Source organism: Herpetosiphon sp. NSE202, from assembly GCF_042688385.1.
In the GTDB taxonomy this organism is placed as follows: domain Bacteria; phylum Chloroflexota; class Chloroflexia; order Chloroflexales; family Herpetosiphonaceae; genus Herpetosiphon.
On the sequence record NZ_JBHUPY010000012.1, the window covers coordinates 57672 to 115342 of the forward strand.

At 51.3% G+C, this 57671-nt stretch carries 54 protein-coding genes and 1 tRNA gene (2 of these 55 cut by a window edge); 19 read left to right on the forward strand and 36 right to left on the reverse strand.

The features are described from left to right. The 4 genes from ACFMKP_RS14705 to ACFMKP_RS14720 all read right to left on the reverse strand — a co-directional run. Positions 1–1481 carry the 5' portion of a peptide ABC transporter substrate-binding protein gene (locus tag ACFMKP_RS14705; protein ID WP_382292707.1) on the reverse strand. The gene continues 130 nt to the left of window position 1, outside the view, so the window shows 1481 of its 1611 coding nt (coding positions 1–1481); the start codon lies at positions 1479–1481; its stop codon lies beyond the left edge, outside the window. 109 nt (positions 1482–1590) lie between these two features. Then, a complete protein-coding gene (locus tag ACFMKP_RS14710; protein ID WP_382292708.1) occupies positions 1591–1881 on the reverse strand; it encodes a 4a-hydroxytetrahydrobiopterin dehydratase in 291 nt (96 codons plus the stop codon). A 26-nt stretch (positions 1882–1907) separates the two neighbouring features. Further along, on the reverse strand, positions 1908–3164 hold the full coding sequence (locus ACFMKP_RS14715) for a glycosyltransferase (protein ID WP_338034193.1): 1257 nt from the start codon (positions 3162–3164) through the stop codon (positions 1908–1910). A 378-nt stretch (positions 3165–3542) separates the two neighbouring features. Beyond that, positions 3543–4454 carry a D-alanyl-D-alanine carboxypeptidase family protein gene (locus ACFMKP_RS14720; protein WP_382292709.1) on the reverse strand — a complete coding sequence of 304 codons (912 nt, stop codon included), beginning with the start codon at positions 4452–4454 and terminating at the stop codon, positions 3543–3545. 479 nt (positions 4455–4933) lie between these two features. Between ACFMKP_RS14720 and ACFMKP_RS14725 the strand changes: the two genes are divergently transcribed. Continuing rightward, positions 4934–5881 (forward strand): TolB family protein, encoded by a 948-nt coding sequence (locus tag ACFMKP_RS14725; RefSeq protein WP_382292710.1) that lies wholly within the window; start codon positions 4934–4936, stop codon positions 5879–5881. A 68-nt stretch (positions 5882–5949) separates the two neighbouring features. On the opposite strand, the gene dnaN is transcribed toward ACFMKP_RS14725, so the two are convergent. The 3 genes from dnaN to ACFMKP_RS14740 form a co-directional block, all read right to left on the reverse strand. After that, positions 5950–7095, reverse strand: coding sequence for a DNA polymerase III subunit beta (dnaN, locus tag ACFMKP_RS14730; RefSeq protein WP_054533208.1), 1146 nt, complete (start codon positions 7093–7095; stop codon positions 5950–5952). Positions 7096–7183: 88 nt separating this feature from the next. Beyond that, entirely contained in the window at positions 7184–7819 is a 636-nt protein-coding gene (locus ACFMKP_RS14735) for a pyridoxamine 5'-phosphate oxidase family protein (RefSeq protein WP_382292711.1), read from the reverse strand. A 14-nt stretch (positions 7820–7833) separates the two neighbouring features. Beyond that, positions 7834–9009 carry an alpha/beta hydrolase fold domain-containing protein gene (locus ACFMKP_RS14740; RefSeq protein ID WP_382292712.1) on the reverse strand — a complete coding sequence of 392 codons (1176 nt, stop codon included), beginning with the start codon at positions 9007–9009 and terminating at the stop codon, positions 7834–7836. Between the two features lie 228 nt (positions 9010–9237). On the opposite strand from ACFMKP_RS14740, the gene ACFMKP_RS14745 reads away from it, so the two are divergent. After that, entirely contained in the window at positions 9238–10032 is a 795-nt protein-coding gene (locus ACFMKP_RS14745; protein ID WP_382292713.1) for a DUF899 domain-containing protein, read from the forward strand. Positions 10033–10077: 45 nt separating this feature from the next. Continuing rightward, complete coding sequence (locus tag ACFMKP_RS14750; protein WP_382292714.1) at positions 10078–10830, forward strand: alpha/beta fold hydrolase; 753 nt, start codon at positions 10078–10080, stop codon at positions 10828–10830. 43 nt (positions 10831–10873) lie between these two features. Here ACFMKP_RS14750 and ACFMKP_RS14755 read toward each other — a convergent pair whose 3' ends face one another. Both ACFMKP_RS14755 and ACFMKP_RS14760 read right to left on the reverse strand, forming a co-directional pair. After that, on the reverse strand, positions 10874–11176 hold the full coding sequence (locus ACFMKP_RS14755) for a hypothetical protein (protein WP_382292715.1): 303 nt from the start codon (positions 11174–11176) through the stop codon (positions 10874–10876). Positions 11177–11262: 86 nt separating this feature from the next. Further along, positions 11263–12594: an aminoglycoside phosphotransferase family protein gene (locus tag ACFMKP_RS14760; RefSeq protein WP_382292716.1), complete on the reverse strand. Its 1332-nt coding sequence runs from the start codon at positions 12592–12594 to the stop codon at positions 11263–11265. 93 nt (positions 12595–12687) lie between these two features. Here ACFMKP_RS14760 and ACFMKP_RS14765 point away from each other — a divergent pair, with 93 nt between their 5' ends. The 4 genes from ACFMKP_RS14765 (at position 12688) to ACFMKP_RS14780 (ending at position 17672) form a co-directional block, all read left to right on the forward strand. After that, positions 12688–15318: a LuxR C-terminal-related transcriptional regulator gene (locus tag ACFMKP_RS14765; protein WP_382292717.1), complete on the forward strand. Its 2631-nt coding sequence runs from the start codon at positions 12688–12690 to the stop codon at positions 15316–15318. 115 nt (positions 15319–15433) lie between these two features. Further along, positions 15434–15703, forward strand: a complete 270-nt coding sequence (locus tag ACFMKP_RS14770; protein ID WP_382292718.1) for a hypothetical protein — start codon at positions 15434–15436, stop codon at positions 15701–15703. Between the two features lie 14 nt (positions 15704–15717). After that, positions 15718–16713 (forward strand): NAD(P)-dependent alcohol dehydrogenase, encoded by a 996-nt coding sequence (locus tag ACFMKP_RS14775; protein WP_382292719.1) that lies wholly within the window; start codon positions 15718–15720, stop codon positions 16711–16713. Then, positions 16710–17672: an NAD(P)-dependent alcohol dehydrogenase gene (locus tag ACFMKP_RS14780; protein ID WP_382292720.1), complete on the forward strand. Its 963-nt coding sequence runs from the start codon at positions 16710–16712 to the stop codon at positions 17670–17672. The genes ACFMKP_RS14775 and ACFMKP_RS14780 overlap by 4 nt, the downstream gene beginning before the upstream one ends. Here ACFMKP_RS14780 and ACFMKP_RS14785 read toward each other — a convergent pair. Continuing rightward, complete coding sequence (locus tag ACFMKP_RS14785; RefSeq protein WP_382292721.1) at positions 17669–19354, reverse strand: adenylate/guanylate cyclase domain-containing protein; 1686 nt, start codon at positions 19352–19354, stop codon at positions 17669–17671. The genes ACFMKP_RS14780 and ACFMKP_RS14785 overlap by 4 nt on opposite strands. Before the next feature lie 238 nt (positions 19355–19592). On the opposite strand from ACFMKP_RS14785, the gene ACFMKP_RS14790 reads away from it, so the two are divergent. Next, positions 19593–20060 carry an NUDIX hydrolase gene (locus ACFMKP_RS14790; RefSeq protein ID WP_382292722.1) on the forward strand — a complete coding sequence of 156 codons (468 nt, stop codon included), beginning with the start codon at positions 19593–19595 and terminating at the stop codon, positions 20058–20060. On the opposite strand, the gene ACFMKP_RS14795 is transcribed toward ACFMKP_RS14790, so the two are convergent. Beyond that, on the reverse strand, positions 20057–20503 hold the full coding sequence (locus tag ACFMKP_RS14795) for a hypothetical protein (RefSeq protein ID WP_382292723.1): 447 nt from the start codon (positions 20501–20503) through the stop codon (positions 20057–20059). The genes ACFMKP_RS14790 and ACFMKP_RS14795 overlap by 4 nt on opposite strands. 290 nt (positions 20504–20793) lie before the next feature. On the opposite strand from ACFMKP_RS14795, the gene ACFMKP_RS14800 reads away from it, so the two are divergent. From ACFMKP_RS14800 to ACFMKP_RS14815, 4 genes are all read left to right on the forward strand, one after another. Next, positions 20794–22119, forward strand: coding sequence for an FAD-dependent oxidoreductase (locus ACFMKP_RS14800; RefSeq protein ID WP_382292724.1), 1326 nt, complete (start codon positions 20794–20796; stop codon positions 22117–22119). A gap of 193 nt (positions 22120–22312) precedes the next feature. Further along, a complete protein-coding gene (locus tag ACFMKP_RS14805; protein ID WP_382292725.1) occupies positions 22313–24025 on the forward strand; it encodes a formate--tetrahydrofolate ligase in 1713 nt (570 codons plus the stop codon). A 125-nt stretch (positions 24026–24150) separates the two neighbouring features. Beyond that, the gene (locus tag ACFMKP_RS14810) at positions 24151–24531 is read left to right on the forward strand and encodes a hypothetical protein (RefSeq protein WP_382292726.1); all 381 of its coding nucleotides are present in this window, start codon (positions 24151–24153) and stop codon (positions 24529–24531) included. After that, positions 24528–24749: a helix-turn-helix transcriptional regulator gene (locus ACFMKP_RS14815; RefSeq protein WP_382292727.1), complete on the forward strand. Its 222-nt coding sequence runs from the start codon at positions 24528–24530 to the stop codon at positions 24747–24749. Before ACFMKP_RS14810 ends, ACFMKP_RS14815 begins: the two co-directional genes overlap by 4 nt. Before the next feature lie 44 nt (positions 24750–24793). Here the strand turns inward: ACFMKP_RS14815 and ACFMKP_RS14820 are convergent, their stop codons facing one another. Beyond that, complete coding sequence (locus ACFMKP_RS14820) at positions 24794–25411, reverse strand: TetR/AcrR family transcriptional regulator (RefSeq protein WP_382292728.1); 618 nt, start codon at positions 25409–25411, stop codon at positions 24794–24796. Between the two features lie 447 nt (positions 25412–25858). On the opposite strand from ACFMKP_RS14820, the gene ACFMKP_RS14825 reads away from it, so the two are divergent. Next, positions 25859–26608 carry an SDR family NAD(P)-dependent oxidoreductase gene (locus ACFMKP_RS14825; protein ID WP_382292729.1) on the forward strand — a complete coding sequence of 250 codons (750 nt, stop codon included), beginning with the start codon at positions 25859–25861 and terminating at the stop codon, positions 26606–26608. A 46-nt stretch (positions 26609–26654) separates the two neighbouring features. Here the strand turns inward: ACFMKP_RS14825 and ACFMKP_RS14830 are convergent, their stop codons facing one another. From ACFMKP_RS14830 to ACFMKP_RS14885, 12 genes are all read right to left on the reverse strand, one after another. After that, the gene (locus tag ACFMKP_RS14830) at positions 26655–28268 is read right to left on the reverse strand and encodes a CotH kinase family protein (RefSeq protein WP_382292730.1); all 1614 of its coding nucleotides are present in this window, start codon (positions 28266–28268) and stop codon (positions 26655–26657) included. 52 nt (positions 28269–28320) lie between these two features. Beyond that, positions 28321–28959: a DUF4956 domain-containing protein gene (locus tag ACFMKP_RS14835; RefSeq protein WP_382292731.1), complete on the reverse strand. Its 639-nt coding sequence runs from the start codon at positions 28957–28959 to the stop codon at positions 28321–28323. Beyond that, on the reverse strand, positions 28956–29798 hold the full coding sequence (locus tag ACFMKP_RS14840) for a polyphosphate polymerase domain-containing protein (RefSeq protein ID WP_382292732.1): 843 nt from the start codon (positions 29796–29798) through the stop codon (positions 28956–28958). The genes ACFMKP_RS14835 and ACFMKP_RS14840 overlap by 4 nt, the downstream gene beginning before the upstream one ends. Positions 29799–30005: 207 nt before the next feature. After that, on the reverse strand, positions 30006–30446 hold the full coding sequence (locus ACFMKP_RS14845) for a PaaI family thioesterase (protein ID WP_110513579.1): 441 nt from the start codon (positions 30444–30446) through the stop codon (positions 30006–30008). A gap of 91 nt (positions 30447–30537) precedes the next feature. Further along, positions 30538–31800, reverse strand: coding sequence for an MFS transporter (locus ACFMKP_RS14850; protein WP_382292733.1), 1263 nt, complete (start codon positions 31798–31800; stop codon positions 30538–30540). 601 nt (positions 31801–32401) lie between these two features. After that, entirely contained in the window at positions 32402–33046 is a 645-nt protein-coding gene (gene ureG / locus ACFMKP_RS14855; protein WP_382293233.1) for an urease accessory protein UreG, read from the reverse strand. A gap of 25 nt (positions 33047–33071) precedes the next feature. Continuing rightward, positions 33072–34781, reverse strand: coding sequence for an urease subunit alpha (gene ureC, locus ACFMKP_RS14860; RefSeq protein ID WP_382292734.1), 1710 nt, complete (start codon positions 34779–34781; stop codon positions 33072–33074). After that, positions 34778–35170 (reverse strand): urease subunit beta, encoded by a 393-nt coding sequence (ureB, locus tag ACFMKP_RS14865; RefSeq protein ID WP_382292735.1) that lies wholly within the window; start codon positions 35168–35170, stop codon positions 34778–34780. Before ureB ends, ureC begins: the two co-directional genes overlap by 4 nt. Before the next feature lie 13 nt (positions 35171–35183). Then, positions 35184–35486, reverse strand: coding sequence for an urease subunit gamma (locus ACFMKP_RS14870; protein WP_382292736.1), 303 nt, complete (start codon positions 35484–35486; stop codon positions 35184–35186). Positions 35487–35501: 15 nt separating this feature from the next. Then, entirely contained in the window at positions 35502–36365 is an 864-nt protein-coding gene (locus ACFMKP_RS14875; RefSeq protein ID WP_382292737.1) for an urease accessory protein UreD, read from the reverse strand. Beyond that, positions 36365–37111 (reverse strand): urease accessory protein UreF, encoded by a 747-nt coding sequence (locus ACFMKP_RS14880; RefSeq protein ID WP_382292738.1) that lies wholly within the window; start codon positions 37109–37111, stop codon positions 36365–36367. Before ACFMKP_RS14880 ends, ACFMKP_RS14875 begins: the two co-directional genes overlap by 1 nt. Before the next feature lie 26 nt (positions 37112–37137). Continuing rightward, positions 37138–37881, reverse strand: a complete 744-nt coding sequence (locus ACFMKP_RS14885; protein WP_382292739.1) for an NAD-dependent deacetylase — start codon at positions 37879–37881, stop codon at positions 37138–37140. Positions 37882–37990: 109 nt separating this feature from the next. On the opposite strand from ACFMKP_RS14885, the gene ACFMKP_RS14890 reads away from it, so the two are divergent. From ACFMKP_RS14890 to ACFMKP_RS14910, 5 genes are all read left to right on the forward strand, one after another. Beyond that, positions 37991–38731 carry a GNAT family N-acetyltransferase gene (locus tag ACFMKP_RS14890; protein ID WP_382292740.1) on the forward strand — a complete coding sequence of 247 codons (741 nt, stop codon included), beginning with the start codon at positions 37991–37993 and terminating at the stop codon, positions 38729–38731. A 75-nt stretch (positions 38732–38806) separates the two neighbouring features. Next, complete coding sequence (locus ACFMKP_RS14895) at positions 38807–39667, forward strand: SDR family oxidoreductase (protein ID WP_382292741.1); 861 nt, start codon at positions 38807–38809, stop codon at positions 39665–39667. Positions 39668–39670: 3 nt separating this feature from the next. Then, positions 39671–40348 (forward strand): HEAT repeat domain-containing protein, encoded by a 678-nt coding sequence (locus ACFMKP_RS14900; protein WP_382292742.1) that lies wholly within the window; start codon positions 39671–39673, stop codon positions 40346–40348. Continuing rightward, complete coding sequence (locus ACFMKP_RS14905; protein ID WP_382292743.1) at positions 40345–40728, forward strand: HIT family protein; 384 nt, start codon at positions 40345–40347, stop codon at positions 40726–40728. The genes ACFMKP_RS14900 and ACFMKP_RS14905 overlap by 4 nt, the downstream gene beginning before the upstream one ends. 24 nt (positions 40729–40752) lie before the next feature. Then, the gene (locus ACFMKP_RS14910; RefSeq protein WP_382292744.1) at positions 40753–42351 is read left to right on the forward strand and encodes a hypothetical protein; all 1599 of its coding nucleotides are present in this window, start codon (positions 40753–40755) and stop codon (positions 42349–42351) included. A gap of 50 nt (positions 42352–42401) precedes the next feature. Here ACFMKP_RS14910 and ACFMKP_RS14915 read toward each other — a convergent pair whose 3' ends face one another. The 4 genes from ACFMKP_RS14915 to ACFMKP_RS14930 form a co-directional block, all read right to left on the reverse strand. Next, positions 42402–42626, reverse strand: coding sequence for a helix-turn-helix transcriptional regulator (locus ACFMKP_RS14915; RefSeq protein ID WP_054533175.1), 225 nt, complete (start codon positions 42624–42626; stop codon positions 42402–42404). Then, positions 42623–43048 (reverse strand): hypothetical protein, encoded by a 426-nt coding sequence (locus ACFMKP_RS14920; RefSeq protein WP_382292745.1) that lies wholly within the window; start codon positions 43046–43048, stop codon positions 42623–42625. Before ACFMKP_RS14920 ends, ACFMKP_RS14915 begins: the two co-directional genes overlap by 4 nt. A gap of 262 nt (positions 43049–43310) precedes the next feature. Continuing rightward, positions 43311–43386: transfer RNA gene (locus ACFMKP_RS14925), tRNA-Ile, on the reverse strand. A gap of 258 nt (positions 43387–43644) precedes the next feature. Next, positions 43645–45531, reverse strand: coding sequence for an alpha/beta hydrolase family protein (locus ACFMKP_RS14930; protein WP_382292746.1), 1887 nt, complete (start codon positions 45529–45531; stop codon positions 43645–43647). Between the two features lie 137 nt (positions 45532–45668). On the opposite strand from ACFMKP_RS14930, the gene ACFMKP_RS14935 reads away from it, so the two are divergent. Further along, on the forward strand, positions 45669–48251 hold the full coding sequence (locus ACFMKP_RS14935) for a LuxR C-terminal-related transcriptional regulator (protein WP_382292747.1): 2583 nt from the start codon (positions 45669–45671) through the stop codon (positions 48249–48251). Positions 48252–48505: 254 nt separating this feature from the next. Here the strand turns inward: ACFMKP_RS14935 and ACFMKP_RS14940 are convergent, their stop codons facing one another. The 8 genes from ACFMKP_RS14940 to ACFMKP_RS14975 all read right to left on the reverse strand — a co-directional run. After that, a complete protein-coding gene (locus ACFMKP_RS14940) occupies positions 48506–49834 on the reverse strand; it encodes an ABC transporter permease (RefSeq protein WP_382292748.1) in 1329 nt (442 codons plus the stop codon). A gap of 11 nt (positions 49835–49845) precedes the next feature. Continuing rightward, positions 49846–50523 carry an ABC transporter ATP-binding protein gene (locus ACFMKP_RS14945; RefSeq protein ID WP_382292749.1) on the reverse strand — a complete coding sequence of 226 codons (678 nt, stop codon included), beginning with the start codon at positions 50521–50523 and terminating at the stop codon, positions 49846–49848. Continuing rightward, a complete protein-coding gene (locus tag ACFMKP_RS14950) occupies positions 50523–52451 on the reverse strand; it encodes an efflux RND transporter periplasmic adaptor subunit (RefSeq protein WP_382292750.1) in 1929 nt (642 codons plus the stop codon). Before ACFMKP_RS14950 ends, ACFMKP_RS14945 begins: the two co-directional genes overlap by 1 nt. Before the next feature lie 353 nt (positions 52452–52804). Next, positions 52805–53671, reverse strand: coding sequence for an STM4011 family radical SAM protein (locus ACFMKP_RS14955; RefSeq protein WP_382292751.1), 867 nt, complete (start codon positions 53669–53671; stop codon positions 52805–52807). Continuing rightward, positions 53668–54987, reverse strand: a complete 1320-nt coding sequence (locus ACFMKP_RS14960) for an STM4012 family radical SAM protein (RefSeq protein WP_382292752.1) — start codon at positions 54985–54987, stop codon at positions 53668–53670. The genes ACFMKP_RS14955 and ACFMKP_RS14960 overlap by 4 nt, the downstream gene beginning before the upstream one ends. Next, positions 54974–55777, reverse strand: coding sequence for an STM4013/SEN3800 family hydrolase (locus tag ACFMKP_RS14965; protein ID WP_382292753.1), 804 nt, complete (start codon positions 55775–55777; stop codon positions 54974–54976). The genes ACFMKP_RS14960 and ACFMKP_RS14965 overlap by 14 nt, the downstream gene beginning before the upstream one ends. 111 nt (positions 55778–55888) lie before the next feature. Then, positions 55889–57019 (reverse strand): STM4014 family protein, encoded by a 1131-nt coding sequence (locus ACFMKP_RS14970; protein ID WP_382292754.1) that lies wholly within the window; start codon positions 57017–57019, stop codon positions 55889–55891. Next, positions 57016–57671, reverse strand: partial view of an STM4015 family protein gene (locus ACFMKP_RS14975; RefSeq protein ID WP_382292755.1) — the 3' portion only. It continues 277 nt past the right edge of the window; the window shows 656 of its 933 coding nt (coding positions 278–933); the start codon falls outside the window, past its right edge; it ends in the stop codon at positions 57016–57018. The genes ACFMKP_RS14970 and ACFMKP_RS14975 overlap by 4 nt, the downstream gene beginning before the upstream one ends.

Sequence of the window (57671 nt, forward strand, 5' to 3'; positions counted from 1 at the left end):
AATTGTTCTTCTGCTTGGCGATAGAGTGCGCCACGCTTGTCGGCATCGGCTTCAGCCTTGGCTTGATCAATCAATTGATCAAACTCGCTACTGCTGTAATTGCTGCGGTTGTATTGACCGTTGCTACCAAACAACACCTCTAAAAAGTTCTGTGGATCAGGATAATCGGCGATCCAGCTGAGATCGTACAAATGATAATTATCGCGTTCGAGCGCTGCCAAATAATCGCCAAATTGATCTTGACCACGAATTTCAATCGTCACCCCAAGCTCATCTTTGGCAATTTGGGCTAGCAAGCCAACGCCGCTGCTGCTGCTATAGCCAATGATCGGCGGAAATTTATCGACGCTGCCATAGCTCGATTCGCTGATCAATTGTTTGGCGCGGGCAATATCGGCGCGTGGCTCAGGCAAGCGCTCTGGCTCAGCGCCAGGCATGCCAGGTGGCAAAATCCCACGCGCAGCCACAACCGAACCATTGTAGGAAACATCGGCCAATTTGACCCGATCGATCAATAAGTAAAAAGCTTCGCGCACTTTAGGATCATCGAATGGCGGTTGGTTGACGTTCAAGCCAATGTAGCTCAATTGGAGCTGTGGCGTGACGCGCAATTCGGCGTGTAATGGATCAGCTTCATCATTAATGCGATCAAGATCATAGGTACCAATCGCGGTTACGTCGATTTCGCCTTGCTCGTATAAACCCAACGGATTGCTGCCTTCAGCACCGATCAGATAGGTGATGCGATCCAATTTGGGGCCGGTGCCATAGTAGTATGGGTTGGGCACCAGCTCCATGCGGCGGCGATGGTTCCACAAATCGAGGGTAAACGGGCCAGAGCCATTGGGCTTTTCGAGCCACGTGCTATTGCCCTCAACCGTGCGTCGATCGAGCACAAAGGCTGGTGGGTGGGTCAATTTGAGCAAAAACAGCGAGCTTGGCTGGCGCAGCGTAATTTCGATCGTCTGCTCATCAACAACCTTGACCCCGCTGAGCGAGCTAGCTTGGCCAGTTACTTTTTCCAGCACGCCAGCAATATCATCGAGGTAGGTTGGCGCAACAATCGAGCCAATGCTGGGATCGGTCGCCCGTTCGAGGCTCCAACGCACATCTTCGGCGGTCAGCGGCGTGCCATCGGCAAAGCGGGTATTGCTGCGCAACTTGAAAGTATAGACCGTGCCATCAGCAGAAACATCGATTGTTTCGGCCAAATCGGGCACAGCCTCAAGATCGTTGTTGAGCGTTACCAAGCCGCTGAACATCAAGCGTGCAATAAAGCCGCTGGTTGTATCACCAACCAAGGCGGGGTCAATCGTGGCCGGATCGTCGCCTAAAGTCAGAATAAAGTTGCCACCACCGCCAGTTTGGCTTTGGGCGGCTGGAGTTGGCGCAGGTGCAGGCACTGGAGTTGGGTTACTGCCAACTGCGCAGCCAACCAAACTGGTCAGCAATAATCCCACAAGTGAGAGACGTTTAAACATAGCACTTCCTCGCTCAGATCCCGTCCACAAGCGACGGTTGAACTATTATAGTACACACAAATGGCACGAAGAACGCCCTTCGTGCCATTCTAGGTCAGTAGCAAATGGCTTATTGGGCTGCGGCAAACAGCTGATCGATCGTATCGGCCAAAGCGAAATCTTTCTCGGTAATGCCCTTTTCATCGTGGGTCGAGAGGGCAATGGTTACTTTATTATAGCGAATGTCAATATCAGGATGATGATTGACTTCCTCAGCAGCATCGGCAATCTGGCGTACAAACTCAATTGCAAATGGGAAGGTTGCGAGGCTGTAAGTTTTGCTAATTTGGCCATCGACGATCGTCCAATCGCTGCGTTGCTCTAAGGCTTGCTGCAATGCTGCCTTCGCCAAAACTGGCATAGTCACTCCTTTGTCGACACTTGGCGCTACATGGCTCCAACCACATCGGCATATGGTTCGCCACACACAACATGATCATACAATTCACGAATATCGTGAGCGACGGCGGCCCAGCTATAGCCTTGGGCTGCTTGCACGCCGTTGCGCCCTAATTGTAAACGCAATGGCTCATCATTCAAGAGCAAACTAATTTTTTCGGCTAAAGCTTCGGGGTCTTCGCGCGGCACCAGCAAGCCAGTTTCGCCATCGCGCACGGTGTAGCGCAACCCGCCAACATTCGAAGCGATCACCGGGGTGCCACAGGCCATGGCTTCGAGCGCAACCATGCCAAATGATTCGTAGTGCGATGGCACCACGACCATATCGGCGGCGCTATAAAACAAGGGCAATTTACGCTGATCTTGCGAGCCTTGGAAGGTGACCAAATTGCCAATGCCTAATTCGCCTTGCAAACGGCGTAAACGGCGCATTTCGCTGCCCCATTGATCGGGCGTTTCGCGGCGATCGCCGCCAATGATTGCTAAACAAATATCGCCACGCAAGCTTGGCTGTTGCTCGGCCAACAAGGCTATTGAACGCAATAATGTATCAATGCCCTTGAGCGGCTCGATACGGCCAACAAACAGCAACATGCGATGCGGATGCGGTGGAACACCTAACTCTTTGCGCGCAACATGATGATCAATTGGGTGAAAATGCTCAACATCAACGCCACATGGTACAACCACAATTCGCTCCATGTCGGCTGCATAATGTTCGAGCATTTGGGCACGATCAAGCGGCGTGGCCGCCACGACCCGATCAACCTCGTGCAACAACATGCGTTCAATTTCGATCCGTTGCTCAGTTTCAGCCTCATCGCCGCGGGCAATCGTATTTTTCATTGCGCCCAAGGTATGAAACATATGGATAACTGGCGTACCCCACGCATGGCGCAACTCCAGCGCGGCAACGCCAGAGAGCCAATAATGGCTATGCACCACATCATAATGAATATCTTCGCCATCAGCCACGCAACGAATTCGATGCACAAACTCTGGCAGATAATCTAAAACCCAGTTTTTATCGTAGGGTGCGGCGGGACCAACCCGCACCGCAAAAACGCGCACATTCGGCGCGAGATTGGTAATCAACGGCGTGTTTGGGTCTTGCGAGCGGGTGTAGATATCGACTGCAACCCCTTGACGACCCAACTCACGGCTTAATTCACGAACATAGACATTCATTCCGCCGGCTTCTTTGCCACCCAAAGCAGCCAGAGGGCTTGAATGGACACTCAACATTGCAACGCGGCGCACAGCTACCTCCCGTGTGTGGTTTCTGCCATCAGCATACCACGAAACGGGCCATGCCTTCTAAAGGCAAAAGTCAGAAGGCAAAAGCTGTCTTAACCACGAAGAACACGAAGGACACGAAGAAATATGGGCTATAGGCTATAGGCTTTTGGCTATGAGATCAAGAATCTCAACAATCTGTGGCGAAAAGGAAATGAGGCTGTAGGCTATGGGGTATTGGCTTTGGGAAGATTTTTCGTGCAATTCGTGGCGAAAAAACATCCTTTGCTCTCTTCGCGTCCTTCGCGGTTGCTAGCTTTCGTGGCGAAAATAATGCTTCGTGCTCTTCGTGTCCTTCGTGGATCAAAAGCCAATCGCCCCCGATCCCTATTCAGCCACCGCAATCGGCGTGCGAGTTGGCAGTGTCACAAGTTCAGTTGGGGCAACGCTCAGAATCGTACATGGATCATGCTCTGCATCGCAAATTCGTGGCAATTCAGGTGGAACCAACAGCGAATCGGTATCCAAATAGCCTTGATCATACAAGGCTTTGGCTGAAGCAGGGCCTTGCCAACGCCAATGCCATGGCTCGCTGGTATAGCCCATTAATTCATAAGTAATAAGTTCGCCATCGCGATATTTGATTGGGTAGGATTGCACCCAACCATATTTATAAGCATTGGCATTCAACCACTCCTTCAAGGGGTCGGGAATACGAAAGCCAATTTCGGGAGCGCCTTGAGGTAAAAGATCGACAGTTAAGCCAGTTTGATGCTCGCTGGTACCAGGTTTGGCGCTATAGGTTGCGGCGTAGGCAATCGCCTGTTTGCGGCTAATTGGTTTACCAGCTTCGGCGGCGCTACTCAACTCGTATTGAACCCAGCCCTCGAAGGTATTGGCTTGTTCTGCATACGAACGATAGGCCGAGCGAATTTCGAGTTCAAAGCCATCACGGCGGGCAGCATCGATTAACGCTTTGAGATCGGCAACCGCTTCGCTGCGCAACAATTGGCCCGAACGCGAACCACGCACTCCAGCCAAGCGCAAATCGAGCAATTCAGCCTCGGCAGCAAGCGTCGGAATTAGCGGCACAGCCGTGGGGGTTGGCGTGTTGGTTGGGCGCGGCGTGCGCGTTGGAGTTGGCAGCGGCGTGCGGGTTGGCTTGGGCGTTGAAGTCGCACTCGGCGTGACTTTGGCTTGTTGCAAATGCACTTGACGATCAGCAATCGCTGCCTGTGAAACCGTCCCACAGCCACCCAACAACATTAAACCACATAACCCAGCCAGCAAAGACTTCACGCGAAAAACCCCAATTCGTTAGCCAACGCTTGCGATTGTACCAAAACAGCGCAATTGTGCAACTAGTGTTTGGGTTTGATTGCTCAGCTTGGCTACAGACAACCAACTCTAAGATCAGCAGGATTATCCCATATTCGCGCCACATAACTTGCTTCTCTCGATTATTAATAGCGAATCGTAACCTTTGGATAAACCAATCATCCAGCACCCGATATTTTCAGCTATAATTACTAGTGAGGATATATTCGCTATGGCTTCCTATCCAAATTTGAGCGAATCATGGAGCGGCAGCTTTTGCTAAGGAGCAAGCATATGCAAAATCCCATCACCCAGCTACAATCGAAGCCAAAGATACCTCGAAGAATTCGGATTCGAACAACGATTAAGCTTGAGTTGAGTATCCACCCATGAATCGCCAATTTTTTCGTCGGCTATGGTTCGCGAGCATGATCCTGAGCCTCTTGGCAGGATGCACGACGATGAAGACGAGTGAAACAACTATTCTACCGTATACGCCCCAACCGTTGCCCGTCCTAGAAGGTACGCCTGGCAAATATAGTGGCTTGGCATGGCTTGATCAAGGCCTAGTTGTTCAGGCTACAATATCAGGTGCACCATCAGGATTTCGGTTCTTTTGGGTTCAACAATCGATTGATCTCAGCAACCTAGTTGCAATTCCTGATGCCACTGATGCAGATCTGACGTTCCACCATCGTCCAGAGCGGTTGCCTGATGGACGCTTAGGGTTGATCTATGAGACGGATATGCGGGTCATTGGCGCACCAACCGATCAACAGGGCTATGTTGCGTTTGATCCAACCACCAATACGTTGACCGAACTTATACCTCGCCCGGCTCCGCGCGAAATTTTGGGCCATGGACGCGTGATCTGGAATCCAAGCTTGGATCGGGCTTTGGTGACCGATGCGCAAGAACTTGGCTCGCGTTTTTATTGGTGGACGGCAACAAGTGGCTTTGAACCACTCGATCTCGATGTAGCTGTCGCCCAGTATTTTGCTTGGTCGCCTGATGGCGCAACCATTGCCTTTTTTGGCAAACCGCAAATTGGCTCGGGCGGCCCAACCAGTGCCTTATCAAGCCCGGCCAATCTCTATCTCATGGATGCCAATGCCGACAATCGGCGAATCATTCTCGAAACGGCCTATAACATTGCGGGCTTGCAATGGTCGCCTGATGGCCGCTGGTTGGCCTTGGTTGCGCGCTTAGATGGGGGCCGCACAGTCGTTTGGTTGCTTAACCCAACCACTGGCGAACGCTTGCCGCTCACCCCACCAGGCCGCTATCAATGGCCCGCATGGTCGCCCGATGGCAGCCAAATTGCCGTTATTGCCTATGATCCCAAGAATACAGGCCGACGGGACAAAGATTATATCATCACCCTTGCTGTGCCGCCCGAAGCCCGCTAACCCTAAAACCAAACAGGCAAGCCAATTGATCCGTGGCTTGCCTGTTTTTGATGAAGCAAATTGCGAGCTTAGGGAATGCGCATGGGCATAACCAAGTGCAGATATTCGTCGCCACCAATGGGCCGAAACACGCCCGGCGAATTGGGGGTTTGGGTTTCCAAGGCCACTTGATCGGTATCAATTGCCCCAAGTGCTTCTTGCAAATAGCGTACATTCAAGGCCAATTTGCCATCGTCACCATTGATTAATGCACTAATCGCCTCAACCGATTCGCCAATTTCGGCAGCATTGGCGTTGAGGAGCAACCGACCTGGCTCGCTGCCATCGCCGCGCTCCATCGTCAAGGTAACGATGTTGCCAGCAGCCTGCGAGAACAGCGCAATCCGCTTGACGGCGCGGCTAAACTCGGCGGTTGAAATCACGCTGCGGGTGGCGTTATTGCTCGCTGGTGGCACAAAACGCTCGTAATCCGGAAACTTGCCATCAATCACCCGTGAAACAAAATCAACAGTATCGCTATGAAAAATAACTTGCCCGCCATTGGGCGTAATACTCATGGCAATCGGGTTTTCGCTATCGCCAAGGGTGCGACCCAATTCGGCCATAGCCTTGGAAGGAATTACCAACTCTGCATCGTGGGCCACAGGTTCGGGCAATTCGATTGTGCGCACCGCCAAGCGATAGCCGTCAATCGCAGCGAAGGTTGCTTGTGTGCCGCTTAAACGAATCAGCACCCCTTGCAAGATTGGGTTCGGATTGGTATTTTCAGCTGCAGCTGCAACCACAACTTGGCCCACAACTTTGCGCAACAGCTCAGCGGGAATATAGGCCAAAACTGGTTCGTCGCCAAGCGCAGGCATTGCTGGAAATTCATCAGCATCAATGCCTTTAATATTGGCTTTGGTACCGCGACAGGTCACCGTTAAGGTCTGCGTGCGCGGATCAACCTCTAATTCAACGGTATCATTGGGCAAGTTGCCCACCAAATCCGATAATAATTTAGCTGGAATCGTAATTGCGCCATCTTCCTCGACTTTTGCGCCGACGAGGGCGGTAATTCCAATTTCAAGATTATTGCCAGCCAATTTGAGCCGACCACTTTCGGTTGCCAACAGAATATTTGCAAGTACAGGCAAGCTTGAGCGGCCTGCAACAGCATGGCCTGCCAAGGCTAAACCACGCTTTAGATTCTCTTGAAGACACGCTAGGCGCATAGAAAACTCGATCTCCTTGCCGCGATGCGGCAACGATAAGATTGCTACATCACTAAATGATCTAGCTCGTTATTATAGCATAATCGTTCTAAGGCGTTACCCATTGGGCAGTATACGAACCATCATCAGCCCAGCTAAATTGAGCACGATAGTTGCCATTAAATTGTAATTGCAGCCAATCTAAACTGCGAATTGTGGTTGCAATTAGGCAGAAATTTGGCCGCCCAGCTTCGCTTTCTGCGAGGGTCGGTTCGCGATCAAGCAGATCTTGATTTAGGCCATTGTTTGGCTGGTTGCTGATTTGGCCTGGTGCTAGGCCACAGTAGCAGCGTCGCCCCAAAACTGCGCTTTTTTGCCACGCCGCCTCAACCAACCCATCGTTGGTATGAATTTCGGCCAACGCGCGAATGCGCAATTGCAAACGCGCAGCAGGATGATACAACAGCCAACTCACCCGTGGATCACGTTCAATCAAGCCAATTTTGGGCGAACGCAGATCGCTGTGAAACCACAAACGCCGCGTTGTTGGATCAAAGCCGCGCAGCACGACCACCCGCTGATCGCTGCCATGCTCGTCACTGGTGCCAAGCACTGGGGTATGCAACGGATCATGGCGATCGTGCACACCATGGTCAATCAAGCTCCAAGCATGCTCCAGCAGCATTTCAAAAGCGACTGGTTGGCTAAAATCCAGCGGTTTTGGCAATTCAAAGCTTCCACTCATAGGCATTCTCCTGATCATTGCAAAGTTTGGGCTAAAAAGCGCATCACATAGGGCTGCACTTGTTGGTTGCTGACTCCATGCAAATTGAAATCAAAGCCATGGTTGGCCAACGGCAACTCAATCATGGTATAGGGCCGATTGGCTTGGGCCAAGGCATCAGCGACCACATCTGCATCAAGCGGACGAATAAATTGATCGCGCCCACCATGCAACAATAAAGTTGCTGGCGTATTTTGATTGACCCATGTGGCTGGACGCGCTTGGCGGTAGGCTTCAGCATGCGCTTCGGGCGGCCCGCCAAGATAATCATCTAACGCTCCCGGCGCAAGCTCAGGCTTGATCACGTTGTAATAATCAAGCCGCGTCGGCGCATAATAGCTGACCACAGCCCGCACGCTGGCATCGGGCGCGTCGCAACTGGGAGCAATCGTGGCATCGGAATAGGCTGCGATCAAGGCTAATTGCGCCCCTGCCGAACGCCCAACCAAGCCCAAACGCTGCGGATCAACCCCAAACCGTTCTGCATTGCGCCGCACATAGCCAATTGCACATTTAACATCGCTTACCGCCGCCGGAAACTGCGCTTGGGGCGCTAAGCGATAGCTAATATCAAACACAACATAGCCTTGGACCGCCGCCCAACGATTCCAAGCTGGAATATCGCCTTTGCCGCCACCGCGCCACGAGCCGCCATGCACCACCACCAATGCCGGAGCATTCACTGGCGCGGTTGGCGGCACATAAATATCAACCAGCAACGACTCGCCTGCCACCTCTGCATAAACTGTATTTTGTTCGCGCAATACACCTTGTGGCGCAGCATCGCCGAGGGCAAATTGGGTTAGGCGAAAGCTGCCAGCCCCAGCATCAACCACTGCTGGCTGATTCGAGCGCACCCGCAAATCGGTCAATAAACCGCGCACCAGCATGCCTGCAATCACAAAAAAGCTGATAATCGCCACCAAACCGGTCAAACGATTGATCAAGCGCCATAAACCATTGGGCGGTGCCAGCCCAAATAACACACCAACCCCAACCAAAAGAACCAGTAAAAACCACGGTGCCCACTCTTGGGCAGCAATGCCAAGCTGAAAAAAGATAAAATTGGGCGCTGGCAAGACCAGCATTGCAGCACTGACCAAGGCCAGCAGCACAATCGGTAGCATAATTGCAGTTAAGGCGATACGCACACAGGCTCCTTTATAGCGGATTCGGCGTTATTGTACCGCCTTTTGAGCCAGAATTATAGCTGGCAGCATGCCCAATTGCTGTCACAATTTTTACTTGTTTTTTTGAAGTTAATACTTGTATTTTTATAGTTAAGCTGCTAGAATCAACGCACAAATGTTTCATTTCAGCACAACATTCGCATTTCATGGCATTGAGCGCTTGTATTTTCGTGATTCAAGGAGCCTAGTATGACGAAGGGGATACCACAGCCAATCGCGTTTGTCAGCAACGAGGCAGCGGCCACACCCACAATTGTTGATCGTCAGCACTTCCAAGCCAACATCGATATGCTACGCCTTCGCGAGAAGGCACTTACCCGCAAAGCTGATGCGATTGCCGCAGCACGTCGCCAGTTGCCGATGGTCGAGGTCGATGGATTAACGCCATTGGTTGGGCCAAACGGAGCGGTTCCGCTGATTGAGGTATTTGAAGGCCGCCAACAGCTGATGGTCGCCTATATGATGTGGCACGAAGGCAAATCCGCAGCCGAACAATGCCAAGGCTGCACGATGGTTATCAACCATATCCCCGAACTCGGCTATTTGCATAGCCGCGATGTGACGCTTGCCGTCTTCTGCCAAGGGCCGTTTGAGCCAAGCAATCGCTATCGCGAATTTATGGGCTGGACAATGCCATGGTATTCGGTTCCGAGTAGCTCGGTTGAACCGCTGATTGCTGGCCGCCATTTTGGCATGTGGGCTTGTTATCTGCGCCAAGGCGAGCGGGTGTTTGAAACCTATTGGACAACCGACCGTGGCTGCGAGCAGATGGGCAGTTCATTTGCCATGCTCGACCTGACGGTCTATGGCCGCCAAGAGGTTTGGCAAAGTGTGCCAACTGGCTGGCCACAGCAGTTTTTCAACACCATGTGCCTGCCAAATGAGCATCCTTTGGCCGAACGCCCAATTGCCCAATGGTCACGTCTCGCCCAAGGGCACGCCGACGATCTCTATCCCAGCACGAACGCAAATCCAACCGGATAACTAAATTAATGTGAGTGAATTATTGAATTGTATGGAGCAACGCAAATGTTGGTAAAAAGTGACTATGCACCGATTAACGATTTACAACTCTACTATGAAATTCATGGCAGCGGCCAGCCGTTGGTTTTAGTGCACGGCGGGCTAGGCGGCATTGGAATGTTTGCCGATTTACTGCCAGCCCTCGCCGAACATGTTCAAGTGATTGCGGTTGAACTCCAAGGCCATGCTCGAACCAATGATATTCCACGCGCATTCAGTTATAGTGCGTTGGCCGATGATGTGGCAGAATTAATCGAATATCTCGGTTTAAGCCAGGTTGCGCTCCAAACCGCAATTCACCATCAGCATGTAGTACGCAAATTGATCATCATCTCCGCGCCATTTCGTGATACTGGTTGGTATCCGGCGGTTCAAGCGGCTATCCGCCAGCTCGATGAGACGGTGGCGGCAGCAATGGTTGAATCAATTCCCTACAAATTCTATCAAGAATATGCCCCAAATCCAGCCAATTGGCCCCAGCTCGTGCGCAAAACAGGGGCAATGGGCAATCAAAGTTATGATTGGAGTAGCGATATTGCCCAGCTCCAAAGCCCATGTTTATTGATCCAAGGCGATGCCGATAGTATTCCACCAAGCCATGCTGTTGAGTTTTTTGCGTTGCTTGGCGGGGCACAGAGTGATGATCCGCAGCAACGCAGCCAATCGCAGTTAGCAATTTTGCCCAATACTAATCACTTTGACATCATTGATCGCGTCGATCTGTTGCTGCCAATCATCAATCCATTTCTGGCTGATTAAACACAATGGGCGTAGCCAAACTACGCCCAGCAACACGTTTATATTAGGCTGGATTACAAGTCTGACAATATTTAATTGCAGCATCTGGTTGATAATAATTGCGCCATGTTTCTAATTGATCAACGGTGAACGCAGCAACTTTATATTGAGTACGCGTGGTAAATGCGCCTGCATCCATGCCCGGGCCACGGCGAATGTGGCCACAATTGGAGCGATGCACAACATGCGGGCCAACAATCGACGATCGAAATACATTCAAAACAAAGCCTTCTGGATGCTGCTCCATCCAATTAAAATAGGCTTCATCATCACCATCAAAAACGATATACGTTGAATGTTGAATCATGAATAATCACTCCTATGCAAAATAATCACTCAATTGCAGCCAGCAACATAGCTATAATAGCATTCCTCGCAGGTTCGAACGATTAATTATCCTAGGCCAGCGAGGGCTTGATTGACCCAAAACGGCAAGGCCCAAGCAAATTCTAAGCGCGCAGTTGGCGCTAACGCATGCAACAATGCTTGGTAGGTTAAGGCTTGATGCAGCGCATACAGCGGCTCAATCTGCTCGAACAGCGCTTCTAAGCGCTCGATTGGCTCGTAATCGAGCCATTGGGCCAAATAGGCAGCTCGCAATTGGCGCTTGATGCTTGGATCTGGCTCGTGAAAAACATCCTGCAAATCAAAAAATGGGTGACTCAACGCGGCTCCAGCCCAATCGAAAAAGCAATAGCCATTGCTCTGTTGGGCGACATTGCGCGGGTGCAAATCGCCATGGGTCAGTGTGGTTGAAATAGTATAGCTCTGGACATGCTCACAGCGTTGCTGAAATCCTGCAATTTGAGCCACAAAGCGTGTATGTAATTCTGGCCCAAGCGCCTCGATTACCAACCGATCAGCAGCAAAAACGTCGATTGCTGCGCTTAGCACAGCGAGATCGCGTTGCACGAAGCCACGCTCCGCCAACCCATCAAGAAAGCCCAACGAGGCTTGTTGAAGCTGAGCAAAGCTGACTAAAACATCAGCACGAGTTGCAACACTCGCATTTGTGCCTAAATCTGGCCCCAAATCGGCGAGCAACAGATATTCTGGTGCCTGCGGCGCTAAAATTGGATTTGGCACATGATTGGGCAAGTAGTTGGCGAGCGCTGCTAATACACGGCTTTCAGCAAGCATTAAGCGGGTTTGCAACGCTGTTTTGCAATAGATCCAGCCTTCATCGCTAGCAATTCGGGCCACAAACGATAAATTTGAGGTTTTAACTTGCTCAATTGGGCCAGTTAAGTGATAGCCTAAATCGGTTAATGTTTGGCCCAGCCATGTTGCCCAAGTTTGATACCAGCCCAAGCGCGTCCAAGCCACATGTTGTAATTCCGGCCCAGCCAACGCACCAAAAAATGCGTGGGCCGCAGCATAATGCTCATCATGAACAAACAAAGTTGCATCCAAATCGGCCAGCGCTAGCCAACGACAATTGCGCGGCAAGGCTGCTCGCGGTTTGTGTACTTCGAGCACGCGCAACGACTTAACCGTTTGGCTGGTTTGATCAATATCTTGGTGCAGCAATTGGAGAATCGTGCTCACTATGCCATAATGTTCGAGCACCAGCTGACTAATCGTCTGGAGCGGAACCAGCCAAAGCTGGGCAATTGGCAAGCGGGGAATTCGCCAAATTTGGTCTGATTGTTCAATCAAGATTCTTTGCGATTGAGCATCAAATATAATTACGTCAACCTGCGATTGCCATTGAGTTGCATCCATTGCTGCTCCACTGCTAGGCCGTTCATCAACGCTAACACTCTGCTGGGTGTGGTTGGATTGACGCGGCAAATCGGCGCACTCTATAATTGAGCTATGCCAATACCCATTTTAGCAACCAAGCTGCATCTTCCGCAACCACGCCCAAATGGGGTGGCCCGTCCGCATTTAATCGCCCGTTTGGAGGCTGCCCAACATTGTGGCTTGCGCTTGATTTCGGCTCCAGCTGGCTTTGGTAAAAGTAGTTTGCTCAGCGAATGGCAGGCTAGCACCCAGCAGCAGGTTGCATGGCTCGCGCTCGACGAAGGCGATAACGATCCCAGTCGATTTTTCAGCTATCTTGTGCATGCCATCCAAACGATTGTGCCAACGGTGGGCGGCGCAGCATTGGCCTTAATTCAAGCGCAGCCACAGGCGATCGAACAAGCGCTGATTAACCTGATTAATGAAATAAGTAGCAGCAGCAAAAGCATCAATTTGGTACTTGATGATTATCATGTGATCGAAAATCATGCGCTTGACCAAGCGCTGAGCTATTTACTTGAGCACCTGCCAACGTCGTTGCGCCTAGTCATCGCCACTCGCGAAGATCCAAATTTGCCATTGGCGCGGCTACGGGCGCGTGGCCAACTGGCCGAATTGCGCAGCGCCGACCTGCGATTTAGCCTTGCTGAAGCTCAAGAATTTCTCAATAATGCTATGCACCTCGAGCTGAGTGAGCCTGAAGTTGCAGCCTTGGAAGCCCGCACCGAAGGCTGGATTGCAGGCTTGCAATTGGCCGGGCTTTCGATGCAGCACCAAACTGATCGCCAAGGATTTATCGCCTCGTTCACGGGCAGCCACCATTTTGTGATGGATTATTTGCTTGAAGAGGTGCTGCAACATCAACCGCCAGCAATTCAGCAATTTTTATTACACAGCTCAATCCTTAATCGTATGTGCGGCTCGTTGTGCGATGCGCTGCTGCCAAACAATGAACAAACCGGCCAAAGCACGCTCGAATATCTCGAACAAGCCAACATGTTTATTGTAGCGCTTGATCATGAGCGGCGTTGGTATCGTTATCATCATTTGTTTGGCGAATTGCTGCGTCAACGCCTGCAACGCAGTTTGGCCCAGCAAGCAACAACCAGCCTCGAAGCGCTGCATATTCGCGCCAGCAGCTGGTTTGAGCAGAATGATTTAGAAATTGAAGCGTTTGAACATGCCGCCGCTGCCAACGCAATCGAACGCGCCGAACGCTTAATCGAAGGCAAACGGGTGCCGCTACAATTTCAAGGCGCATTACTGCCGATTATGCATTGGCTGCAAGGCTTGCCAACCGATGTGCTCAATCAACATCCATCACTTTGGGTTACCGCAGCCTCGGTTTGGCTGGCAACAGGCCAAGTTAATGGCATTGAGCAACGCTTGCAAGCAGCAGAACAGGCCTTGGCGATCCATGAATTAAGCCCAAAATCCCAGGATTTAATCGGGCGAATCGCGGCAATTCGGGGCACGCTGGCGCTCAGTCAAAACGATGCCAACACCATTATCGCCCAATCGGAACACGCTTTGGCCCACCTTGCGCCCGATAATCTTTCGTTTCGAACTTCGACAGTTTGGAAATTGGGCTATGCCTATCAGTTACAAGGCCAACGCGGCGCAGCCAAACATGCCTATGAGCAAGCAATTAGCATCGGCCAGCGTTCAGGTAATTTGGTCACCGTGCTGTTGGCTTCAATCGGCTTGGGCAATCTGCACGAAAGTGATAATCGGCTCATTCTGGCGGCGACGACCTATCAGCAAGTGCTCAATGGGTGCAGCAAGTTGGCCTTGCCTGCGGCCAATTGTGGCGCAGAGCTGGGCCTCGCCCGAATCTATTATCAATCGAATCAGTTTGATCTCGCTGAGCAGCATTATCAACGGGCGTTGCAAGCAGCCCAATTATTGCAGCATACCGATCGCGAGGTCGCCTGCCAGGTGGTCAAAGCCCGCTTGCTCATTGCCCAAGGCCAGCTGGAGCAAGCAAGTTTGCTGTTGGAGCAAGCGCAGATAGCGGCTCAACAGCATCGCCATACGACTCAGCCCGCCAAAATTGCTGCCGAACAGCTGCGGATTCATTTGCTGCGCGGCCAAATTCAAGCAGCCCAACAGCTTGCTCAAAGCCACAGCTTGGTAATTGGCCAGGCCCAAGTGTTTTTGGCTCAACAACAGCCAAGTGCTGCCTTGGCAGTGCTCAAACCAGCGCTCGAACAGGCGCAAGCAAACGATTGGCTCGACCAACAATTGTGGCTTAGCTGTATGCAAAGCTTGGTTTTAACAGCGCTCGGCGAGCACGGCCAAGCCTTGCAAATCCTCACAAAAATGTTGCTTACTGCCGAAGCCGAGGGGTTTGTGCGCATATTTCTTGATCATGGCAGCGCAATGCAAACCCTACTTGCCAGCATCAATCCCCAATCAGCCCAAGCAGCCTACCGCGATTCATTGCTCGCCCAATTTGCGCGCGAGAACCCCAAGCAACTTTATCCGACAACCCTCAGTTTGCTTGATCTGCTGAGCCAGCGCGAGCGTGAAGTGCTGCAACTTATCGCTCAAGGCTATTCAAATCAAGCGATCTGCCAACAACTCCACCTTGCCTTGGATACCGTCAAGGGCCACAATCGGCGCATTTTTGAAAAACTTCAGGTTCAGCGCCGTACTGAGGCGGTCGCACGTGCCCGCGAATTGGGCTTGCTCAGCCAATAATCCCCAACCTGCGCACAACAACACTTTGGTGTCTAACCAACATTAGCGCAATTGCGTATGCTAGTGAGCAGTTGAGCCGTTGGCATTGGGCACGGCGCTTGTTCCAGCAGAGGCAATGATGACCAACCACCAGCAACGAGCACCAGAAGCAATGATCTATCAAATTTGCCTGCGTGGCAAGCTTGATCAGTCGTGGGCCGAATGGTTTGCAGGCTTGGAAATCGTTGCGCTGGCTAATGGCGATACGCTTTTAATTGGCCTAATTCCTGATCAAGCAGCCTTGTATGGCCTGATCAAAAAAATTCGCGATTTGGGTATGCCTTTAATTTCGCTGCTGCCAATCAGCTCAACCAGCAACAAATTTACTTCCCATGAACAAGCATAAACTGGAGTTTTCCGATGCAAGCAATTATCTATCGTGATTATGGCTCGGCTGATGTGTTGCAGCTCAGCGATGTGGCTCGCCCAAGCCCTAGCGATAACCAAGTAATGATTAAAGTCTATGTTACTGCCTTGAATGCTGCCGATTGGCGATTAATGAATGGCAAGCCCTTGCCTTTGCGCTTTGTAACTGGCCTATTTAAGCCCAAACAGAGCATTCTTGGCACCGATATCGCCGGGGTAATCGAGGCAGTTGGGCGCAATGTTCGCCAATTTAAAGTTGGCGATGCAGTGACCGGCAATATTTGGAGCAGCGGCGCGAGCGGTTTAGGTCAATATATCTGTGTCCCAGAACATATGCTGGTGCTCAAGCCAGCGAATGTTAGTTTTGAGCAAGCAGCTGCCACGCCGATGGCAGCAGTTACAGCACTCCAAGGGCTGCGTCAGGGCCAGATTGCTGCTGGCCAACAGGTCTTAATTTATGGTGCTTCCGGTGGAGCTGGGACATTCGCAGTTCAACTTGCGAAACACTTTGGTGCAACGGTTACGGCTGTTGCCAGTGCCGCCAAACACGAGCTGATGCGGTCGTTGGGCGCGGATCAGGTTTTGGATTATGCCAAGGACGATTTTGCCAAAAGCGGGCAGCTCTATGATTTAATTCTGGGGGTCAACGGCTATCGCTCAATCTTTGATTACAAACGCAGTTTAGCGCCCGAAGGCCGTTATGTGATGGTCGGTGGCGACATGGCCCAAATTTTTCAAGCCCTCGCCTTGGGTAAATTGCTGTCAATCGGCAGCACGAAGCACCTCAGTAATGTAACAGCCAAAACCAATCAAGCAGATTTGGCAGAAATTGGCCATTTGCTGGCCACTGGTGCGATTAAAGCCGTGATCGATCGCAGCTATCCGCTCGCCGAAGCGCCTGCTGCCATGCGCTATTTGCAAGCATGCCACGCCAAAGGCAAAATCCTGATTAATCTGCACGCTGAACAAGCCTTGGAGCAACAAGTATGAAAGCAATGCTATGTACTGGCTACGGTTCGCCTGAGGTTTTGCAATTTAGTGAGGCCAGCAAGCCAACGCCCAAGGACAACGAGCTGCTCATCAAGGTTCAAGCAGCCAGCGTCACGCCCTCGGATTGTGCTTTTCGTAAGGGCGATCCCTTCATCATCAAGCTGATGTATGGCCTGCGCAAGCCAAAATTTGCAATTCTTGGGGTTGAATTCGCGGGCACGGTCGAGGCGATTGGCCCAGCAGTCCAGCGCTTCAAGGTCGGCGATCAGGTTTTTGGCATGAGTCCCAACACCTTTGGCAGCTACGGCGAATATTTATGTCTGGCCGAAGATAAACCAATCGCCAAACAACCAAGCAATGTGAGCGCCGCCGAAGCTGTGGCAATTTGCGATGGCGCAACTACTGCCTTGATCTTTTTGCGCGATATTGCCAAGCTCCAAGCTGGCCAACACATCTTGATCAATGGCGCTTCGGGAGCAGTCGGCATCTACGCCGTGCAATTGGCCAAATATTATGGCGCAACGGTTACTGCCGTGTGCAGCACCGCCAATCACGAATTGGTAACCCACTATGGAGCCGACTATGTGATCGATTACACCAGCAGCGATTTTACCCAAAGCCAACAGCGCTATGATGTGGTGTTCGATGCAATTGGCAAAAGCTCATATGGCCGTTGCAAACACTTACTTACAGCCAACGGTAGCTATTTAATGACCGTGCCCAACCTTGGCATTATGCTGAATATGGCGTGGACAAGCTTTGGCAACGGCAAAAAAGCTAAATTCGCGGCCACGGGGCTGAATCAAAACCCAGCCAATCTCAACTTCTTAGCCGAATTAATCGCTGCTGGCAAGCTCAAAGCGGTGATCGATCGCCGCTATCGCTTGGCCGATTTGGCCGAAGCTCATCGTTATGTCGAGACAGGCCGCAAAAAAGGCAATGTGGTGATCGAGATTTAGCTATTCAAGGTCAATGGCACCAACACAAGGCTTTTGGCGCTCTCAAATGAATAGATCTCCAAGGGCTGGATGCGACCACGAATCGGAATCTCGCTCAACGGCAAATCGTGCAAATCTAAGCTGCTATGTTGCATCACGGCGCGCGAAACGACGAGTTGGGTTTGCAAAGTTTTGGTAGCTTCTTCCAAACGGGCGGCAATATTTACCGCATCGCCAATTGCGGTCAGATGTTTCGCCCGTTTATAGCCCAAATCGCCAACAATCACATGGCCGCAATGAATCCCAATGCCCATGCGCAACGGTTCGCTCACATCATCTTGCAAGCGCTGATTGAGCACATCGAGTTGATGGGCCATGGCTTGGGCCGCTGCCAGTGCATTATGACAAGCTTGTTCGAGAGTACCTTCCAAGCCAAATAAGGCCATAATCCCATCGCCAATAAATTTATCGAGATAACCGCCGTTGGATTCGATCACTTGGCCCATCGATTGAAAATATTGGTTCAGGATAAAGACCGTATCATAGGGCAATTTGCCCTCGGAGAGCGTGGTAAAACCGCGCAAATCGGCAAACATAATTACAATTTGCTTATCAGCACCATGGCTAATCATGGTTGGCGTGCCTGGTTGGGCGCGATCGTGGTGGTGCAACAATGGCCGCACAACACACGCGCCAGTCGGAATCGTTTGACATGCCAAGCGAATATCGCTGCCAGCTCCAAAGCGCTTGAGCAAGCGTTGCTCGGTTTCATTCGGCGGATTTAACGTCTTAGCGCCTTCGATAATTTCGATTCTGCAAGTCGAGCAGCGCCCGCGCCCGCCACAACTATGGGCATGGGGAATGCCATTGGCAAGGCTGGCTTCAAGCAAGCTCGTGCCAGGCGCAATCGTCACCGTTGCAATGCCCTTATATTCAACCGTAATTAGATAATGCTTGCGCCGCAAACGCAATACCAAAGCCCGACCACCACCCAAACCCAGCAAGATGACTGCATAGCCGGCACCGAATCGCGCCATAAAATTGCTTGAAGCAGCCAGCAAATCTACATTGTTTGGATTGGTAAATTGCATAACGCTGGCGATCCATGCGGGGTCTTGTTTAAGCTGGTTTACCTCGCGATGGGCGACGATGATGCCAACCATGGCCAGCAAGGGAATCACAATTTGGACAATCAGCAAGGGCTGTTTGATCCGCCGGAACCATGGTTTATGCCATAAATAGCTCAGCAAACCAAGATTGCCATGCACCCAAACCACCACCAGCAGCAAATACAAATCGATCGCGATCGTCATTTGGCCAAGCAGCACATAGCTATAGGTATCGCGCACGCCATACAATATGGTGGCAAAACGAGTCGCATAGACATGCGAGCTAATGAGCAAAGGCATAATTAGGCTTAAGCTCAGTTGCAGCCATTCGTTCCAATGCAAGCGCCGCCAATTGGTGATCGTTAGTAATTTATAGCCCGATAAGACGATATGCACCAGCAAACTTGCAGGTACAACCCAAAAAATCGCTGGATGCCGCCAAAACCCCAGAAAAAAGCGGCGTGCCGATTCCAAGGCTTCGAGGCCAAAGATTCCCCAAACATGGTTCAGCAGGTGGGTGGTAACGTAGAGCAAGAGCGCCAAACCAGCATGCAGCCGCAGGCGCGGAATCAGAGCTTGAAACGTGCGAGCCATGCAGCGAATCTCCGTAAAGCCACGAGTAGCCTGAGTATACCATCTATCTCGGTCACTAGCTTAGTTCACCCAAGCCCCATTTGTCCTATCCAAATGCTTAACTTATGGGTTGTTAGCGCTCACCCATAGGCTAAAATAGCTAAAAGCCAGCAGTAAGCCAACTATCAGCTACGCACCATTGTCGTATGGATGCGTAATTGGCTATTGTTGCAGCAGAATATTTGGGTAAGGAGCTTGGATGCAGCAGATTCCACGCCATATTGTGACGGTTGCAGGCTGTGTGTTTAATCATGCTGGCGAGATTTTACTCTTGCAAAGCCCACGCGGCGGGTGGGAATTTCCTGGCGGCCAAGTTGAGGTTGGTGAGAGCTTGCCCGCAGCACTCGCACGTGAGATTTTTGAAGAAACAGGAGTTCATGCCACAATTGAACGCTTGGTTGGCGTATCATCAAATCTAGCCTTGGGTAGCGTTAATCTTGATTTTCGCTGTTTGTACCAAGCTGGTCAATTAACCACCAGCGCTGAGAGTTTAGCAGTGGAATGGATTGCACCAAGCCAAGCGCTTAACTTGGTGCAACGGCCAGCAATTCGTGCTCGTTTGCAAACTATGCTCAATCCAAGCCCATCAGTCAGCTATCGCGTTTACAGCGTAGCTTCGCGCGATCTTGGGGCGGTATACGAGCTGCACACAGAGCACAATTTTTAGTTTTGGCCAATCTCTTTTTCGAGAATTGTATAGAATGCAGGGTCCAAGGTTGGCTGACCGCTTAGGAGCAAAAAACGTTCTAGATCATTATTAGTATCGCTAAACACCCGTTCGTAGTTATCACCTATGATCCAAACAAATCCTTGTTGCACCCGAATTGTACGGGCTGGATTAATCGTGGTAACAATAAAGCCGCGATTGCCTAAATTATCGAAGGCTTTTTTAGCCTCTACCGGGGTAAGTTGCTGAAGGAACGTAAAAAATTCGCTGCGTTGTGCCGTTGAGAGCTGCCACGTTGGTGGGGGCACGCCCGCAGTAATATCAAGTTGCACGGTTACTGGACCATTCGTTGCCATTGATAAGCCACTTTCGGATTGTTGCGAACAGCCAATCCAAAAACTACTAAGACTGATGAGCAGGAACAATTTAGTTAACCAACGCATAAGTGTTATCCTGCTAGAAATTAACTATGGAATAACGAAGCGTTCTAGCCGCTCGTATCCTATCAATACATTACATTGTATAGCAATTTGAGCATAAATACGTGTCAACCTAGATCAATACAGCTTTATGGAGCCAACTGAGGTGCGTTATTGCTTCGTCTCAGCCGAGTGCTTACATCAGCATCTAGCCCTCGCCTATTCCAGCAGGTTATATCACTGAAGAAAGAAACTGTTAGTTTTTGCGTCTTTCAGCAGCATTAGCAAGTATCAAACGCTTTCAGGAGAATGTTATGCAACGACAACAGGCGGTCGTGATCGGGGCCAGTATCGCGGGCTTAGTCGCAGCGCGTGCCTTAGCCAACCATTTTCAAAACGTGATTATCGTTGAGCGCGATGGTTTGGATACAGCAACCCAGCCACGCAAGGGTGTACCCCAAGCCAACCATGTGCATATTTTATTAACTGGTGGCTTTAATGTGCTTCAGCATTATTTTCCAAGTTTCACCAGCGATTTACATGCTGCTGGCGTGCCAGAGCTCAATTGGTCGCGCGATGTGCAATGGTTTCAAGCTGGCTCGTGGAAAACCCGCCAACCATGCAGCATTAGCTTCTATCCTCAAGCGCGGGCAACCCTCGAAAGCCGCATTCGCGAGTATGTGCGCCAACATCCTAAAATTGAATTTCGCGGCCAAACCAAGGTCGAGCAATTGCTGTTCGATGCCAGCAAAACCACAGTAACTGGCGTGTTGGTCAATCAAGCCGACCAAAGCAGCGAGATTGCTGCCGACTTGGTGGTTGATACAACTGGCCGTGGCTCGCGCACTGGCCAATGGCTCGAAGCTGCTGGCTACCAAACGCCCGTCAAAGAAGTGATGCCGATTGATTTGGTCTATGTGAGCCAAGTTTTCAAAAAAACTGCGACACCACGCAATTGGCAATGTTTGGCCTGCCACCCTTCGAAAAATTCGCCGCGCGGCGCGATTATTGCGCCAATCGACGACGAACATTGGATTGTGACGCTGTTTGGCTATCTCGGCCAGCACCCAACCCCAACCAATGCCGATGTGTTGGAGTTTGTCAGAAATCTGCCAGTGCCCGATATTTATACCACCTTGGCCGAAGCTACAGCGGTCAGCGAGCCGGTGCGCTTTGGCTATCCACAACAAGTTTTTCAGCGTTATGACAAACTAAAGCGCTTTCCACAAGGATTTTTGGTGCTTGGTGATGCCTTATGTAGCGTTGATCCAGTGTTTGGTCAAGGCATGACCTTAGCTTGCAAAGAGGCCAATGCTTTAGATCAAGTGCTGGCTTCGACCCAAGGCCAACACGCTGCAACCCTGGCCCAAGCCTTTTTCAAACAGGCTCAAAAAATCATTGAAGTTCCATGGCTCATTACCCAAGCTGAGGCCTTGCGCTTCAAAGGAATGCCAGGATCGCGCAGCCCAAAAATTCGCTTTTTACAATGGTATACCGAGCATGTGTTTTGGCTCAGCGCGCAATCGACCGAAATTTACCAAGCCTTTTTGGATGTAATGCATCTGTTGGCAGGCCCAGAAGCCTTGCTTCGACCCAAAGTGGTGCGCGGTGTACTTGGGCGTATGTTCGGGCGCGCCTAAGTTGGGTTGCGATTTGTAAACCTCGCTCCATAAAATAACTATAATTTAGCCAGCAAAACACCGCTACAATAGCCATGATGAGGGCAAAACAACCAATCATGGGAGCGGTGGCTTTGCGTTAATCGCCAGCTGTTGCATGCAATGGCAACCGCACCAACGGCGGTGCGGATCATTAATAAAGGACAGAGCGTTCATGAAAAGTAGTTTACAAATCGCTGCCGAGGCTTCACCCCGCCCGATCGCCCAAATTGCCGAAGCACTTGCGATTGCTGAGCAATTTGTCGAACCCTATGGGCGCTATCGCGCCAAAATCAACCTTGATCTGCTTGATGCCAGCCATGATCGGCCTCGTGGCAAGCAGATTTTAGTAACCGCCATGACTCCAACGCCGCTTGGCGAGGGCAAAACTGCCACCACCATTGGCCTGAGCATGGCGCTCAATCGCTTAGGCAAACGCGCTATCTGCACCCTGCGCCAAAGCTCGCTCGGCCCAGTTTTTGGCATCAAGGGTGGTGGCTCTGGTGGCGGCTATTCGCAAGTTATTCCCTTAGAAGATAGCTTGATGCACTTGACTGGCGATATTCACGCCGTCACCCAAGCCCACAACCAAATTGCCGCCATGACCGACAATAGTTGGTATCAGAAAAATCCACTTGGCATCGACCCAGAGCAGATTCAGATTCGACGCGTGCTTGATGTTAACGATCGCTTTTTACGCTCAATCACGATTGGCCAAGGCGGAGCACAGCATGGCATTCCGCGCCAAACTGGGTTTGATATTACCGCCGCCAGCGAATTAATGGCAATTTTGGCCTTGGTGAGCGGCGAAACCCACGCCGCTGTGATGCGCGATTTACGCCAGCGCATCGGACGCATGGTCGTGGGATTCGATCGTCAAGGCCAACCAATCACTGCCGATGACATTCGGGCAGCAGGTGCAGCGACGGTTATTCTACGCAACGCAATTCACCCAACCCTGATGCAGACGATCGAAAACACGCCAGTGCTGATGCATGGCGGGCCATTTGCCAACATCGCCCATGGTAACGCCAGCGTGGTTGCCGACCAAGTTGGGCTGCGAATCGCTGATTATGTGGTGACTGAAGCAGGTTTTGCGATGGATATGGGCGGCGAAAAATTCTTTGATATTAAGTGCCGCGCCTTTGATGCCAAGCCCGCTGTGGTGGTGCTGGTGGCCACAATTCGCGCGCTCAAAGCCCACAGCGGGCGCTGGAACATCAAGCCAGGTCGGCCATTACCAGCCGATCTACTGCAAGAAAACCCCGATGCGGTGTATGCTGGCGGGGCAAATCTCCAAAAACACATTCGCAACGCCCAATTATTCGGCTTGCCAGTTGTGGTTGCGCTCAATGCCTTCCCCGATGATCATCCCTCGGAAATCGAGGCCGTGCAGGAAATTGCCATGAGTGCAGGCGCGTTCGATGTGGCGGTGAGCACGGTATTTAGCCAAGGCGGTGCTGGCGGCGAAGCATTGGCTGAAAAAGTGCTGGCAGCAATTGAGCAAGCAGGCCAAGCTAAGTTTTTGTATGAACTGGAGCAACCATTAACCGCCAAAATTGCCAGCATCGCCACCAAAATCTATGGAGCTGCTGAGGTCAGTTATAGCCCTGAGGCCAGCGAACAATTGGCCAAACTCGAAGCCAATGGCTTTGGCAATTTGCCAATTTGTATGGCCAAAACCCATCTGAGCATCAGCCATGATCCGGCGCTCAAAGGTGCACCAAGCGATTATACCTTCCCAATTCGCGAGGTGCGCGCAAGCATTGGCGCTGGCTTTATCTACCCCATTGCTGGCGATATGATGACCATGCCCGGCCTCAGCGCCCATCCAGCCGCCGAAAATATTGATATTGATGAGCACGGCCAGACGATTGGTTTATTCTAAGTATATGTCAATGGTCGATGTCTTTTTGTAAAGCAGACATTTCTTTTTGTAAAGCATCCTTGACTTAATCAAAAAACTGGTGTATACTCCCGCCAGTTCAATGATTAAGTCAAGGATGCTTTACAATGAAAGCTCAATCAACAGCAATTCGCCAATTGATTATCGCGTTCGTGTTGTTCCCAATCTTGCTTATGGCCGTGATTTTGGTGCTGCCCAAACTGCCAGAATCGCCATGGCGCGCGGCGCTGGCAATCGTGCCGTTGGTTCCGGTGGGGCTTGGCATTCAAGCAATGTATCGGGCAGTTAGCAGCATGGATGAATTTCAGCGCCATGTTCAACTGCTGGCTTTTACGTTTGCGGTGGGAGCTACCAGCTTTATTAGCTGTGCTTATGGCTTGCTGCAAGTGTTAGTCAATGTACCGCAATTGTCGTGGCTGTGGATCTTGCCACTCTTGAGCACCTGTTGGAGTTTTGGTTTAGCCTTCGCTCATCGGAGCTACCAATGAAAAATCGCTTACGTGTCTTGCGCGCCGAACGCGATTGGTCACAAGCCGATTTGGCCCAAGCCTTGGGGGTATCGCGGCAAACCATCAATGCGCTTGAAACCGGCAAATACGACCCGAGCTTACCGCTGGCCTTCAAAATAGCCGATCTGTTTGAGCTGGCGATTGAGCAAATTTTCGAGCGCCCAAGCGCCGATAATCAATCAGCAAGCAATGATTAAACCTGCTACGGCATGCTTATTTTGCAGCATGCCGTAAACGGGTTTTAGGCTACCAATAATACTTTCAAGCCGCGTAAAAATAGCTCAACCGAGCGTTCTAGCTCCGCATGCGTTGCCCCATTGACACTTTGAATCGATAAGCCATTAGAAAAAGCCATAATCGTGCGCGCCAGATCAGCTGAATCAACACCCTCAGCCAGTTGTCCTGTCCGATCTGCTTGCACCAAACGCTCGCGAATTAAGATTTCTTGGCCGAGGCGTTGCTCAACCACAGCCTGATAAATTGGCGCAGTTGTATCATTGCAGACTGGCACACCGCGAATCAATAAGCAGCCAGCAGGCACGCTAGGGTTGGTAATTTGGCGAATGTTGATCCGCAGCAATTGCTCAAGCGCCATATAAATTTCAGCATGCTCTAATGCTGTCGTAATCGAAGGCACACTCAGCTCGTGATAGCGCGCCAAAACTTCGCGAAAAAGTTGCTCTTTATTGCCAAATGCTGCATACAAGCTGGGCCGATTAATCCCCATCGCTTCAGTTAAATCGCTGAGCGACGCACCTTCGTAGCCCAAACGCCAAAAGACATTTAAGGCTTGAAATAAGGCCTGATCGCGATCAAAGGCGCGTGGTCGGCCAACTTTTTGTTCTGTGATTGCTTTCATCGTTGCTAACCAATCTAGTCTGGATTGACCATAATGATCATACGCCAAACAGCTCGATAACACAAGCTAGATGAAAGGATGAAGGCAAAAGTCAGAAGTCAGAAATCAAAAGTCAGAAGGCAAAAGTCAGAAATCAGAAATCAATAGCCAATAGCCCAAAGCCTATAGACCTTCGTGTAATTCGTGCAATTCGTGGCTAAAATAAAGCTTCGGCCCCTTCGTGGAGAAAAATCAAATCTAAATAATCTGTGTGAATCTGTGGCTAAAAAACTACGTTTCGCGTGCTTCGTGCCCTTCGCAGTTTCTAAACCTTCGCGCTCTTCGTGCCCTTCGTGGATCACATTCGGGCTTGACAAATTACGCCACTTTCTATATAGTACCGATCAGTACAAAATATATGTACTCATCGGTACTATATTATTTTTATTGAATCTTGGAAGGAAGCCCATGAGCAAGCCATTAGCCGGAAAAGTTGCCTTGGTCACTGGTGGTTCACGTGGAATTGGCGCAGCCAGCGCGCTGGCGTTGGCCGAACAAGGCGCAGACGTTGCGATTAGTTATGTCGCCTCGGCTAGCAAAGCAGAAGCGGTGGTCGAACAATTACAAGCGCTTGGCGTTAAAGCCGCAGCCTTCCACGCCGACCAAGCAGATAGCGACCAAGTGGCCAGTTTGGTCAATACTGTCGTGGCACATTTTGGCAAGCTCGATATTTTGGTCAATAATGCTGGCGTATTTCAGGGCGCAGTCTTAAGCGATCCCAACACCGATGTTGAAGCGATCGAGCATATGTTTGCGGTCAATGTTAAAGGTGTTGCGACTGCCGTGCGTACTGCAACGCCGTTGTTGCAAGATGGCGGGCGGATTATTTCGATTGGCTCGGTAGCCGCTGATGGCTCGCCCTATGTTGGGCTAGCCGATTATTCAGCCTCGAAGGCGGCGGTTGCTAGCTACACCCGCGCATGGGCACGCGAGCTAGGCCAACGCGGCATCACAGTTAATAATGTGCAACCAGGCCCAATCGACACCGATATGGGACCAGGCGATAGCCCAATGCTGGAAGTATTTACCCAAGCAATTGCGCTCAAACGCTTGGGCAAGGCTGAAGAAGTTGGCGCAACTGTAGCCTTCTTGGCCAGCCCAGCCGCCGCCTTTATCACTGGCGCGACCATCAACGTCGACGGCGGATTAAGCGCCTAAACAACCAAGGCCTGTGAGTTTGCAATGAACTCACAGGCCTTCGTTTTTATTGGGTTGCCAAGAAGCTTTTCAAATCTCTACTACGGGTGCGCAAGCGCTCCATGAGGCTTGTAACAGCAGCGTTATACTCGTCAACGCTGGTTTTTTTGATCGCACTTGGGCTGATGGTCGCAGCTAAGGCTGTATATTTTTGCACCAAAGCCTCGGCATCAAATTGGCTACTGGTTTCGCGCAGCGCCGCAATATAGGTTTCATAGTAAGTCGGATCATCAAGCAAGTAGCGAATCAAAGGCCAATCGCTGGTTACGCTGGCTTTATCGAAGCTGTTGTTTTGGCCACCAAAGCCACCGCCAGGCCCGCGCATCCCACCGCCATTGGCTGGTCGATTAGGATTATTGGGTATGGCTTGGTTGTTGCCATTGGCTGGTTGATTAGGATTATTCTGCATCCCAGCAGGCGCTTGATTGCGACCACCACCCATGCTCGCCCCCAGCACAAAATTATGATCCCACGAAACCCAGGTTAGTTTGCCAGTTGCAGGGTTGGTGTAAAGATAATAATTATGACTCATCGCCCCATAGGTATCCCAATGCTCCAGCAAGGTGCTCACGCCAAGCCATTTCAGGAAAATCGGCACATCGAACACGGCCTCTAATTTGGCTCGCCATGCCGCCGGATCACTGGTGCGTTCGCTTGAGTGCAACACATCGTAGAGCGCTTCGACATCGGCCCAGCCTGTTGCATCGTTATTTTCCTTCTGAAAACTTGCTTGAATTGTAGCCTTAGTGCCTTCGGCCAAACTGGCGGCGCTGCCATCGCCTTCGTAGATGTTACCGCTATCGTCGCCAAACACGCGAGCAATTGCCGTATCGTCGATCACTTCAACCGCTGTGTATAAGCCCAAACTCTCAACGCCGTTGCCATGATCAAGCAGCACTTCGTAGGTCGCGGTTTCAGCGGCGGGCAAGCCCATTTGAGCCAAGAGATCGTAGGCCAGCGTTTCGCGCATAGCCGTCAGATCGCCTAAATTGTTTGCCAGTGCCAATTGTTTGAAGCCATAAAAGCGTTGGTTATCAATTTCGGGATAGGTTTTTTCAAATTGATCAAAATCGAGCTTGAAGGGCAAATTGGCTTGCTGGCTATTCCAAGCATTCATCAATGAGGAATTGCCTTTGTAGCGCACCCCAACATTCGTCCATGTTTGGCCTTCAAAACTCAGGGTTGCCGTTACCCACATCGGGTTTTCGGTCACCAAATCGCCCATATTTGGCATGCCCCCAGGCATGCCCATAGTATCAGTAAAAGCACCGTTTGGGCGCATTGGCAAGCCATTCGTATCAGTAAACACGCCGCCAGGAAAACCGCCACCCAGCTGATGGCTACCAGGCGCGCCAAAAAGCTCGCTCATATTCGTTTGCATGGCTTGCCACGAAGTCGGATCAATCGTGATGGTTAGTTGATTGACCGCATCCTGTGGGAAAACCACAGCATAATTTGGCTCAGCACTCTCGCCATGCGAGGCTTCAGTCCAGCCAGCAGGCCGCGTTACGCCATCAACAACGGTCGTTTCAGCAGGAACAACGGTTGTAGTGCTCGAAGTCGCACATGCCACCAAGTTTAATCCAACAGCCAGCAAACAAAGCCAACGCCAATATTTCATCGTAACCTCACAATTTTGCAGATTAAAAAGCGAGCCAATAGCCGAATTTCGTTTATGGCAATTGATGCTGATCGCGCAAGACCCGGGGATTGCTTGGCGTATGCTTAGCGCTCAGGCGTGGGGTTTCATCATAGAAAATTTTCAAATCGGCCATATCGTGCAATAAATCGATGCGCCCAATTTCAACCCGCTTAACCAAAATGCCGGTGCGTTGGCGTAAATCGGCCAGTAATTCTTCAGATCGTGCAGGCCCGATTAGCTCAATTTTGTCGTAAGCAACGCGCTTGTTGGCTTCAAATTGAAAGCCCCAACCTTTTTCGAGCACAAACAAAATCAGCAGAATCACGGCGTTGGCGATGCCAATTTGCAGCAAACTACCGCTGTGCATCAGCGAATTCATCACGCCCAAGGCAATCAAAATAAACAAATAGGTCATTTCGCGAATCGGAATCTCATCGGTGCGATAGCGCAGCAACGAGAAAATTGCAAACAGGCCAAAGCCCACGCCAACGCCCACTTCGACGCTGGTCAGAAAGCCCAGCACAAAATAGATGATCATATTGAAGCCAATAAAGGTAAAAACGAAATTTTTATCTTGGGTCACGGGATAGTACACGCCGCGCACAATTAGCAGCGTTACGAATAAATTAAAGCCCGCTCCCAGCAAAAAATGAGTTAATTCGGTTGTCATTGAGCATACTCCATCAAGCTATGCAAATAGCGTAAGGTTGGTTTGAAGCTGTTGCGTGGTAATTCTGGGTAGAGCAAGGCTGCGCCGCTGCAATATTTACTCATGCCAATTGTGTGCAAATGCTGGCCGCGAATGCCTTGGATAAAGGGCGAACTGCGGCTAATGCCAGCTTGTTTGACTTCGGCAATCACCACTCCTGTCAGTTCAACAGTGTGCAGATTGGCCTGAAACTGAATCCCAATATCAAGGGTTACTCGCTCGTGGGCGGCAATATTCACCAAGGTGATGCGGCCAAAATCGTTGGTCAGGGTTGACTGCAATACACTCACATCAAACGGCACATGTCGTTGCACAAAGGCTTTGCTGGCTGGATTCAGTGTTTCTAAGCCTGTTGGGGTTGGCATTCGATGCTTGATCGTGCGATATTTATTAATTTTGTGCTTGACTTCGAGAAAGTGCTGCTGGGTATCGAGATAGGTGCGGCTGCGCACTTTGTAGCGATTACGGCCCCCAGCATGATGCCGCCGATAGAGCGCAAAATCAGCGCTATCAAAATAGCGCGTATGATAGCGATGCATGCGCCGCCCAGCGATCTCCAGCACCCGATAATCTGCCGCTAAATCGGGCAAGATTGCAGCTAATTGCTGCATTGAGCAGACATATTTGCTATCGGTGCGATTCAGCAAGGCCACCGAATCCATCTGTGGCAAACTAATTGGCTCAAAACTCGCCAAGTGTTGGTCAAGCAGCGGCTTTGGGGCTGGTTGCGCTGGTTCGCAAGCAGGCGCTGGCTCAGTTGGCCAGATCAGGGTTGGTTGATAGCGCAGTTGTTGCAGCATAAGCTCATTCCTTCGCACGCCGCAACGCCAAAAGCGATCGGCAATCTGTATTAGCTTCTGGTTAAGAGTGTAGCCAGCAATTGTTATAAAACTGTTAGGATCTGAAGTGCTTGCGATGAGGATTTAGGTAGAGGTGATTAGCAAAAAGCCCCGCATTTCCATCATGGATGCAGGGCTTCAACAAACGCTATGTTTAGGAAAACGGAATTAATAGCCTTCGGCAATTTGCTCTGAGAGCGTGGCGCGCAATTCTGGCGAAACCCGCATATATAAGCCAGTTGCTTCGGCCACAATCGTGCCATCGGGCAATTGAGCAAAGCCCTCGACCTCAAGCGCGCGCCCACGATCGCGCACGATGCTGCCAGTAAAGGTAATTTCTTGGTCAATTGGGGCTGGCTGACGATAGCGCACTTCAAAACGACCAGTCATCGTCCAGGCATCGATTAAAAAGCCAACCCGGCCTAAGGTCTCATCAAGAATCGTCGCAATGATGCCGCCATGGACAAAGCCCGGCCAGCCTTGATGGAGCGAGGTGGAGGTAAAGCGCGTCACAACCCGATTTTCTTCCTCGAAGAAATCTAATTGCAAGCCGCTCGGGTTATTTTTGCCACAGACAAAACATGCCTGCGAATCTAATTGGCGATTCATGAATGCTCCTTTTGCAAATATAGCCGATTATAGCGCAAAAAAACCACGACTCGCAGTGAGCCGTGGTTATCGTTTATCTGTTGTTGGGCAATTAATTTAATTTGCGGACGGCAGGGTGGAAGCTAAACAAGGTCGTCATAACCAGCATAATGATGCCACAGGTCGCAAACACTGCTGGCGCACCAAAATAGTCGGCGGCCCAACCAGCAACGCCATAGCCAACTGGCAATAACGCAACCGAGCCAAGCAAGTCGATGCTGGCAACCCGCCCGAGTTGTTCGCGATCAACCATTTCTTGCATGGTATGCGTCCAAATCAAGCCAAAAGTTGCAATTCCAATCCCGCGGAAGACCAACACGCTAAGCAAGGCGGCTAAGGCGATAGTGCTGCCAAGCATGCCACCATTAAAGCCAATCACGCCAACGAGCAAGGTTGCTAAGCTAGCCAATAATAAGGCCCCATAGCCCATCAGGCCACGGCGGCGTAAACGATTACCTTTGCTCAACCAAATCGAGGCCGAAACCGCACCCAAGGCAATGCTCGCATGCGCCCAACCAAGTCGCTCAACTGGTAATCCCAAAAATTTACTGATCAAGATTGGCAAGGCTGTTTGGGCTGGAGCGGCCAACAGCATGTTGGCCATCGACGAAAGAATAATCGTCATCCAGAGCCAAGGGTTCATGCTGACCGTTCTTAGGCCCGCACCAACATCTTTTAAGATGCCAGTCGAGCGTCGAGCTTTCGCGCGGCTCGCATCAGTTGAGAGCAGCGGAATTAAGCACAAGCCAGAAACCAAAAACGAGAAACTATTGAATAAAAATGCGGTTGGTGCGCCACCAATGCCGACAATCAAAGAGGCAATCAATGGCCCTAAAATCAAGGTCATTTGGGCACTCAAAGCAGTCAGCGAGTTGGCTCCAGGCAGCGATTCTGCTGGCACTACATCGGGTACTAATGCACTATAGGCTGGCTGAAAAAACGAATCAAAGAAGCCAAACGAGATGCTTGCTGCATAAATATGCCAGAGTTGCAAGGTATTCGTCAGGGCCAGAATCCCAACGCCACCAACAATCAAGGCCCGCAACATATCGGAGCTAAACATCAGCCAACCACGCGAAAAGCGATCAACTGCTGCCCCGCCAAGCAATGAGAAGACGATCATCGGCGCAAACGAACAGATTAATACTAAGCCCATCGCAGCAGCCGAGCCAGTGTGATCCAAAACCCATAGCGAGAGCGCAACCTGATACATCGTATCGCCCAAACGCGAAATCGTTTGCCCCGTCCAGAGCATTGCAAACAAGCGTTGCTGTAAGGGCCGAAATAAACCGTTCTCCGAGGTACTTGAGGTCATGCTTCCTCCTACAATTTCGCGCTACGCTGAGCAACCTCCCCACATTTGGCTTGCTCAGCTTAAATAGTGTGCAATCGTGTGCATGGGAGTTTCAGCGTGGAACCCTTAGCCCAACAATCTTGGAGTTATTTAATCCATTGCTGCGCAATGTTGAACATTCGCGAGCACTCGTTGCAGGCATTGGCGCTGAAAGCAGTTATCGGCGTGGATGGCTGTTCTCTCTGGCCTGCGAGACTGTAAATCAGCAGTTGGAATGTAGGCTATAATCGCGAGGCGAATTATACCAATTTTTAACTTTTTCTGCAAGATGCTTTTTTCTGCCTGCATGGTATAGTCGAGCAGTATGATAAACCTGAGGTTTTTGTTTAGAAATTGCGCCTAATGACAATCAGCATTATGTTAACATATCATCACACAGCGTAGCAGCTTACGCTCAGTATTTGGCTTCAAACAGTCGGTAATTGATTTCGTTTTAGCCTGAGGATCAAGCACGGTAGGTTCATAAATCAACCAAGATCAAACATTTCGCGCCGGAATAGTTGGCAGGTTAGCCCGATGAAGGCAGCAACAGCGCAATCAAGGCTGTTGCTGCCTGTAAAGCCTAGTGATGATGGTGATGATGATGGTCGTGAATCTGAATTGGCTCAGGCCGTGGCGCTGTATACACATGATCAATCCAAGCAAGCACCTGATCCAAGCCATTTTCAGCCTTGAGGTTGGTAAAAACCAGCGGTAATTCGCCGCGCATGAGCCTGGCATCGTGCTCCATCACCTCTAACGATGCGCCAACCAACTCAGCCAAATCAATTTTGTTGATCACCAATAAATCGGAGCGCGTCACGCCCGGGCCACCTTTACGCGGCACCTTATCACCGCCAGCCACATCGATCACGTAAATCCAATAATCGACCAACTCTGGGCTAAACGAGGCCGCCAGATTATCGCCGCCACTCTCAACAAACACAATTTGCAAATCGGGCAGGGTTGCACACAAATCGGCAATCGCTTCAAGGTTCATCGAGGCATCATCGCGAATCGCCGAGTGGGGACAGCCGCCAGTTTCCACTCCGCGCACCCGCTCGGCAGGCAGCACACCTTGGCGTAGCAAAAATTCGGCATCTTCTTTGGTGTAAATATCGTTAGTAACCACAGCTACTGAATAGCGCTTGGTCAGATGCACACTCAAACAATGGGCTAAAGCTGTTTTGCCACTGCCCACTGGGCCAGCAATCCCAATTCGCAACAGGTTTTCCGCCATAAATTCCTCACATCTAGAATAAGAAATAGCGCTGAGCCAAGGGCAAGCTACTGGCAGGCTCGCAGGTCAATAGTTCGCCATCAGCCCGCACAGCATAGGTTTCAGGATCAACTTCAATCACTGGGGTAGCGTTGTTGTGAATAAGATCGGCTTTTTGGACGCTACGGCAACCACGCACGGCAGCGGTTGTTTTTTGCAAGCCCAATTGTTGGCCAAGCCCTGCTTGTTGCGCTGCCGCCGAAACAAAGGTCAGGCTAGTAGCGCCGATCGCCCCGCCAAAGGCCCCAAACATCGGGCGATAGAGCACTGGTTGCGGCGTGGGAATCGAGGCATTGGCATCGCCCATCGCATTCCAAGCAATCATGCCGCCTTTGACAATTAGCTCTGGCTTTACGCCGAAAAATGCTGGCTGCCAGAGCACCAAATCGGCTAATTTGCCAGGCTCAAGCGAGCCAACCTCGTGAGCAATGCCATGGGCCAGCGCCGGATTAATCGTATATTTGGCAATGTAGCGCTTGACCCGCTGATTGTCGTTGCGCGCCGAATCGCCCAGCAACGGGCCACGTTGAACTTTCATTTTGTGGGCGGTTTGCCAGGTGCGGGTCACAACTTCGCCAACCCGACCCATCGCCTGCGAATCGCTCGAAATCATGCTAATTACGCCAAGATCGTGCAAAATATCTTCGGCGGCGATCGTTTCTGGCCGAATGCGGCTTTCAGCAAAGGCCACATCTTCGGGCACTTGGGGGTTGAGATGATGGCAAACCATCAACATATCAAGGTGTTCGGCAATCGTGTTGACGGTGTAGGGGCGCGTGGGATTGGTTGATGAGGGCAGCACATAACGTTCGCCAGCAATTTTGATAATATCTGGAGCATGGCCGCCGCCCGCGCCCTCGGTGTGATAGGTGTGGATGGTGCGGCCAGCAATCGCTCGCAGCGTATCTTCTAAAAAGCCAGCTTCGTTGATCGTATCGGTGTGAATTGCTACTTGCACATCGTATTGGTCGGCTACGCTCAAGCACATGTCGATTGCAGCAGGCGTTGTGCCCCAATCTTCGTGCAATTTCAAGCCACATGCGCCAGCCTGAATTTGCTGAATCAACGATTCTGGCTGGGCAGCGTTGCCTTTGCCCAAAAAGCCAATATTGACTGGCCAAGCATCGGCTGCTTGCAGCATGCGCGCCATATTCCAAATGCCTGGCGTGCAGGTCGTTGCTTTGGTGCCCGTGGCTGGGCCAGTGCCACCGCCAAGCAGCGTGGTCACGCCATTCGAAAGCGCCTCGGGAATTTGGCCAGGCGCAATAAAGTGAATATGGCTATCAATGCCGCCAGCAGTGACGATCATGTGCTCGCCAGCAATGACCTCGGTGTTAGCGCCAACCACCAATTCTGGGTCAACTCCGGCCATGGTATCGGGATTGCCAGCCTTGCCAACTTTGACAATTCGGCCTTGTTTGATGCCAATATCGCCTTTGACGATGCCCCAATGATCGATAATGATCGCGTTGGTAATCACCAAATCAAGCACATCATGGGCACTGCTGCTTTGGCCCATGCCATCACGAATCACTTTGCCGCCGCCGAAGGTAATTTCATCGCCATAATGGGCAAAATCGTGCTCAATCTCGATAATCAATTCAGTATCAGCCAAACGCAGGCGGTCGCCTTTGGTCGGGCCATACAAATCAGCATAGGTTTGGCGTGGAATCCAGAGGCTCATTCCAAATCTCCTTGAGGACGATGGCCAAATTGCAGGGCTTGGGCAGTGCTTAGGCTGATTTGCACCTGATCAGCTGCATCTAAGGCCCCGTTGACCAAGCCATTGTGGCCATAGATCTGACGAGTACCAGCAAACGCCACCACAGTGACAATTTTGCTATCGCCTGGCTCGAAACGCACCGCCGTTCCCGCCGGAATATTGAGATGCATGCCATACGCAAGGCTGCGATCAAAGACTAAAGCCCGATTAACCTCGAAAAAGTGGTAGTGGCTACCAACCTGAATTGGCCGATCGCCCGTGTGGGCAACGAGGATTTCGCAGCTTGCCCGGCCAAGATTAGCGGCAATTGCCTCGTTTGGTTGATCGATTAAATATTCGCCTGGCTGCATTCGTGGCTCCTGTTTAACGAATTGGGTCGTGCACGGTCACAAGTTTGGTGCCATCGGGAAACGTGGCCTCAACTTGAACCTCGTGAATCATCGTGGCAACGCCATCCATCACATCGTCAACGCTCAAAATGCTAGTGCCATAGCTCATAATTTCGGCGACGCTTTTGCCATCGCGGGCAGCTTCCAGCAATTCGGCGCTGATAATCGCCACCGCTTCGGGATAATTCAGCTTGAGGCCACGCGCCTGACGACGACGCGCCAAATCGGCGGCCACGACAATCAGCAATTTTTCTTGTTCACGCGGAGTTAAATGCATTGGTTAAGCCTCATCTTAATAAATTTTGCGCGGCAGATTTGGGCTTGTGCCATATAAGGCTTGCTTGGCGATGCGCCAATAGTCAAACGCCGTTGCCAGCAAATCGCGACTATTGGTGCTGAGACCACGAATCATCAGGCCATGAGCAGCCAAATAACTCACGCCCCACAAGCAGCGCCCAAGCTTGGTTTGGCTGGCCGCAACGGCCATTAATTCAGCTTCGAGGGCTTTCCACTGGGCGACATCCAGCCCAACCCGACAGATGTAGCCCGTGGCCAAATAGCTGTAGTTGCCAAAATACAATGGATTAGTGAGCTGTTGCAGACTTGGTTGCAAGCGCATACGATCAAGCAGCAATGGCCGACCAAGCGCATAAATATCGCAATCCAAGCGCAACTGGCGATAGGCAAAACGCTCGCCATAGGCTTCGCGGCCAGGCGCAAGAAATTCCCACCAACACAAGCCAGCAGCAGCAGCCAAATCGATGCGCGTTTGCTGACGATACATACTTTCAGCAAACGGAATCGTTGTATCGGGCCAATATTCCAACAAGCTATGTTCGGCCAAATTGGCATGCAGTGCTTGATAGGCCACTTGCTCGCCAGCGCTGCGATAGATCCGCGTCGAGCTGGTGGTCGTCAGTTGGGCCTTGGTCGATGCAGCTAAATTGATCGTGGTTGTCAGTTGATCGCCCGCTAATACGCCGCCAGCAACATTATGCAAATGCACAAAACTCGTGCCATCGGCCAAGCCAAAATCGCGTACAACCTGCAAGGGTGGCCGATGTTCGCGCACCGTCAAGCGGGTGCGTTGCTGCTTGAGCGTAAAATCAAGCGCCAGATGGCCATGCATGCGCTCAAGGCGCGCTGATGGTTGCATCAACTTATAAACAGGCGCGTCCCCAGCAACGGGTGACGCATACTCGCAGCATCTAAGCCGATGCTACATGGCGCGAGATCGGTAAATGTGGTGCTTGGGGTTTGCTCAACAACTGCCTGAAGCGTTGGATGCAACTGCCACAACAATTGCTGGGCCTGCACTTGGCCAAGCGGCAAGATTTTTTGGCAGGCCAAAATCAGGCTTAATGTCATTTGTTGCAATAAGGCTGCGAGCATGGCTTCGGCCTCAATGCCCAAGCCAGCCGCCACCAAACCAAACACACAACTATGATGGGTTTCGATCTGCTGGGTTTGGGCGAGGCTACTGGCTTGCTGCCAGCGGGGCAAGGGTTCTAGTTGCAGCGCCAAACTTAACAAGCGCCGACCAAGCACAGCGCTGGCGTGGCGGCTCTCGCGGGCTGGCTTGAAAGCAGCGGCATGATCATTCAAATTCAGCCATGACGGCGCAAATTCAGCCTCAGCCCCCAATTGCCAAGCCTGATAGGCCAAATACGCTTCGAGCTGGCCATTCTCCTGCACAAAAGCGCGCAGAAACTGGCCTAGCCCAGCCACGCCAAGTTGGCCCTCGGCCACCAACGACTCAACGCCATACGAATGAGCGGTTGAGCCAATCGGCAAGGCGCTATCTGCAAATTGTAATAATTTAAGTTGGGCCAAAGCAGCGTTTAACATCATCACGCCAGTATAGCCGAGCCAAAAATCGCCAAGCCTAGGCAAACTATCCAAACCCTATTCGAGCAGATTGCACAAACTTAGGCCTCAGGCCAGGTTGCGGCAACCAAAGCTGGCAATAGCTGTGCTGCTGGGCCACGCAAACGATGGCGTGCATGGCGGCTCAACGGCGTATCTTCAAGATTTAGATCGATCAAACGGGCACGATGCGCGCGGGCGGTCATGGGAAAGGTCGCGGCGGGAGCTACGAGGCCCGATGTGCCAATTGCCAAAAAGACATCACAGGTTTGGCTGGCTACTTCTGCCGCCTGAAGTTTAGCCAGATCCAAGCGTTCGCCAAACCAAACCACATCAGGCCGCAATGGCGCGCCACAAACCGCACAAAGCGGCAAATTTGGCTGATTAGGCCACGCGGAAATGCCATGATCGCCAGCGCTACAACGAATAGTATCAATCGTGCCATGCAGCTCGATCACGGTGCTTGAGCCAGCCCGTTGATGCAGGGCATCGATATTTTGGGTAATCAGCGTGATCTTGGGAATATGCTGCTCAAGTTGGGCTAAGGCCCGATGGCCGGCATTTGGTTGAACCGCCAAAAGCTGTTGGCGATGGGTGTGATACCACTCCCACACTGCCTGCGGTTGCTGCAAATAGCCCGCCAAACTTGCCACTTGTTCAATCTCAAATGTGTTCCAAAGCCCGGTCAAACTATCACGAAAGGTTGGAATGCCGCTCTCAGCAGACATACCCGCTCCGGTCAAAATCGTGAGCGAACGAGCTGCCCGCAAGGTTTCAATTAGGCCCTGATCAAATAATTCAGTCATATATTCCCTCGTTAGGCCGATCAAGCGTCAATTAGCATAGTATAAGATGCAATTTGGGCCTGTGGAATAGGCTATTTCAAGCGTTCAAGCAATTATTATGGAGCAAAAGATGCAGCTTAATCAAGCCTTGGAAATTTTTATGCATGGCGAAATTGGCATTCCTAGTGCTGAAAATCGCTCAAGTCGCCAGCAATTAAATGGCCTCAACATTCTGCATAGTGATGATATTTGGAATCAGCAGCGCCAGATTGCTGATGAAGCGATTGTGCAAAGCCATGCGCCTGCGGAGGTGCTTGCGCTGCTTGCAGCCTATCAGCCAAGTGTCGATCATCGAATTACGCTGGTTGATCGGCCAGCCAGCGAGCATGCCGCCTACCACGCCGCCGGCTATCGCCATAGCGCAAGCGAAGTGCTGCTTGCGCGCTCGCTCAACAATCTGCCGCCGCTCGATCAGCGCTATGCGGTTGCCCAAGCCACAACTATCGCCGAGCTGGAATGGCTGAACACGCACGATCCTGCCAAGCGGGCGTGGCTCACAGCCACTCGCCTGCTGGAGCCACGGTTACGGCATAGTTTTATTCGGCTTGATGCTGAGGTGGTGGCGCGAGTACGGGTTTGCCAGGTTGATCCAGCGCATAGCTATGTGACAAATTTATATACTGCCCCCAACTATCGGCGGCGAGGCATTGCCCAGGCGTTGATGATCGCTATTTTGCAGCAAGCGGCAGCGCTTGGCGAAGACTGGAGCGTGCTCATAGCATCCGAAGCTGGCCTACCGCTCTACCAAAAATTGGGCTATCAACCACTGGCAACGCTCACAGTTTTTGAACCAGCAGAAGCAAGCGAATAAGCCAATAATTGCCTTTGCGAGACTTGCAAGCTCGGCTACAATATCATTAATCAGTTTTTTAGCAATGGTAGGGCAATGAATCGCTTGTTAATCACCGGAGCATCGGGCTACCTCGGCCAGCGAGTTGCTTATTTTGCTCAGCAGACAACAATTTGGGATAAAATATATAGCCAGAGTTGGCGCAGCCCAGCGCTAGCAGGCGAGCATGTAGCCTGCGATTTGGAGAATCAAGCCCAACTGCAAGCCCTGCTTGATCGCATTCAGCCAAGCGCAATTATTCATACTGCGGCGGTCACGCCAGCTATGGGCGCAGCTATGACCAACGAGGCTTTGTGGGCAGTTAATGTGCAGGCCACAGCCACGCTGGCAGCTTGGGCGGCGCAGCAGCATGCCCGATTTGTGCATGTTTCATCGGATGCAGTTTGGGGTGGGCGCGATGCGGCATATACTGAAAGCGATGTGCCAGCCCCGATTCATCCCTATGGCGCGTCGAAGGCAGCAGGCGAGGCGCTGGTGGCAGCGTTAAATCCTGCGGCAGCGATTGCCCGCACCTCGCTGTTGTATGGCCAAAACCCGCTTGACCCCAACACCACCATGGCCTTGGCGATGTTACGCGGCGAGCGTGATGGCGTACTATTTACCGATGAAATGCGTTGCCCTGTCTTTGTTGAAGATGTAGCCCAAGCCTTGCTGGAACTTGCACAAAAACCAAGGCTTTATGGTATATTTCACCTTGTAGGCCCACAAATTCTCAGTCGATTTGAGCTTGGCCAAGCCTTGCTCGCGTGGAATGGCATTGATTCCACGGGTTTGCCCGCTGGCAGCACAAGCGCCAGTGGCTTACGTCGCCCATCGCGGGTTGTCGTTGATAATCGCGCAACCCAATCGCAACTTAGCACTATTCTTCGAAGCATTGATGATGTCACAAGGAGGTGACGCATGGAGCGCACACCTGAATCGATCGTTCAATTAGTCGCCGATTTGCAACACACCGATGAGTTTGTGCGGTCGCAGGCGGCATTTACCCTTGGGTTATTTGGCGAGCCAGCCGTGCCATTTTTGATTCCACTATTACGCTCGCCACAGCGCGAAATTCGCATGCGCGCTGCATGGACGCTGGGCGTAATTGGCGCTGCCGCCGTGCCCTCCTTGCTCGACCTGATGGAGCAAAAAAATCGCCAATTGCGCATCGAGGCAATTCGCATTTTAGGCGTAATTGGCCAGGCGCGAGTATTCAATCACTTATTAATTGCATTAACCGATTTCGACCCCGAAATTGCCGCGCGGGCTGCTCGCTCGCTGGGCAAAATTGGCGATCCACGGGCGTTTCATGCCTTGGTGCTGGCCTTGCGCCACCCCGATAGCGATGTGCGTTACGAAGCTGCCGTGGCCTTAGCCGCGCTGCACGTGCCCGATTCAATCACCCATTTGCAAGAAGCGCTGCTCCACGAAGACCCACGGGTTGAAACAACTTGGGGTACATCGGTGCGTGAGGGCATGGTTCGCGCCTTGGAAGAAGCCGAAAAACCCCACGACCACAGTTTGATCGAAGCCTTAATGCGGCTTGGCGACATGTTGAAATCAAACGAAGAAGAAGCGGATGAGGAAACGCCATGAATGCTTGCCCATTTTGCGATCCCGCCACCCTCGAAATCGAAACCATGCTCGAAAATCACTTTTGCCGCTTTCTGCAACAGCCCGATAAAGTCCTCGCTGGTTCGGGCGTGATTATTCCCAAACGCCATTGCGAAACCCGCCACGAAATGAATCTCGACGAATGGGATGCGATGCAAGACATGCTCAACCTCGTCAAAATTTTCATCAACATCAGCCATAAACCCTTTGGCTATACGATTGGCTGGAATTGTGGCGAGGTTACTGGCGTGGCGATTCAGCACGTTCATATGCACATTATTCCACGCCTAACCAATGAGCCAGTTAATGGCGCTGTCCACTTCAACCTCAAACCAACTGCTACCAAGCGTTTCGACAATTAACAACCAACACCTTCAGGAGGTTGTATGTCTCTGCATGCCTTGCGGCGATTCGCGCTCGTTTGCTTGCTCTTGGGATCGGTTTCAAGTCTTGGGGCGAATTATTTGCCCCCAAGCAGCACCTATTTACCAGTTGTAATGGGCAATTCCGAGTTTACGGCAAACATGTTTGTACCAAGTTATTCGGCACTTTTTCAATTTGGGCTAAACCCTGGCTACTATGGCAACGGCTGGGATGACCAGAAAATTTATGCAATTGGCGCTGATGCTGGCGCACACAGCGCGCGAGCTTCGCTGCCCGATAGTTTTATTGGCCAATGGGGCGCAACAATTCGGGTTCCAGTTTTTGAGTATATTTCCACAACGCTTAATTTTCGCGAAAACACGGTCTTTTTAGGCGAGCCACGGGCGGCATGGCGCGATCCGGCCAGCTATTTCAGTAGCAATGGCACACCGGTGCAGAGCAAGCTTTGGCAAGGCATGTACGAGCCAATTTGGGATAATGGAGAGAATGGCACGCCAGTTAATGATGCAAATAAATTTGCAGTCTATGCATGGCAAATTGCCAGCACGTATGGCAAATATATGCGCTTCTACGAAATTATTAACGAGCCAGATTATACTGGCAGCGCTAGAGCCTATGCTAGCCCAGGAGCAAGCGGTGGTAGCTGGTGGGATAGCGCACCAACCCCGAATGAATTACCAAATCTGAATGCGCCAATTTATAATTATATTCGTTTATTGCGTATTGCCTACACCGTGATCAAAAAAACTGATCCTGACAGCTATGTTGCCCCAGGTGGCATTGGCTATGCCTCATTTTTGGATGCATTGCTGCGTTATAGTGATAATCCTGATACTGGCAAAATTACCAGCCAATATCCATTAACTGGCGGGGCTTATTTTGATGCTCTGAGTTACCATATTTATCCACAGTATAGTGGCTCTTATTGGGATAATAACGCTGGTGGCTTTGTCTATGTGCGCCATAGCGATCGTATGAGCCAAGTTTTCCAAGATCAATATCATGGAATGAACCAAACCTTGATTAATCGCAATTACAATGGCACAATCTTTCCCCGTAAGCCAAGTATCATCACTGAAACCAATGTTTCGCGCAAGGCCTTCAATAATTATGCAGGCGGCGAAGAAATTCAGCGTAATTATCTAATTAAGGCGATTGTCAAAGGCCAGCAGCTTGGCATTTTGCAAATCTATTGGTTTGCAACTGGTGAGGGCGCAGATTATGCAAGCGCCCAAGATGAATACCAACTAATGGGATTTTACGAAAATCTCAAACGTGATGCGCCAAATAATCAAATTATGACAAGTGAAGGCATTGCCAACCGCACAACCTATAATCAGCTGTATGGCTGGCGCTACGATGTAGCAGCCACCACAGCGCTCAATTTGCCCACGACCATCGATGGTGCAGCCTTTCGCAAAAACAACCAAGTGCGCTACGTGCTTTGGGCCAAAACCACGCTTGATCGTAACGAAACTGCCAGCGCAAGCATCAACCTGAGCGGAACCTACAGCAAAGTAACGTGGAATGGTGCAAGCAGCAGCATTAGCGGCAACAATCTTCAACTTACTGGTGCGCCAATTTTCTTAACCCAACAATAGGGCTAAAAACGCAGCACCCTTGTAAAAAACTGAGGGTGCTGCATGGTTAATTAATCAGCTTGCTCGTCAACTTCCCACTGAAAAACCTCTTCCAAGGGAACCTTGAACACATAGGCGATGCGAAACGCTGCCTCAAGCGATGGTGAATATTTGCCAGCCTCGATGGCGGCAATTGTTTGGCGAGTTACGCCGATATATTGGCCAAGTTCAGCCTGCGACATTTCGCCATGCTGAAAGCGCAATAGGCGAATTCGATTGACAAGCGTTGCTTTCATGCCCGCTGCCAGCGATAGCTCAGCACAACAATGCTGCCACACACAACCTCTGCAAGCACGATCATCAACAAAGCGCTATTGACCAAGGTCCAGCCGCTTTGATTGAACGGCATAATCATGCCTACGATAAGCATGCCAGCCATTAACACATAGTAGGCAGCAGTAATTGAACGCTGAGAGATCGCCCGATCGCGCTCGTCGAGCGGCATGCGATCGGCCTTGGGCGAATTGTGGCGTAAATATAAATAGCCACCGCCAAGAATCAGCATGCGAATCACGCTGGCAATGCCAAAAAAGCCTAGTTGGCTCAAATTAGGCAATGTATTATCGGGTGGCGAAATTACTGTAAGCGCAAAATAAGGCCCAAATGCCACTGCCAACGCAATCAACGAGAGCCACGCGGTTTTTTCACGGTACGCCATCGAACACTCCTCCAAGCTAGTTCAATTGATTGATGTTAAAAATACTATACATCATGTAAATTACTTTTGTCAATATGTATAGAATATATAACATCAAAGAACGCCACCTAGGGGGAAGATTTGAATAGGACGTTTTTATAGCAAAAATATAATAAACTAATCCTTCTGGTATAGTTTTGCTGGCAAAAAGCTACATCTAAATGTTAGGGGAATAATTTTTAATTGGTGCTTGAATTGGGGAATTTGGTGAGCGAGGGTTTGATGGTGGGCCATGAGGGATTCGAACCCCCAACCAAGCGGGTATGAGCCGCGTGCTCTAACCGTTGAGCTAATGGCCCTTCTCACCGGAGTGTATAGTACCATATTTTTGCAAGCTTGGTGCAGCAGTCTCTAATCATTAACCAATATGAGGCATGGGTTTGAACATGCCCTCACCCCCCAGCCCCCTCTCCCACGAAAACGCGGGCGAGGGGGAGCCGACCGTTTCACGAATTGCCGAAGAACCACGGAATGAAAGCCCCTCGCCTGCTGGGCGGGGTTGGGGTGAGGGCATGCTAGTCATTGGTCATACTGCCCCCTGATCCCTGCCCCTACTTCTACAGATATTGGCTAAAAAAGTCGATGATACGGTTGTAGCAGGTCACTTTGTTGGCATATTTCAGCACATCGTGGCCTTCATCATTGAACAACAAATAATCGACATTTTTGCCCAGAGCTTGTAACTCGTGGACGACTTCGCGCGATTCTTGCTCGATTACCCGTGGATCGTTGGCTCCTTGGGTTACCAACAAGGGGCAGGCCAAATTGTGAATGTAGGTTTTTGGCGAGCGCTCGACCAAGAAATCCGATTCGGTCACAGGGTCGCCAACTTGGGTTGCCATGTAAGCCTTCCAGGTTTCGGGCACACGGGCCGAGAAGGTGTGCAAATCATACGGCCCAAACATATCGATCCCTGCTTTCCAAAGCTCTGGATGGCGACCGACCAAGGTTAAGGTCATAAAGCCACCATACGAACGGCCCATTACTCCAGCGCGTTTGGTATCGATCAAGGGATCGTTGGCAAGCACTTTGGTCATAGCATGCACATGATCAAGCCGATCCTGGCCGCCCCAATCGTGGGTAACTTGGTTCATATAATTAAAGCCATAGCCGCTGCTGCCGCGCACATTCGGCACAAACACTGCAAAGCCCTTCAAGGCCAAAAATTGAATCAATGGCATCGAGAACCACGCAAAATCAGGTCGTTCTTGGCCTTGCGGGCCGCCATGAATGTAATAGACCAATGGGCGCGGGCCTTCGTAGCCCAAGGCTGGAGCTGGGCGATACAATCGCGCGGAAATACGCAAGCCATCGTGCGAGTTGAACGAGGCATCTTCGCCAGCTGATAAATGCTCGACTGGAATGCCTAAAACCCGTTCGTTGGTATGTTGTTGCAGCTCTTGATTGGAGTTGATCGTGTAAATTTGGGTTGGAGCGATGGCGGTCGAGAACGAAAGTGCAAAGCTATCGCTATCTGAATCATAGGCAATCGATTCCAAAACGCCATTGTCGAGCGGCGCTTGACCACACAATACTTTAGTAACCAGCATGCGCTTGTTTGCGAGATCAAGCTCAGCTTCGTAGCACCACGAACAGCCATCGATGTTGTAGCCAATCAGATAGCGTTGCTCGCTGAGCTTGGTCAAATGATCAAACTCGCCTTGGCCGGTATGCACCAAGCCTTCAATTGCTACAGAATCTAAGCTTTGCGAGCCATCAAGCCGCAACAAGGCCAAACTATAGCAATCATCAAATAAACTGGTGCTAAATAAGGCATAATCAGCGTTGACCCATTCGGCAAAACCCATGCCATTTGGCTCGATTGTGGTTGTGCGCTGCTCGATGGGCGTGCCAAAAATAACTGTGCGCTCGGTGCTGCCCAGCTGCTGGCGATAGACCACCGTATCGCCAATGCCATAGGCATCGATGGTCAAAATCGTTTGTTGATCGGGCGAAGAAGTGGCATAGAATGGACCTTCAGCGGCAGTGGAGAGTAAGGTTGCGCTACTTTCAAGCACATTAATTTGGTAGCCGCTAAACTCAGGCCGCGTGCGTGAACTAGCCGTCAAATAGCCAATCCCAGTTTTAAGATCGATTTTGGCAATGGTGGTTTGCATTCCGGCAAATTGATCGCCGAAAATCAGCTCAGGGAAGCCACCAGTGAGGGGAATGCGCATTGGCTGATAATTTTCATCGCCATCTTGATCAATCATAACCACAATTTGATTATATTCAGCCAGCACCACGAACGATTTGCCATCCATATGGTGCGGCGTTTGCAAGGCAATATTTGGTGGCAACAGTGGCTCGGGCACGCTACCAGTCAGCAGCATGCGATACAAACTCAAGCGACCATTCAAATCGCTAATAAAATACAAATACTCGCCCGAGCGTTGAGGCACAACAAATTGACGGGCGGCAAGTAGGGCTTCGATGCGCGGCATTTCTTTTATCTCCTTGGTAACAGCAAGTTTGACCCTATTGTAGAGAAATCACAGCAATCAAGCTTCATTCAAAAGGTGTAGCCACAAGGTGTAGTTGGCTATGGTAGACTAAAAGACACGTGTTGAGGGATTTTCATATGCTCCAACTCATTCAAACCAAATTAGTTGTCCCGCCACCGCGTGAACGAGTCGTCAAGCGTTCGCGGTTATATCAACGGCTTGACCATGGGCGTAAACAACGGCTTACCTTGATTAGCGCGCCAGCAGGCTTTGGCAAAACAACTTTAGTCAGCGCCTGGTTGCACGCCAACAATCAAACCCGCAACGTTTGGCTCACCCTCAATGATCACGATAATGATCCATTGCGCTTTGCCCAATATGTGCAACGTGGTTTTCAGGCCCAATTGCCGCAATTCAATTGGCAATGGCTCGAAATGATGGGCCATCAGGTCGTGATTAATTTGATCACAACCCTGATTAACGAACTGCACGAGCAAAGCGAGCAGTGGGTGCTGGTGCTCGATGATTATCAAATGATCGATCATCCAGTGATTCATGAAGCCATCAGCACCTTGATTGAGCATTGCCCGCCACAATTACACATTTTATTGACGTGTCGCCAACAGCCAAGCTTGCCTTTAGCCCGTTGGCGCGCCCGCAATTGGCTCACCACGCTTGGCGTAAACGATTTGCGCTTTACCGATAACGAAGGCGGCGAGTTTTTGCGCGAAGTCATGCATATGCGGCTCAATCAGCACGTCGAAAGCCAAGTCTTGCAACAAAGCGCTGGCTGGATTGCCGGATTACAGCTCGCAGCCTTAGCCTTATCCGAAGCTCCCAGCCCAGAACAAGGCCTGCGTGCGCTTAACTCGGGCCAAGCCAGCGATATTAGCGTCTATTTGCTGGAAGAAGTGTTTCAGCAACAACCTACGCCAATTCAGCAAACCTTGTTGGCCTTGGCTCCACTAGAGCGTTTTAATCGTTCGCTGGCCGAGTTTATTCAACAAGCCTTAGCGCTCGGCCCAAGCCAGCTTGAGGCGATTGTCGAGCGCCAATTGTTTATTGGGGCGCTTGATCAAGAGTGGTGGCAATTGCACCCGCTGTTTCGCGATTTTCTGCTGCATCACGCCAGCTTGGTTGAGCCAGCGCTACGCAACAATGTTTTAGCGCTAGCAGCCCAATGGTGTGGCGAGCAGCATTATATTCACGATGCGATGCATTATGCGTTGCAAGCCCAAGCCCATCAATTGGCCGCCAACATTCTTGCGCCTTGGGTTGGCCAATTTGTGCGCGAAGCAGCATTTTATACCTTGCGACCATGGCTTGATCAACTGCCAACCCATGTGATTTGGAATGAGCCACGCTTGTGCATTGCCCAAATGTGGATTTTGATTACGCTGCGCAATGGCGAAGGCGTTCAAGGTTATATCGAACGGATTAGCCAATTAGTTGATAGCAGCGAGCCAAATCCCTTGGCGGCGGAAGCCTTGGCCTTGGGCGCATTAGCCGCCACAATTACCTCTAAATTGGAGCAAGCAACCTTGTGGGGCGAACAAGCCAAGCGGCTCAATACCAGCAACGATCCAGTAATTCAGGGCGTGATGACCTTTTGTTTGGCGGTCGTCGCCCATTTTCAAGGTGATGCCGAGCAAGCAGAAATGTTCTATCAGCAAACCGAAACCTTGGGCCAAACAATCAACAGTCGCTTTTTATCAACCGTCGGCGCGGTCAATCGGGCAGGCTTGTTGGCCGATTTAGGCCATTTTAATCGCGCTGAGCAATTGTGTCTGAGCTTGATCGAACAATCGCAAGCTTTGCCAGCGCCACGCCCGTTTATGGCTGGCATGCATTGGATGCTTGCCCGCATTTATCATCAGCGCAATCAATTACCCGAAGCCATGGCCGCGACTGAGCAAAGCCTCACCAACAGCAAAGCCATGGATAATCGCTATATGTGGTGCGTTGCCCAAGCCCAGCGCGTGGCAATTTTGCAATCGCTCAACGAGTATCCCCAAGCCTTGCAAGCGCTGCAACAACTTGAGGAGCAAGCAATCGGCCAAGAGAGCGAAAAGGTGCGGCTGATTATTCAACAAACCCGCTGCTTGATTGCAATCGAGCAACATGATTTGAGCCAAGCAGCTCAATGGCTAGCCCTGATTAACACGAACCAAGAGGAAATTAATAATCCGAGCAATCAATGGCTTGGTGGCTTGTTGGCCTTGCGCCAAGGCCAGTTCGATCAGGCCAATGAGTTGCTTGATAAAGCGTTGGCAACTGCCCAGCGCATCAATTATGTACCGTTGTTGATTAGCATTCATGCAACTATTGCCATGGTTTTAGCCCGTCAGGGTCAGCTGCCCAAGGCAATTGGCCAATTGCAGCATGCCTTGGCAATCGCCGAGCCAGAGTCGATTATTCAGCCCTTGCTTGATTTACATGCTGGCTTAATTCCGTTGTTACAACAATTGCCAAGCAGCCCAATGGTTGTGCGCTTGCTGCACCATAATCGGCTTGATACCGATGATTTGGCGATAACGCCGCGCGAGCATGAGATTTTGCGCTACTTAGCAGCTGGTTTGGGCAATCGGGCGATTGCTGAAGCCTTGGTGATTGCCGAAAGTACGCTCAAGCGCCATATTAGCAATTTGTATCTCAAGCTCGATGTGCACAATCGTACAGCAGCAATCGTTAAGGCCCGCGAGCAAGGCTTGATTGATTGATTCCCTCACCCCCAGCCTTTCAAGGGTCGGTTTTGAGCAATTGATGTGTGGTGGGTTACCTCATCCCCCAGCCCCCTCCTTTCAAGGGTCGGTTTTGAGCGATTGGTCGGCGGTGGAGCGTTCCCTCACCCCCAACCCCCTCGCCCACTGGATGCGGGCGAGGGGGAGCCTTGGGTTTTCACCACGAATTCCGCAAAACCATGGAATTAAAGCCCCTCGCGCATCGGATGGGAGAGGGGTTGGGGTGAGGGGATCTATTCATGGCGCAAGGCATCAATTGGATTAAGTTTTGCGGCGCGTTGAGCTGGATAAATTCCGAAGAACAAGCCAACGCCCAGCGAGAAGCCAATGGCCACGCCCACGGTTTGCACATCAATCGGCGCATCAAGCACGCCAAGTTGGGTTACCACAATCGGAATAATGCTGCCAAGCATCAGCCCAATCATGCCGCCAGTCATACTCAAAACTGCGGCCTCGACCACAAATTGCATCAAAATATGATGGCTGCGTGCGCCCACCGCTTTGCGCAAGCCAATTTCACGGGTGCGCTCGGTCACACTCACCAGCATAATGTTCATAATTCCAATCCCGCCGACCAGCAGCGAAATGCCTGCAACAGCCGCCAAAAACAGGGTCATCATCGAGGTGATAGTGTTGAGCGTACCCAAAATTTCAGCTTGGTTGATCACATTAAAATCATCAGCGCTGCCATCGAGTTTAAGGTGATGGCGTTCACGCAGCAGCATGCTCACCCGCGATTGCAAGCCATCAAGATCGCTGGCATTAATCGCAGAAAGCGTAATCGAACCAACCCGATAGCCGTTGCCATCAGGCGTGCGGGCATTGAACAAACGCTTTTGAGCAGTAGTAATTGGAATATAGGCCCGATCGTCTTCCGAGCCAAAGGCACTACCACCTTGCGGCGTGAGCACGCCAACGACACGCAATGTTTGGTTATTGATCCGGACCGTTTGGCCTAAGGCTTGGCCATTACCAAATAAATCTTTGGCCAGGGTTGAGCCAAGCACAATCACCGTATTTGCGCCTTGCAAATGCTCATCGCTAATAAAACTGCCTTGCTGCATGGTCAAATTATTGACCACTTGAAAAGCTGGCGTAATGCCAATAATCTGGGCATTTTTATCAGCAGATTTGGCTACGATTTGCGCACTTGAATTCAGCTGCGGAGCCACGCCAATCACTGGCAATTGCAAGGCCTCAATCGCTTTGGCATCGTCCATCGTCAGGTTTTGGGCAGCGGTTGCATTGCCAGGCCCGCGATTTTGCGAGCCAGCAGAAATTGTCAGAATATTGGTGCCAATCGCTTCAATTTCGCCAGTAATCGAAGCGCTCGCACCATTGCCCAGCGCCAAGAGCGAAACCACCGAAGCCACGCCAATAATCACGCCCAGCATCGTCAACAACGAGCGTACTTTATTCGCCAGCAAGCTACCAAACGAAATTCGCACAACTTCCCAGAGGCTACCAAAGCCACTCGAACTGGCAGCAATCGGCTGAAACAAAATACTATCGGCAGCAACTGGGGTCGATTCAGGGGCAGCATGCACATCAAGCGTTGTCATCGTTGCATCCTTTAGTTACGCTGATCGCCGATTAACTGGCCATCGCGCATGGTCAGCACCCGCGCCGCATAGGCCGCTACATCGTGTTCGTGGGTCACAAGCACAACCGTAATTCCTTGCTCACGATTCAAACGCCGCAGCAATTCCATAATTTCGCTGCTGGTTTTGCTATCCAACGCGCCAGTTGGTTCGTCGGCCAGAATAACCGAGGGGCTGCCAGCCAAAGCGCGCGCAATCGCCACCCGTTGTTGCTGGCCGCCGCTCAATTCGTTCGGGCGGTGATCAACGCGCTGGCCCATCCCAACCAGATTCAGTGCTGCCAAAGCCCGACGTTGGCGTTCAGCCCCCGAAACGCCACGATAAATCATGGGCATTTCGACATTGCGCAAAGCCGATTGGCGCGGCAAGAGATTGTATTGCTGAAAAATAAAGCCCAATTTTTGCCCGCGCACCAGCGCCAAATCATTGCTCGAAAGCTGATCCACCGCCACACCATCGAGCACATATTCGCCCGAGGTTGACGTATCCAAGCAGCCGATCAAGTTCATAACGGTACTTTTGCCGCTGCCGCTTGGCCCCATAATCGCCACAAAATCGCCTTTGTCGATGCTGAAACTCACGCCTTGCAGCGCCGCCACCAGCACATCGCCCATTTGGTAGGTTTTGTGAATATCGCGCAAGCTAATCATTAGCGGCCTCCGCCGAACAAGCCACGGCTGCCGCTATCCGAGGCTGCGGTTGGCACGGCAATAATCGTATCGCCTGCGTTTAGGCCGCTCAGTACCTCGGTAAACGAGCCATCGCTAATCCCCGTTACGACATCGACTTCGCGCACGCCAGCACCATCGGGCACTTGCACCGCCCGCCCGCTACCTTTGGGCAACAAGGCTGAATTGGGCACCAACAAAACATCGCTTTTTTCGCTGAGAATAATATTGGTATTGACCGTCATGCCAATTTTAACCAGCGGATCGTTGCTGGGCACACTGATTTTGACCCGATAAATCACCACGCCATTCGAAACTTCAGCAACTGGCGAAATATAACTGACCGTGCCTTCGGCGCTCCACGTATCAAGCGCGTCAATCGTTAATTCAACTTTTTGATTTAATGCAACCAAGGCAACATCGGTTTCGCTCAAGTTGAGTTCAACATAGAGGTTGCTGCGATCAAGAATGTGCATCACTACGCCGCTCGACGAGCCACCTGGCACAATCGAAACTGAGGTGATTACGCCAGCAAACGGGGCGCGCAAGGTCGCATTATCACGTTGCAATTGGGCTTGCTTCAACGCTTGTTCGCTTTGCGAAACCGCCGCCGCTTGAATTGCCAAATCGGTATCGGTTGGCGGCGCGGTGAGTTTATCGCGATTGGCTTCAGCTTGATCAACATTGGCTTGCGCCGCAGCCACATCAGCCGCCGTGCCACCTTGGGTCAATTTACGCAAATTGGCTTTGGCCTGGTCAAGGTTGGCTTGGGCTGCTGCCACATCATCGACCGTGCCGCCTTGCTTGAGTTTATCCAAATTGGCCTTGGCTTGGTCGAGCGCAGCCTCTGCCTGAGTAATTTCGAGTGCCGTCGCGCCCTTCAAAACCGTTTGCAATTGCACCTCAGCATCGCGCACTTTGGCCTCGGCGTTGGCAATATCCAAGCCTTCTTGGGTAACAGCGTTATCGTAGGCTAATTGGGCGGCGTTGAGCTTGGTTTGGGCATCTTGCTCATCGCGCTGGGCATTGGTATAGCGATCAACATCGTTTTGATAGCCAGCATCGTCGGGCTTTTTCTTCCAATTGCCAGCTTCATCGTGGGTTTCCCAATAGATTTGGCTAAGGCTGGTTTGGGCGTTGCGCACCGCATTTGCCGCTGTATCGCGGTCAAGCCCAGCTTGGGTTTTGGCCTTCGAGGCATCGGATTTAACTTGCTCTAGGCTTGATTTGGCTTGATCAAGCGTGGCCTGGGCACTTGAGACTTTTTCTGGTTTTGGTCCAGCGCGCAGATCGTCGAGTTTGGCTTGGGCAGAACGCACCGAGGCTTCAGCATTGGCCAAATCGGCAGGCGTGGCAGTGCCATTTTTGGCCTTGCGCAATTGGGCTTCTGCATTGGCAACGCTCGCTTGGGCGGCAGCAATATCGGCAGCGGTGGTATTACCAGTTACGGTTTTTTGCAAATTGGCCTTGGCGTTATCAACGCTTGCTTGCGAGGCCGCTAAATCTTCTGGTCGGGCATTGCCCTCTTCGGTTTGGCGCAAACGGGCTTGGGCGCTTTGTAAATTGGCTTCTGCCGAAAGCACACTTAATGCCAAATTGCGATCATCAAGCTCAGCCAGAATTTGGCCTGCAACCACATTTTGACCTTCGCTCACCAAGACCGTGCTGACGATTCCCGTGGTCTGAAAGCTCAGATCAAGGCTTTGCTTGGGGTTGATCGTACCACTCCCAAGCACCGACGAAACCAAGCGGCCACGTTGGATAGTCGTGGTGGTGCTGGCCGAGACAGTCGCAGAATTCTTGCCGCCAAGTACAAACGGCAGCAAGACCAAAACTAAAATCACCCCTCCGCCAATCACAAACCATTTGTAGCCACGTTTTTTGGGCTGTGCTGAGCTTGATTCAGCCATGGGAACGCTCCTTATTGGGCAATTTGAATTAAGCAGCTAGCGCAACGATCAAACTTGATCATCATCGCAATCAAATTATGTCAATTCAAAAATTATGCTGTAGCTGTAAATGGAATTTCTTGCTGAGCACGTGGATGCGCTTGGGGAGTAATCAACAAGCCGTGGCGTTGTGTTCAGCACGCAACAGCATTGTATAGCGCAGTAGTGGCCTAGCCCTACCAGCATATATTATCCAACTATTACCATTGATTGCCGTCCAATCGTATCTACAAATAGTTATGTCAATATCAAACGAGGCATAAAAAAACATCCAGCATTGCGAGAGCTGGATGCGAGGGATCAACTGCTGAAATTTAGCCCAAGGCTTCAAGCGGAATGTGCGGAATTCGTTCGAGCATGCCTTGGCCAAAGACCTGTTGCAAACCCAAATGTGGCATATGAATGTAGCCAATATGGCAGCCACAGGTGGAATTGGCACAAACTCGTGGTTGCAACGCAGTCTGCCAAGCGGAATTGTAAATATTGCCAATTGGCTCGCGCACAAAATGACAACGCCGCATCGTGCCATCGCCATCGACCGAAATCACGCTTTCGCCAGTGGCACAAGCCCGACCTTCGGAAGGATGGCGGGTATTGTTGATCGGAAAGAGCGGATCAATCGCTGTCAGTTGGGCAATTTCCTCGGGGCTGTAATAGCCAACTTCACGTTTGTAGGCATTGACCCAAAGGTAAATTTGCTTGGGCAGTAATTCACGCAAGGCCGCAATTTCAGCCTGATGTTCGTGCATGCCAACCACACCAACGCTAATTGGAATGCCGCGATCGATTGCTTCGTGGCAACGGGCCAAAAAGCGCTCGCGCGGCGTTTGGGTTGGATGATAGGTTGCCCACAAACCAAGCCGCTCTTTCGGGCAATCCTCAGCCCAATCGAGCCGCGCCGAAAGATTGGTCTGAATCGCGACTTTTTGGACATGTGGCATGTTGGCAAGCGCCACGATTGCCCGTTGATAGCGCCGCCGAATCAAGGCCTCGCCCCATGGCGTGAAAAAAACGCTCAATTGAAGCTTGGTTTGTTGAGCAGACCATTCTACAAAGCGTTGTAGTGCAGCTTCATCGTGGGCATGCTCGGCGGCAGTTTCTTGGTGCTTAGCAAACGGGCAATAGCTACAACCATAATTACAGCTTGATAAGGGGCCACGATACAGAATTGCTAAATTCATCGCAGAATAAACTCCTCGCTAAGCTGACGAATCTGGGGCGAGTAAAGCCATGGCCCAATCAGATCCGAGCGTTCTAAGCCAGCAGCCGTTAATTGATAAATTCCATTGTGATGCTCAGCCCAGCCACATTCCAATAATTCGTTGATTTGGCCTAAATCGTCCAAAAGCTCGCTGCCAAATTGCGCGCGATAAGCCTGCACATCAAGCCCACTCACTTGCAACAACGATTGAATCACAAAGCGGCGGCGTTGCTCAGCACTCGACACCTCGCAGCCATAATCAACGTGGCTCAAATCAAACAAGCTGCGTTGGTTGTAGCTCTGAATAATTTGGCGCACCGAGCTGGCTCCAACCGCATAATCGCTGGAATAGTGCAAGGCGCGGGTATATGAACGAGCGCCAGCGCCCAAGCCCAGCATGCCATCGGTTTGGCAACAATAGCTTGGCCCTTGGCTATCGTCGGGGGCGTGGGCGGCGCGAAACATACGCATTGAAATTTGTTGGTAGCCTGCCGCCAACAAGCGTTCGCGGCCAACTCGATAGCATTCCAAGCGCAAATCCTGTTCCCCGCCCGTGCCACGCCGATCCAAGCCGGTCAACGGTCGCACATATAATGGATACAAATACAGTTCTTCTGGCTGCCATTGCAAGGCAATTTCCAACGATTCGAGCCAGGTTGCCACGCTTTGATTAGGCAAGCCATAAATCAAATCAATATTCAACGTGGGAATTTGGGCAGTACGAATCGTCGTTAATGCCTGCTCAACCTCTGGGCGGCGTTGGGCACGGCCAGCGCCATGCGCTTCGTGATCAAGGAAGCTCTGCACCCCAATGCTCACCCGATCAACCCCTGCTTGGCGCAATACGGCCATGCGATCGGCTGTTGCAGTATGCGGCGAGGTTTCAACCGAAAGCGGAATCGCTCGCGAATCGATGCCTAGCCAGCGTTGGCTCATGCTAAATAGCTGTTCCAACTCAGCTGCGTCGAGATAGGTTGGCGTGCCACCGCCAATCGCCATGCGACTAAACTGCAATGGGCCAAGCTCGTTATGAACTGCCTGCATCTGAAGCTCAAGCGTTGCCAAATAGCGTTGCACCACTGCTGCTTGGGGGTTGGTCGTGGTGAACAAATTGCAAAAACCACAACGCATTTCACAAAACGGAATGTGCAAATATAAAAATAATTGCTCGTGCGATTCGCTAGCCCAAACCTCGCGCAACGACCGTGGCGCAAGCTGGCGATAGGCCGATTTGTGCGGGTAACTATAGCTATAGCCCATATAGGGCGTAGCATTGGCATATTCACGCAGATGCATCGGCTTCCTCCAAGCAACAATCAGCATAGGGCACAGTCCAAACGCTGGGATGCGCCAAGCGATGGCCGTAAAAACCATCATCGCCATAGGCCGTGCCATGATCCGAACAAAGCATCATAAAGGTTGGGTTGCGCTGACGTAACCCAGCAACTAACGCAGGCAATTGGCTATCAACATAGCGCAACGCAGCTGCATGGCTCTCAATCGTATCGCCCGTAGCGCCAGCCAAATAATGGGCATTGGGTTGATGCAAAGCCGAAATATTAATAAACAGAAAGATTCGTTGCTCAGCAGGAATCGCCTGCAAGCGCTCAACCGCCAAGGCCACCTGAAATTCGGTCGAACGTGGCTCGGTCACGCCCAAGCGTTGCTCCCAATACGCTTCCTGAAATAAATCTGGCAGCACACAACTCAAGGCAGTTTGGCGATTAAAAAAGCCCACGCCGCCAATGCAAATTGTGCGATAGCCCACCTGCGCCAAGCCAGTTACCACCTCTGGGGCATCAAACACAAAGGTTTGATCAACCGTGGTTTCGCTGCCAGCAAAGCGTGCCGCAAACAAGCGTGGATGCGGGCCGGGCGTGGCGGGCGTTGGCATAAAGCCAGCAAACATCGCTTGATGGGATGCATAGGTAAACGAGCCTGGGCTATGCCGCTCCTGCCAACCATGCGGCAAAAGTGCGCGTAAATTGGGCGTGCCGCCATTGGCCCACTCAGCACATGCCACGTCGTAGCGCAAGGTATCAAAGGTCAAAAGCACAATATCGTGCGTTGGAATGTATTGTTTCATTGTATCTTTCGAGGGTTTAGGATTCAGGGGTCAGAGGTCAGGGGTCAGCATAGTTGAAGTAATACAGAACATGCAGAATAGTTATATGCTCTATGCACTTATGACTGACACCTAACCCCCTAGTCCCTGATCCCTAGCCCCTACTATTTCTGCTTCATAACTATCAAGCCCATCAACCAAAACATTAGGCAGCAAATCGCCAAAGGCATTGACTTCGCCAACTAAACAATGCTTGAGGCTGTTGGCAATTAGCAAATCAACGCCAGCGTAGAGCGAACGATCAAAACATGCCGCCGCCGCTTGGGCTTGCTGCTGCACCGTTTGCCAAAACTCAGCACCTAACTGCGCTTGCACCGCCGCCAAATCGCCGCGCGGATTCAACAAGTGCAGGTTGGTAATTGGCGAAGTGCTGGTGCGCACCACCGTGTGCTGAGCCTTGCTCGCAATCACCAACATACGCAGATCATAGACCTTGCCAGCCAGCCGCGCCTTGGGAACCCATTCCTCGACATGGATTCGCTGCCGCGCCAAGCCATCGATTAATGGTTGAATCTCGTGCAGATGGGTGTAGGTGCGTAGGTTGCGCGAGTTGTACAATTGCAAGCCAGCGCTGGTTTGCACCAACTCAACTGTCGTAATGGCCTGCATTTGGCGGCCATTGGTGCGATAGGCGACCACACCTGAGGCACTTGAGCCATGGGCTAGTTTGATAAATACCCGTTGCCAACGCTGGGCTTGCATGGCCGTTTGCAATTGCTCAAACGAGCCGATTGCTGGCAACGCTCTTGGCACCAGCACATTGGCCGCATCCAAACGCTCATGGCAAGCAACTTTATCAAACATCACGGCAATGTCAGCGGGGTGTTGCAATAATCGCACATTCAAGGCAGATAATTGCTCGTCGAGCTGGCGCAACAAATGGCAATAACCCCGATACCATTGGCGATTGCCCCACAAACGCCCGCGCTCTTGCGGCAAATCAGCGTCGATTGGCCAATACTCAAAATCCGGCTCAGGCGCAAGTTCAGCAGCAAAGCGCACTAATTCACGATACAGTTGCTCATCTTTACCTGGCGATTCGATGCGCACTAGCTCGTTGGGCTTGATCAAGCTCGCTAAATCAAGCGTACCAGCCAGCACATCGTAATAGCTGATGACCCGTGCGGGCGGCTGGCCTTGACGGGCCAATGCCGCCTGCCAAAGTGCCACCCGCCGATCACTCGGATTGCCAATAACGGTCATTCACTCACCGCGATATAGCGGCGATCGTGGCGATTGGGGTCTTGCGGCTCGGAAATATCAACCTCGATTCCCAATTGTTTGAATTGCTGCGCCAGCTCACTATCGATAAAGTGATAGTGCAAATCGAGCAATTTTAGCTGTTTAATCGCAGGGCATGCCAACAACGCCTTGGCACCTTCATCGCCAAGGTTGCCAAGCGAAAGATCAAGGATCTCAATGCGGTTCATGATCGACGCTTGGCTCAAAGCAATCGCTAAATCATCAGCAAATGAGCAATCGCGCAAGGCCAGCACCTTGAGTTGCGGAAATAATTCGCCGTTGAGCAATGGTTCAAGATCAGTCAAGGTCACATCGCCGCCATACCAATCGGAGCCAAGCCACAATTCCAAATGCTCTAGCGCTGGCAATTTGCCTTGAAAAATCTCTTGCACCACCCGATTGGCCAAGCCGCCGCTTTGAATAACCAAGGTTTTGAGCTGAGCATGCTGGCACGAACCAAGACTTAATCCATTGGCTCCGCGAATTGCAAAATGCTGCAAGTTGGGAAACGCCGAAAGCAAAGGCGAAAGATCATCCTGCTCGATCCACGAGATTTCCGATTCTTCGCTCATAATATCGCCAACGAATAAGGCGCGTAAATTGGGCAATTGCG

Excerpts from the sequence above, each read along its gene's own strand:
- ACFMKP_RS14795 (WP_382292723.1), bottom strand. The coding sequence starts at position 20,503 with ATGCGTTGGTTAACTAAATTGTTCCTGCTCATCAGTCTTAGTAGTTTT.
- ACFMKP_RS14780 (WP_382292720.1), top strand. The coding sequence starts at position 16,710 with ATGAAAGCAATGCTATGTACTGGCTACGGTTCGCCTGAGGTTTTGCAA.
- ACFMKP_RS14840 (WP_382292732.1), bottom strand. The coding sequence starts at position 29,798 with ATGCTGCAACAACTGCGCTATCAACCAACCCTGATCTGGCCAACTGAG.
- ACFMKP_RS14935 (WP_382292747.1), top strand. The coding sequence starts at position 45,669 with ATGCTCCAACTCATTCAAACCAAATTAGTTGTCCCGCCACCGCGTGAA.
- ACFMKP_RS14765 (WP_382292717.1), top strand. The coding sequence starts at position 12,688 with ATGCCAATACCCATTTTAGCAACCAAGCTGCATCTTCCGCAACCACGC.
- ACFMKP_RS14760 (WP_382292716.1), bottom strand. The coding sequence starts at position 12,594 with ATGGATGCAACTCAATGGCAATCGCAGGTTGACGTAATTATATTTGAT.
- ACFMKP_RS14815 (WP_382292727.1), top strand. The coding sequence starts at position 24,528 with ATGAAAAATCGCTTACGTGTCTTGCGCGCCGAACGCGATTGGTCACAA.
- ACFMKP_RS14870 (WP_382292736.1), bottom strand. The coding sequence starts at position 35,486 with ATGCATTTAACTCCGCGTGAACAAGAAAAATTGCTGATTGTCGTGGCC.
- ACFMKP_RS14850 (WP_382292733.1), bottom strand. The coding sequence starts at position 31,800 with ATGACCTCAAGTACCTCGGAGAACGGTTTATTTCGGCCCTTACAGCAA.
- ACFMKP_RS14905 (WP_382292743.1), top strand. The coding sequence starts at position 40,345 with ATGAATGCTTGCCCATTTTGCGATCCCGCCACCCTCGAAATCGAAACC.
- ACFMKP_RS14770 (WP_382292718.1), top strand. The coding sequence starts at position 15,434 with ATGATGACCAACCACCAGCAACGAGCACCAGAAGCAATGATCTATCAA.
- ACFMKP_RS14750 (WP_382292714.1), top strand. The coding sequence starts at position 10,078 with ATGTTGGTAAAAAGTGACTATGCACCGATTAACGATTTACAACTCTAC.
- ACFMKP_RS14895 (WP_382292741.1), top strand. The coding sequence starts at position 38,807 with ATGAATCGCTTGTTAATCACCGGAGCATCGGGCTACCTCGGCCAGCGA.
- ACFMKP_RS14785 (WP_382292721.1), bottom strand. The coding sequence starts at position 19,354 with ATGGCTCGCACGTTTCAAGCTCTGATTCCGCGCCTGCGGCTGCATGCT.
- ACFMKP_RS14910 (WP_382292744.1), top strand. The coding sequence starts at position 40,753 with ATGTCTCTGCATGCCTTGCGGCGATTCGCGCTCGTTTGCTTGCTCTTG.
- ACFMKP_RS14825 (WP_382292729.1), top strand. The coding sequence starts at position 25,859 with ATGAGCAAGCCATTAGCCGGAAAAGTTGCCTTGGTCACTGGTGGTTCA.
- ACFMKP_RS14920 (WP_382292745.1), bottom strand. The coding sequence starts at position 43,048 with ATGGCGTACCGTGAAAAAACCGCGTGGCTCTCGTTGATTGCGTTGGCA.
- ACFMKP_RS14900 (WP_382292742.1), top strand. The coding sequence starts at position 39,671 with ATGGAGCGCACACCTGAATCGATCGTTCAATTAGTCGCCGATTTGCAA.
- ACFMKP_RS14745 (WP_382292713.1), top strand. The coding sequence starts at position 9,238 with ATGACGAAGGGGATACCACAGCCAATCGCGTTTGTCAGCAACGAGGCA.
- ACFMKP_RS14715 (WP_338034193.1), bottom strand. The coding sequence starts at position 3,164 with ATGTTGAGTGTCCATTCAAGCCCTCTGGCTGCTTTGGGTGGCAAAGAA.
- ACFMKP_RS14835 (WP_382292731.1), bottom strand. The coding sequence starts at position 28,959 with ATGACAACCGAATTAACTCATTTTTTGCTGGGAGCGGGCTTTAATTTA.
- dnaN (WP_054533208.1), bottom strand. The coding sequence starts at position 7,095 with ATGCGCCTAGCGTGTCTTCAAGAGAATCTAAAGCGTGGTTTAGCCTTG.
- ureC (WP_382292734.1), bottom strand. The coding sequence starts at position 34,781 with ATGAGCCTCTGGATTCCACGCCAAACCTATGCTGATTTGTATGGCCCG.
- ACFMKP_RS14940 (WP_382292748.1), bottom strand. The coding sequence starts at position 49,834 with ATGACAACGCTTGATGTGCATGCTGCCCCTGAATCGACCCCAGTTGCT.
- ACFMKP_RS14885 (WP_382292739.1), bottom strand. The coding sequence starts at position 37,881 with ATGACTGAATTATTTGATCAGGGCCTAATTGAAACCTTGCGGGCAGCT.
- ACFMKP_RS14890 (WP_382292740.1), top strand. The coding sequence starts at position 37,991 with ATGCAGCTTAATCAAGCCTTGGAAATTTTTATGCATGGCGAAATTGGC.
- ACFMKP_RS14930 (WP_382292746.1), bottom strand. The coding sequence starts at position 45,531 with ATGCCGCGCATCGAAGCCCTACTTGCCGCCCGTCAATTTGTTGTGCCT.
- ACFMKP_RS14965 (WP_382292753.1), bottom strand. The coding sequence starts at position 55,777 with ATGAAACAATACATTCCAACGCACGATATTGTGCTTTTGACCTTTGAT.
- ACFMKP_RS14945 (WP_382292749.1), bottom strand. The coding sequence starts at position 50,523 with ATGATTAGCTTGCGCGATATTCACAAAACCTACCAAATGGGCGATGTG.
- ACFMKP_RS14790 (WP_382292722.1), top strand. The coding sequence starts at position 19,593 with ATGCAGCAGATTCCACGCCATATTGTGACGGTTGCAGGCTGTGTGTTT.
- ACFMKP_RS14800 (WP_382292724.1), top strand. The coding sequence starts at position 20,794 with ATGCAACGACAACAGGCGGTCGTGATCGGGGCCAGTATCGCGGGCTTA.
- ACFMKP_RS14810 (WP_382292726.1), top strand. The coding sequence starts at position 24,151 with ATGAAAGCTCAATCAACAGCAATTCGCCAATTGATTATCGCGTTCGTG.
- ACFMKP_RS14960 (WP_382292752.1), bottom strand. The coding sequence starts at position 54,987 with ATGCATCTGCGTGAATATGCCAATGCTACGCCCTATATGGGCTATAGC.
- ureB (WP_382292735.1), bottom strand. The coding sequence starts at position 35,170 with ATGCAGCCAGGCGAATATTTAATCGATCAACCAAACGAGGCAATTGCC.
- ACFMKP_RS14845 (WP_110513579.1), bottom strand. The coding sequence starts at position 30,446 with ATGAATCGCCAATTAGATTCGCAGGCATGTTTTGTCTGTGGCAAAAAT.
- ACFMKP_RS14970 (WP_382292754.1), bottom strand. The coding sequence starts at position 57,019 with ATGACCGTTATTGGCAATCCGAGTGATCGGCGGGTGGCACTTTGGCAG.
- ACFMKP_RS14950 (WP_382292750.1), bottom strand. The coding sequence starts at position 52,451 with ATGGCTGAATCAAGCTCAGCACAGCCCAAAAAACGTGGCTACAAATGG.
- ACFMKP_RS14955 (WP_382292751.1), bottom strand. The coding sequence starts at position 53,671 with ATGAATTTAGCAATTCTGTATCGTGGCCCCTTATCAAGCTGTAATTAT.
- ACFMKP_RS14755 (WP_382292715.1), bottom strand. The coding sequence starts at position 11,176 with ATGATTCAACATTCAACGTATATCGTTTTTGATGGTGATGATGAAGCC.
- ACFMKP_RS14735 (WP_382292711.1), bottom strand. The coding sequence starts at position 7,819 with ATGAGTGGAAGCTTTGAATTGCCAAAACCGCTGGATTTTAGCCAACCA.
- ACFMKP_RS14775 (WP_382292719.1), top strand. The coding sequence starts at position 15,718 with ATGCAAGCAATTATCTATCGTGATTATGGCTCGGCTGATGTGTTGCAG.
- ACFMKP_RS14805 (WP_382292725.1), top strand. The coding sequence starts at position 22,313 with ATGAAAAGTAGTTTACAAATCGCTGCCGAGGCTTCACCCCGCCCGATC.
- ACFMKP_RS14725 (WP_382292710.1), top strand. The coding sequence starts at position 4,934 with ATGAAGACGAGTGAAACAACTATTCTACCGTATACGCCCCAACCGTTG.
- ACFMKP_RS14875 (WP_382292737.1), bottom strand. The coding sequence starts at position 36,365 with ATGCAACCATCAGCGCGCCTTGAGCGCATGCATGGCCATCTGGCGCTT.
- ACFMKP_RS14710 (WP_382292708.1), bottom strand. The coding sequence starts at position 1,881 with ATGCCAGTTTTGGCGAAGGCAGCATTGCAGCAAGCCTTAGAGCAACGC.
- ACFMKP_RS14830 (WP_382292730.1), bottom strand. The coding sequence starts at position 28,268 with ATGAAATATTGGCGTTGGCTTTGTTTGCTGGCTGTTGGATTAAACTTG.
- ACFMKP_RS14915 (WP_054533175.1), bottom strand. The coding sequence starts at position 42,626 with ATGAAAGCAACGCTTGTCAATCGAATTCGCCTATTGCGCTTTCAGCAT.
- ACFMKP_RS14820 (WP_382292728.1), bottom strand. The coding sequence starts at position 25,411 with ATGAAAGCAATCACAGAACAAAAAGTTGGCCGACCACGCGCCTTTGAT.